We start from the raw sequence: 55871 nt of genomic DNA on the forward strand, positions 1-55871 counted from the left end.
ACCATGGGCAGCCGCCCGCGCGCCTCAAAAAGGTCCTCTTCGGAGAGCCAGCCGGGATTCGGGTCAGGGGTGCGCAGGTTCATGGTTAAGTTCTACCGCATGGGGTGGCGCAGCGAGATCCATACCGACTCCGGCGCATGTGCCGCGGCTCCGGCATCGGGGCTGGCCACGTGCACGGTGCTGCCAAACGCCTCCTCGGTGACGGTGGGACTGAATCCGGCGGAAACGAGCCGTTCCCGCAGCGGTTCCAGGCCGCCGTCGTACTCGAAGCCGAAGCCGCCGCGGGGCTGGCCGGACGCCGGACGGGCCAGGAGGACGCCGCCATTCTTGGCTGTGAAGTCGGCGGTTTCGTCGTTGTCCGGAACCGGGCGCGGGCGGGCGCCCATGTGCAGCAGGGTCGCGGCGGCCGTGCCGGGATCGGGCGTGAACCAGACGCCGACGACGGCGAGCGCGGGGTCGGTGCCATCCAGCGGGACGGTGTGGGGTGCTTTTTCTGCCGCGAAACTCAAGCCGTCCGGCGCCGTGACCCGGCACGAGTCGCCGTGCGCCTGTGCGATGTCTGTCCCGGAGGTGTCCGCCTGGGCGGCGAGGTTGGTGCGGCGGGCAAACTCTGCCGGGTCGCCCACCTCCACGGAGAATGCGGTGGTGCCGTCCTCGGCGGACCCGGCCGCGACCTGCTGCAGCACCAGCCTGCCGGAGCCGGCGGTGAAGACCCGGCGGCCGCCGTCGTCCTCTCCGCTGGTCATCCCGAGTGCGGTGAGAAGCCGTTCCCAGCTCCCGGCGCTGGAGGTGAAGTGGATGGGGCGGACACGCAGCATGGGGTACTCCTCGAATCCGGAACAGCGAAGATACCGCCATCATGCCACCTCCCGAAGTCTCCGGCACCGTGCAAAATAGGGCCATGGCCATTGAACTTGAGGAGCTGCTGGTGGCAGACGCCGCTGCGTGGCGGGCCTGGCTGGAAACAAATCACCGGGACAGTCCGGGCGTGTGGCTGGTTCTCCATAAGAAGGGCGGGAACGTCACCCGGCTGGATTACGATGCGGCGCTGGACGAGGCGCTGTGCTTTGGATGGATTGACGGCCAGGTCAGGAAGCGCGACGCCGGGAGCTACCTCCAGCGGATGACGCGCCGCGCCCCCAAGAGCCCGTGGTCAGCCAGGAACGTGGGGCGCGCGGGACGGCTCGAAGCCGCCGGCCGGATGGACGACGCGGGCCGCGCCGCCGTCGAAAGTGCGCAGGCTGACGGGCGGTGGGAGGCGGCGTATGCCGGGCAGGCGACGGCGGTAGTCCCGGACGATCTCGCCGCAGCGATCGCCGCCGTTCCGGAAGCGCAGGCGATGTTCGATGTCCTGACGTCGGTGAATCGGTTCGCGCTGATCTACCGGACGGACTCGGTGAAGCAGGCGGCAACGCGGGAACGCAAGATTGCCGCTCTTGTAGAGATGCTGGCGCGCGGGGAGACGCCGTACCCGCAGAAGAGGAAGCCCGTCTGAGTGCCCGGTCCTGCGAACACGGCGCCCGGCCCGGTCAGGGCGCGGGGGCTGCATCCCGTCGGTCTGCGATGGCCGCGGCCGCCTCCAGCGTCATCCACGCCTGCAGCTGGGTTGAAAGTTCGACGGCGGGGCCTGGCGGATATGTTTCGCTCGCCGGCCGCTCGGCGTGCAGGGAGAAGATCGAAGCATTGCGGCCTGCGGGTGACAGGCCCGCCGACTCCTCCGCGGCCAGCGGGCGCCGGCCCGCCCAAAAAGCCTCGGCGGTGTCCAGCACCAGGCGGGCGGCCGTCTCCCGCGCGGCCTCGGGCAGTCTCGGGTCTGTGGCGGCGAGGGCGAGGTAGCGGCAGAGGATCCCGGTGAACAGGCCGCCGTCGCCGTTTCCATCGCAGCGCAACACCTTGTGATTTTCGGGGGATGCCGGTGCTGCGCCGGTGTCCACGGTCAGGTGCCGGTCAACTGCGGCCACGACGTCAGCCACCCGCGCCAGGTTGGCTTCACCGCCAAGCTCCAGGAGCGCGCCCAGCACCGGCCCCTGGTTGTACGTGTACACCGTGCGTTCCAGGACCACTTCGCCGCGGGAGTTGAGCCGGGCGCCGTCGAGGTACAGGCCGCGTTCGGCGTCGAAGAGCGTCGCATCCAGCCAGTCCAGCAATGACTGGGCCTTCGTCTGCTGGCCTGTCCGGGCATAAAAGAGGGCAATGGGCGCGGTGGCGGGCGTGTTCTTGAAGTCCCGGGCCTTGCTCCAGAAGACGCCGCCACCCAAGTCCGAGGTGGCTGCGGAATCGAACTGCAGGGCCAGCGACTCCCGCACCGCTGCATTGCGCCGCCGTCCCGGCCTGCGGGTTTCTTCGGCGAGCCGGTCCAGCCGGTCCGTTGCGAGGGCCAGCCAGGCCATGTCGTCGTAGTAGTTGTTGACGAAGGTGAAGGCGTTGCGCAGCCGGATCCCTGTCACCAGCCGCGAGGCCAGCCGCCCGGCGCTGGGCCGGCGCGGACCGTTGAACCGGGCGGCAGGCGTGGCGCCGGCGCCGAGTTCCCGCCGGCCCGTATCCACCAGGCAGTCGACGTAATGCGCCTGCCACCAGTAGTGCCACGGCTGGAAGAGGGCCCGGATTGCGTTCCCCTGGATGAGCCTCGCGCGCCAGTCCGCGAACCTCCCGGAGCCCGAGCGCCCGGAAGGGGAACTCCCAGACCAGGAGACGGCGCCCAGGTGTGTACCCGGAAGAAGCAGCAGCCTCCTGCCGAACAGTGCGGTGACGGAGCGGGCGGCGTGGTTGGCGCGGTCATGCCACTGCGGGCGGGCTGCATCCGTAGGCGTCATGCGTTCCACCCTAGCCATGGCCGGCAGCGGGCCCAAAGGGTGCGCCCCGGACACATTTCAGTTAACATTCACTAACTAACATTCCTGTCCGTGCGGCGGCCGGGGTACGCATCAAGGAGGATGTATGGACGTTGCAGGCAGCGTTGCGCTGATTACCGGAGGCGCCTCGGGGCTGGGTGCCGCCACGGCCCGGAGGATGTTCGACGACGGTGCCTCCGTGGTGCTCGTGGACCTCCCGTCGTCGGACGGGGAGGCTTTTGCCGCGGAACTGAACGCTGCCGGAGACGGCCGTACCGCCGTGTTCACTCCCGCGGACGTGACGAACGAGGCGGAGGTGCGGGCCGCCGTCGACACCGCGATGGGCCTCGGCCCGCTGCGCGTGGTGGTGAACTGCGCCGGCATCGCCACACCGGGGAAGGTGCTGGGGCGCGACGGCGTGCTGCCGCTGGAGGCCTTCAGCCGCGTGGTCCAGGTGAACCTGATCGGGACGTTCAACGTCCTCCGGCTCGCCGCGGCCGCGATGGTCACCACCGAACCGGTTGCCACTGAACTCGGCGGTCCGGAGCGCGGCGTCATCGTCAACACCGCCTCGGTGGCAGCCTTTGACGGGCAGATCGGGCAGCCCGCCTACGCTGCGTCCAAGGGTGCCGTGGCCGCGATGACACTGCCTGTCGCCCGCGAACTGGCGCGCTCGCTGGTCCGTGTGGTCACCATCGCGCCGGGGATCTTCGAGACGCCCATGATGGCCGGACTGCCGCAGGAGGCCCAGGATTCGCTGGGCGCGCAGGTGCCGCACCCGTCGCGGCTGGGCAAGCCCGCGGAGTACGCCAACCTGGTGGCGCACATCGTGGACAACGCCATGCTCAACGGCGAAACCATCCGCCTCGACGGCGCCATCCGGATGGGTCCCAAGTGAGTCCCGCGGCCACGGCGGTCCTGCCGGAAGCGGACTTCTTCGCCTACGAGTCCCTGCTCAGTCAGGGCGAACGGGACAAGCTCGCCGAGCTGCGCGCCTTCCTCGCAGCGGAGATCGCGCCGTACGCGGGGGACTGGTGGAACAAGGCGGAGTTCCCGGCGCACATCCTGCCCAAGCTCGCCGCGCTGGAGCTGAGCACGCCGGCGCAGCGCGGGTACAGCCACCTGTTCGCCGGGCTGGTCATCGCCGAAATGACCCGCGTGGACACCTCGATCGCCACGTTTTTCATGGTCCACCACGACCTCTTCGTCGAGTCCCTGTACGCCTTCGGTACCCAGGACCAGCGTGCGCGGCTCCTCGATGACGCGGCCAGTCTGCGCATCACTGGCGCCTTCGCGCTGACCGAACCGGACCACGGATCCGACGTCGCCGGGGGGATGGAGACCCGCGCGCGCCGCATTTCCTCCGCCACGGGAATGGCCGACGACGGCGGCGACACCTGGGTGCTCAACGGCGCCAAACGCTGGATCGGCAACGGGACGTTCTGCGACTACATGCTGGTGTGGGCGAAGGATGACGCGGACGGTGCAGTCCGCGGATTCATCGTGGACGCCACCCTGCCGGGTGTCACCCGCAGCCGGATCGAGAACAAGATCGCACTGCGGACGGTGCAGAACGCGGACATCGTGTTCACCGACGTCAGGGTGGCGGAAGCGGACCGGTTCGCGGCCATCAACAGCTTCGAGGACACCAACGAGCTGCTGCGTGGCTCCCGGATCATGGTCGCCTGGCAGGCGGTGGGGCAGCAGCTCGCTGCCTTCGACGTGGCCCGGCAGTACGCGGTGGAGCGGCAGCAGTTCGGCCGCCCGCTGGCCCGGTTCCAGCTGGTCCAGCAGCAGCTGGTGACCATGCTGGGCAACGCCGTGGCCAGCATGGGCATGATGGCGGGCCTGGCGCGGCTCCAGGAGGAGGGCGCCGCCGACATGGCGCAGGTTGCCCTGGCCAAGTCCTTCATCAGCGCCCGCATGCGGGAAACCGTGGCGCTGGGCAGGTCCCTGCTGGGCGGCAACGGGATCGTCACGGACTACCGGATGGCCAAGATCTTTGCCGACGCCGAGGCCATCTATACCTACGAGGGCTCGTACGAGATCAACAGCCTGATCGTGGGACGGTCGGTCACGGGAATGTCGGCGATCGTCTAGAAGGCCAGGGCAAGGGGCGGGGTGCCGGGAGAAGGGGCGGCCCGCGGAAGGGCGGCCTCAGTCCTCCGGGAACGGCCGCTTCTCGCCGGCTTCCACGCGGGCGTCCAGGCTATTGTTCCGCACCGGCATGGGGCACGTGCCATACGGGGTGAACGCGCTGGGGTAGTTGATGGCCCGGTTGAAGTCCAGGACCACGCTGGATGTCCCGTCCGGATTGGGCCGGGGCCGCGGCATGGAGAGCTTCCGCCAGTCGTCCGTGGTGTCGCCGTTGGTCTCGTCGTGGAACGTCACGGTGAGGGCGCCCAGCTTTTCCTCCTCCGCCTGCAGCCGGACTTCATGGCTGCTCCCGGGCAGCCGGAACACCACCTCGCCCACGCTCCGGTGCACGCCGTCAACCAGCGGGTTGGCCGTGCTGATGGGCACGTCCACCGGTTCGGTGTAGGGCTCGAAGCGGCCCGTAACCTCCCAGGCGGGGTCATAAGGGAAGGTGGGCACGCCGTCGAACCCGGTCAGCACCGGCGAGCCGGCATCCCTGGTGCGGAGGGCGTACCGGCCGGCGCGCATGGCCAGTTCCACCACCACCTGGTCCCCGTCCGGCCCGCCGAACTGGACCCACATCAGCGATTCCTCGTCGGCGAGGGCAGCCGTGACGGTTCCGTCCACCGGTGCCCCTGTCTCCACCAGCGAAAGCCCGTCGGCCGGCACAGCGGTGAGCGCCGCCGTCGTACCGTCCGTGGACCAAAGCCCGGGGACGCCCTCGACGGCGGCCGGAGACTCCCCCAGCCACGCGAACGAGGTGAGGGTGAGCCAGCCGTGGCGGGCTGCGAGGGCGTTGTTGCGGTTGGCGCGGAAACGCTGCCAGCGCTCGAGCTTGGCGTCCGGGGCTGTAGTCATGGTTCCTCCCGGGCAGTGCGAGCGGGCGCCGGTCCTACAGCGGCGGCAACCACCGCAGCCGCGGCTGAGCGGGCGGCGTCTGCCGCGGCGGGGTCTGCATCAAGGGCGCCGCTGGCGAGGCCGCCGTCGAGCAGCAGGGAAATGCTGCGGGCCAGCCGGGCTGGATCGTCTGCTCCAGCCTGGGCCGCGAGGGTCTCAAGCCAGTCGAGAACCTGCTGCTTGTGGGCTACGGTTCGCTGGTGCACCCTGGTCTCGGCGGCCGACTCGGCAGCTGCGTTGATAAAGGCGCAGCCGCGGTACCCGTCCCGGCGGCAGGCTGCGCCGAGGGCGTCAAACAGGCCCACCAGCTGGTCCGCGGGGTCGGGTCCGGCAGCTTCCGCGGCGGCTTTCAGCTGCCCGGTCCAGACGGTGTCGACCTTGTCCAGGTAGGCGATGATCAGGTCATCCTTGGCCGGGAAATATTTGTAGAACGTGGCTTTGGCCACGCCGGATTCGGCGATGATGGTGTCGATTCCGGCAGCCCGAAGTCCTTGGGCGTAAAAGAGTCGGAAGGCGGTGTCGAGGATTCTTTCCCTTGCATGCCCCGCGGGTGTCCTCGCGGCCGGAATCGGCGTCATGACTCCATCGTACACAGACCGGTCTGTCTATTCAGGGCGATTCCTTGCAGTAGACAAGTCTGTCTGATACCGTCGCGTCCAGCAGGTAGACAGGTCTGTCTGCCGGAAGTGTCTAGGTGAAACAAGGGAGCGGGATATGAAGATTGCGGTTTTTGGGACCGGAATGGTGGGAACGGCCATTGCCGGAGCCCTCGCGGCCAACGGCCACGACGTCACGGTGGGAACCCGGGACCCGGAGGCCACACTGGCCCGGGCCGAAGCGTGGCCCATGGGCGGCACGCCCTTTGCGGAGTGGCACGCCGAACATCAGGAAATCAGGGTGGCCACCTTCGCCGAAGCGGCGGAAGGTGGCGACGTCATCGTGAACGCGACCAACGGAAGCGGCTCCCTGGCCGCCCTGAAGGCAGCGGGAGCGCAAAACCTGGCTGGCCGGATCATCGTTGACATAGCCAACCCGCTCGACTTCTCGGAGGGTTTCCCGCCGTCCCTGAACCCGGTCAACACGGACAGCCTGGGCGAGCAGCTCCAGCGCGCATTCCCTGACGCGCGTGTCGTCAAAACACTCAACACCATGAACGCCGCCATCATGGTGGCCCCTGGAAGTGTTGCCGGAGGTGACCACTCCGTGTTCCTCTCGGGCAATGACCGGGATGCCAAGGACGTGGTGCGCGGCCTCCTCGGCGAGTTCGGCCACCGGGACATCATCGACCTGGGCGACATCACAACTGCCCGCGGCACTGAAATGGTGCTCCCCCTGTGGCTGCGGCTCTGGGGTGCGCTGGGCAACGCAGACTTCAATTTCAAGGTGGCGCGCACGGCCGGGTAGGCGGCGTCCATGGGCGTACGTTACCCACCGGATGACATTATCTGAGATGGATTCCCACCCGGCCGCGACCTCCGGGTAGCATCGTTAGCTAGTAACGCGGCTCACAGTATCCAGCGCAGTGTACGAGCCAAGTCCGAACCCTCGAAAGATTAGTTTCCATGGCTCACACTGCAATGAATTCCGAATCCGACCTCGCATCCGAACTCCGGGCCGACGTCCGCCGGGTTTCCACGCTGCTCGGCGAATCCCTGGTCCGCCAGCACGGCCCTGAGCTTCTGGACCTCGTGGAGCAGGTGCGTCTCCTCACCAAGGAGTCCAAGGAAGCGGCGCGCGGGGGTGCGGACGCCACGGGCCCGTGGAGCGCGCACGACGTCGTGGCCCAGGTGCGCGAACTGCTCGGCTCGCTGCCCATCGAGCAGGCGACCGACCTGGTGCGCGCCTTCGCGTTCTACTTCCACCTCGCCAACGCTGCCGAGCAGGTCCACCGGGTGCGCGGGCTGCGCACACGCGCCGAAAAGGACGGCTGGCTGGCCAAGGCCGTGGCGGACATCGCCGACAAGGCAGGCGCCGGAGTATTGCAGGAAGTGGTTGACGGGCTGGACGTCCGCCCCATCTTCACCGCCCACCCTACCGAGGCATCCCGCCGTTCGGTGCTCGACAAGATCCGCAAGCTTTCGGACGTGCTGGCCCGGCCCACCGTCGAAGGAACCACGGCCCGCCGCCGACAGGACCGCCAGCTGGCCGAGATTATCGACCAAATGTGGCAGACGGACGAGCTCCGCCAAGTCCGGCCCACGCCGGTGGACGAGGCCCGCAACGCCATCTACTACCTGGGCGGCATCCTCACCGACACCATGCCGGAGATGCTGACGGACTTCTCCGAGCTCCTGGGCGAGCACGGCGTCAGCCTGCCCTCCCACGAGGCGCCCATCCGGTTCGGCTCCTGGATCGGCGGGGACCGTGACGGCAACCCCAACGTCACGGCGGCCGTCACGCGGGAAATCCTGCAGATCCAGAACCAGAACGCTGTGCGCATCAGCATTGGAATGATCGATGAGCTGATTTCCATTCTGTCCAACTCCACAGCCCTGGCCGGTGCGGACCAGCAGCTGCTGGACTCGATCGCAGCGGACCTGGAGAAGCTGCCCGGCCTGGACAAGCGTGTGCTGGAACTCAACGCGCAGGAGCCCTACCGCCTCAAGCTGACCTGCATCAAGGCGAAGCTGATCAACACCGGCAAGCGCGTCTCCGCAGACTCCAACCACCAGCACGGCCGCGATTACAGCGGAACCGATGAACTCCTGGCGGATCTTGACCTGCTGGAACTGTCCCTTCGGAACCACTCGGCCACGCTCGCCGCGGACGGTGCGCTGGCCCGTGCCCGCCGCGCCATCACCTCCTTCGGCCTGCACCTTGCCACCCTGGACATCCGCGAGCATGCGGACCACCACCACGACGCCGTGGGACAGCTGATGGACCGCCTCGGCGGCCCCGGCCTGCGCTACGCCGAGCTGAGCCGGGAGGAACGGTTCGAGGTGCTCGGCTCCGAGCTCGCTTCCCGCCGTCCGCTCTCCGGCCACCCAATCAAGCTCGAGGGCGCCGCTGACGGCACGTACGACGTTTTCCGTGAGATCCGCCGCGCCCTGCGCGCCTATGGACCCGACGTCATCGAGACCTACATCATTTCCATGACCCGGGGCGCGGACGATGTCCTCGCCGCGGCCGTCCTGGCCCGCGAGGCAGGCCTGGTCAACCTGTTCGGCGAGAAGCCGTACGCCAAGATCGGCTTTGCGCCGCTGCTGGAAACCGTTGAGGAACTGCGCGCTTCCGCTGAAATCATCGACCGGCTGCTCTCCGACCCGTCCTACCGTGACCTGGTCAGGCTGCGTGGGGACATCCAGGAAATCATGCTTGGCTACTCGGACTCCAACAAGGAATCCGGCGTGATGACCAGCCAGTGGGAGATCCACAAGACCCAGCGCAAGCTCCGTGACGTGGCCGCCAAGCACGGCGTGCGCGTGCGCCTCTTCCACGGCCGCGGCGGCTCCGTGGGCCGTGGCGGCGGGCCCACCTACGACGCCATCATGGCCCAGCCCAACGGCGTCCTGGAAGGTGAGATCAAGTTCACCGAGCAGGGCGAGGTCATCTCGGACAAGTACTCCCTCCCGGAGCTGGCCCGCGAAAACCTGGAGCTTTCCCTGGCCGCGGTCCTGCAGGGTTCCGCCCTGCACCGGGACCCGCGCACGTCCGAGGACCAGCGCGAACGGTATGGGCACGTCATGGAGGTCATCTCCGATGCCGCCTTCGACCGCTACCGCCAGCTGATCGACCACCCCGACCTGCCGGCGTACTTCCTGGCGTCCACACCTGTGGAGCAGCTCGGTTCTTTGAACATCGGCTCCCGGCCGTCCAAACGCCCCGACTCCGGCGCCGGCCTGGGCGGGCTGCGGGCCATCCCGTGGGTGTTCGGCTGGACCCAGTCCCGGCAGATCGTGCCCGGCTGGTTTGGAGTGGGCTCCGGCCTCAAGGCAGCCCGCGAAGCTGGAAACTCAGCCCAGCTTGCCGAGATGATGGAGAAGTGGCACTTCTTCAGGTCCGTCCTGTCCAACGTGGAGATGACCCTGGCCAAGACGGATATGGACATCGCCGGATACTACGTGGCCACTCTGGTCCCGGAGGAGCTCCACCACCTTTTCAACACCATCCGCGAGGAGTACGAGCTCACGGTCAGTGAAATCCAGCAGCTCACCGGCGAGAACCTGCTCCTGGACGCACAGCCCACGCTCAAGCGCTCCCTCGAGATCCGTGACCAGTACCTGGACCCCATCAGCTACCTGCAGGTGGAACTGCTGCGCCGCGTCCGGGCCAAGGACGCCGAAGCCGCGGGAACCATCGGCGCCGGCGAAATCGATGAGCGCCTGCAGCGGGCCATGCTGATCACCGTGAACGGTGTGGCAGCCGGCCTGCGCAACACCGGATAACCCCCGGGTTATACCGACGCTCTCTCACTTAAAGTCGGGTTTTTCAGGATCCTCTCTCACCCCTGCCGTGTTATCGCCCGGCTGGTGAGAGAGGATTCCGAGATCTTACGCAGCAAGTGAGAGAGCGCGTGGTCTCGGCCCACGCTAAGCTCCAGGGCCGCTCGTCCCGCTAAGGGCAGGTGACATTCCAGTTGAACGTCGCCAGGACGCCGTCCGGATTACCTTGCCAGAGGTAGGCGTGGAGATCGTAATGGACAGGCATTCCGGGCTCGTGCCCCGGCATGGGGCCATCGAATGCCTTCCCAAACATGGTGGGCCGGTCGTCGTCCGTTGCCAGGGACTGGTCCGCGTCTACCTTGAACCACTCTGCGGCTACCAGCTGGAGTCCACCTGCTCCGTCAGACGCATATGTGAAGGCATCCGGAACCAGCGGATCCATGTGCCCAAACTGGCTGAAGTTTACGTAGTGGTAGCCCATGCCTGGAACACAGTCACCTACGGGTACGTATCCAGCAGCAATGGCTGCGTCGACGTCGTGATACTGGGCCGTAGCCTGGCGTACCTGTGCAAGGTCCCTCTGACCTGCTGCTGACGCGCCGCTGATAGTCAGCATTGACACAAGCAGCCCTGCAGAGATTGCAGCCAGCAAGCGAAATGGGGTCCGTCTCATGATCGTTCTTCTTTCTTGATGCCGATAAAAACGATGAGACCGCCGCCAAATTCTAGTCCTGGCCGGTGCGAATATCTACCCTTCTTCCTCTATCGCTTTTGGTCCCCAAACGGCGGGCGGAATGGGGACCAAAAGTGATAGAGCGGCGGAGAGGCCGTATCACTCAACGGAAGGCAGGGATCCCTGTCAGATGCTGGCCGAGCACGAGGGTGTGCACTTCGTCAGTGCCCTCGTAAGTGCGCACGGACTCAAGGTTGTTGGCGTGCCGCAGCGGCGAGTACTCCAACGTGATGCCGTTACCGCCGAGCATGGTGCGGGCTTCCCGGCAGACCTCGATGGCAATGCGGCAGTTATTGAGTTTGCCTGCTGAAATCATATGGTTCTCCAAGCGTCCTGCGTCCTTGAGCCGTCCTATGCGCAGCGCCAGCAACTGGCCTTTTTGGATCTCCAGTGCCATGTTGACGAGCTTTTCCTGGGAGAGTTGGTACGCCGCAAGCGGTTTGTCGAACTGGATCCGTTTCTGGGAGTACGCCAGGGCCGTATCGAAACTGTCCCGGGCCGCGCCCAGGGCTCCCCAGATGATGCCATAGCGGGCTTCATTCAGGCATGAGAACGGTCCCCGTAGGCCGGGGTTGTGTGGAAGGATAGCGTCGGCCGGCAGGTGGACGTCCCGCAAAGTGATCTCGCATTGGATGGAAGCCCGCATCGAAAGCTTTGCCTCGATAGGGGTCGCTTTGAAGCCGGGGGTTCCTGTGGGTACCAGGAAGCCCCGGACCTGCTCGCGTCCGGCGTCATCGGTGGCTTTCGCCCAGATGACGGCGACGTGGGCGATGGAGGCCAGCCCGATCCATCGCTTGACGCCATTGAGTATCCACTCGCCGTCTTTAAGTACCGCCGTAGTCGTCATCGTGGACGGGTCCGAGCCCGCCGTGGGTTCGGTCAGCCCGAAGCAGCCGATAATTTCACCGGCTGCCATGCCGGGCAGCCAACGCTGTTTCTGTTCCTCTGAACCGTGCTTGGAGATGGCAGACATTGCGAGGGAACCCTGAACGGAAACGAATGTCCGCAGCCCCGAATCCCCGGCTTCCAGTTCCTGCATGGCGATTCCATACTGCACTGCGGTCTTGCCGGCACAGCCATAACCCTCCAGATGCATGCCCAGGAGGCCCAGTGCCGCCATTTCGGGAACGATCTCCTGTGGGAAGACAGCATCGTTGTACCAGGTGGCGATATTTGGCCGGATCCGTCGGTCTACGAACTCGCGGACAGCACCGCGGGTTTCCAGTTCTTCAGGGCTGAAATCGGCCTCAACGTTCAGCAGGTCTGTTGTCGCGATGGTCAGTGTGGTGTTCACAAGCGGTTCTCCTCTGATTTGGCGGCATGGGAACGTGCCTCCCCCTAGCGTCCACGAATCAGGCGCTCCGCAATACCCCCTCCGTGGCTATTGATGATTTGGTATCAATTACGCGGTAATTAGGTATTTGAAATCTACTAATTTCCGTGGAAATGTGACTTGGGATACAAACCCAGTCCGACAAAGGAGTCCACATGCTGCCAGCGTTCCCCCCCGGCTCCGCTGCGGCACGGGAAGCACTCGTCCGATGCGAACTCTCGGGGCGGGTTGCCTTGATTACCCTCAATGACCCGGCACGACGCAACGTCCTCGGGACGCACCTTAGGGATGAGCTCCGCGATGTTCTGGCAGAAGCAGGAGCCGACTCCAGAGTGGGTGCGATCGTACTTGCCGGGGAGGGGACCTGTTTCAGCGCGGGCGGCGATCTCGCTTCAATGCCGCCGCAAAGCAGGAACGCCGCTGCGGAGCGGATGGCCGGCGTCGCTGAACTGATGAGGGTGATCGTCCAGCTCGATAAGCCAGTCGTCGCCGCTGTTGGTGGCCCTGCTGCCGGAGTGGCCATAGGGGTCGTCTGTGCGTGCGACGTTGTTCTTGCCAGCGAAAACGCCCGTTTCCTGTTTCCGTTTACAAGGCTTGGCCTGCTGCCGGACGGAGGACTTGTCCATCTGCTCGCACAGCGGGTGGGTATGGCGCGCGCCCGGCGGCTATTGCTTGAGGCGGCCGCGATCGGCAGCAGCGATGCACTGGAGTTCGGACTCGTCGACGACGTGGTGACTGACCGTGATGTGGTCACGTCAGCAATAACGCGGGCCGGCGCACTCGCAGCCCGGGCGCCTCTGGCTGTAGCAGCACTCAAGGAGGGGTTCCGCAGCGCAAGCGGTGAGCTTGAAGACGCCCTCTCGTTGGAGCGGAGCCGGCAGCCGCTGCTGTTCGACACCGCTGACTTCCTGGAGGGCAGGAAGGCATTCTACGAGAAGCGCGAACCGCGGTTCTCCGGCCGCTGACGGCGGCCACTCCACCTAATCGAAAGGGCGCCATGAAAAAGGTGCACAGTATGATTCTCGCGCTCGCGGTGATTCCGGCCATGACGCTGACGGGCTGCACTGGCGCAGCTCCCGGCCCGTCGTCCGGGCCGAATGGTCTGCCGAAGCAGCTGGTTTGGTCCACATACAACGTTGGGACCGGAACCTATAACGACCTGGCCGCCATTGCCAACACCCTCACCGGCGAGGAAAGCGTTCAGGTGAGGCTGATGACAGCCGATACCGGCATTGGGCGGCTGGCTCCTCTTGTGAACGGAACGGTCGATTATGCCCGTACCGGTGATGAATATTACTACGCCTTCGAAGGGAGCTTTGAGTACGCCAGCCCCGAATGGGGACCACAGGACCTCCGCATGGTGTGGGCACCGCTGGGCAATTACGGGCTGTTGGTGCGCGAGGACAGCGGCATTGATTCCTATGAGGATCTAAAGGGCAAGCGTTTCCCGAAACTGACCGCAAACACTTCCATAAACAACAAGATGGAAGGTTTCCTCAACTACGGAGGCCTCACCTGGAAGGACGTGCAACAGGTTCCCATCTCCTATGGGGAGCAGATTGCTGGTCTCGAAGCGGGCAAGATTGATGCCCTTTATCAGAACGTCGTGGGGTCCAACATCGAGGAGTTGTCCAGTAAGACCGACGTCAAATGGTTGAGTTTCGATGATCCGGACCCAGCCCGCTATGAATCGTGGAAGGAACTTGCCCCCATGGTCCGTGTGGCCGAAGTCACGGACGGGGCCGGGATGGAGCAGGGTGAAGGCGCCAATGTCCTGGAGTACACGATCCCGCTCACCACTCTCGGCTCACGCGATGCTGACGAGGTCTACCGACTGGTCAAGGCCATGGTGGAGCACTTCGAAGATTACAACGGGACGACCCCCGACGCGACAAGGTTCAGCTTCGAGAAAGTCCTGAAGGAGCCGCTGGTGGTCCCGTTCCATGAAGGCACAGTGCGGTACTTCAAGGAGCGGGGCGCATGGAACGAGCAACTCGAGCGAAAGAACAACGAGCTCATCGAGCGCGGCGAAAAAATGCGCGAGGCGTGGCCGGAGATTGCCGAATCCTCGTCGAAGCGGGATCTTGCCGAGAACTGGAAAAACTGGAAGAAGACCGAACTGGACGGCGAGTCTGCCACCGAGACCAACAAGGGGACCACCAATGGGAACTGAAGCCCGGATCACGCCGTTCTGGCGGGGTGCCGTCGTTGCGCTGACGGTGCTGGGGGTGCTGCTCGCCATGAACCAGGTGTTCTTCTGGAACATGTTCGGGCTGTCACTGCTGTCGAACTCCTACCTCTATCTGGTGATGGCATGCTTCCTGCCGGTGGTCTTCATCGTCAATCCTGTTCGCAAGGCTCCGCTGGCCGAGAAAATCGAAGCCACCCACAGCGATGACGGTGATACCGCATCCGGGCACCGCGGGGCAGCGGTGCGGTGGTATGACATCGCGCTGATGTTCGTATCGGCCACGGTGTGCCTGTACTTCGCCTTCAACGGTGCAGAAATAAAGAATTTCGGCTGGGAATACATGGCCCCGGCGCCCGCCACCGTTGCAGCATTCGCCCTGTGGGCGGTCGTGCTTGAGGTGCTGCGTCGCACGGGCGGGCTCGTGGTGACGCTGATAGCGCTCGTCTTCTCCGTCTATCCGTTGTTCGCCGAATACCTGCCCATCGGTGTGCTGCAGGGGGTAACCTACGATTTGCCGACCTTGGCGCAGGTGCATGCGATGGGCGCGGAGAGCATCCTGGGCCTGCCCATCCAGACCGCCGCGACAATCCTGGTGGGTTTTCTGATCTTCGGGGTGGCCCTGCAGCACACCGGCGGTGCGGATTTCTTCCATAACCTCGCCATGTCGGTTTTCGGCCGGTACCGGGGCGGTGCGGCTAAGGTGGCAGTCGCCAGCAGTGCCGCGATGGGCATGATGAGCGGCAGCGCCGTCTCCAATGTGCTGACCACGGGTCCCATGACCATTCCCGCAATGAAGCGGTCAGGATTCAGCGCCACCTACGCCGGCGGAATCGAAGCCACCGCCTCCTCCGGCGGTTCCATCACCCCGCCCATCATGGGCACTGCGGCATTCCTGATGGTGTCCTTCGTGGGCGTGCCCTACACCGAAATCCTGGTCGCCGCGATCATCCCGGCTGTCCTGTACTTCCTGGGGATCTTCCTCCAGGTTGATGGATATGCGGCCCGCAAGGGTCTCCGGGGCGTGCCGGTCGCCCAGTTGCCCCGCGCCACGGCTGCCCTCGTCGCTGGCTGGCCCAGCGTTGTGGCCCTGGTGCTGCTGACCAGCCTGCTGTTTGTCATGAACTCTGAAACCCAGGTGCCCTACTACGTGATCGCTTTCCTCCTGGCCGTAGCAGTGGTCAGCCGCAAGCAACGGTTCGGGCTGAGTGAGTTCACGGACTTCCTGGTCGACTCCGGCAAGACCCTCAGCAACATCATCGGCATCATCGCCGGCGTGGGGCTGATCGTAGGGGGACTGACGGCGACTGGCGTCAGCCTGTCCCTTGCGCGGGAACTGGTTGCCCTGGTCGGCGACAACGTGGTCCTGATCCTGATCGCCGGGGCGCTTACCTGCTTCATCCTGGGCATGGGTATGACGATCTCGGCGGCCTACGTCTTCCTGGCCATCGTCATGGTCCCGGCAGTCGTGGATATGGGAGTCAACCCGCTCGCAGCGCATCTCTTTGTGATCTATTGGGCATCCGTTTCCTATATCACCCCGCCCGTGGGCCTGGCGGCTTTCGCGGCCGCCGGACTGGCCAAGGCGCCGGCGATGGCGACGAGTTTCGCGGCGATGCGGCTGGGCGCGGTGAAATACATCGTCCCGTTCGGCTTTGCGCTCAACCCGGCGCTCGTCGCCCAAGACGAACCCGGGAAGATCATCTTCGCCTTTGTGCTGAGCATCGTTGGGGTTTACGCCCTGGCCTCGGCCATTGAGGGATGGGTGGTTGGTTTTGACCGGCCGATGCGCGTTTTGTTCCGGATTACCGCGGGGGCCGGCGGCTTCCTCCTGTTCCTGCCCACGACTTTGTCCGTGGTGGCGGGGCTGCTGCTGGTGGCCGGGAGCGTTGGCCTCACCTTCCTCAGCAAGCCCGGCATCCCAGCACCGGAAACGCAGGCAGCCGACTCCGCTGAAGGCCCCGCGACGGACAGCACACAAAGCGTCAGCGCAGTCCACTGACAGCAAACCCGGAAAAAGGAGATTGATTCCCGTGACACATGCAACAGCGAGCGCGACGCTCGTCGCGACCGAGGTCATCGGCCGGATGGCGGTACTGACCATAGACCGTCCCGAGGTGCGTAACGCGCTGAACCGCCAGGTGCTCAGCGAGATCGAGGCTGCCCTCGAAGAATTTGAAGGGCGCGAGGACATCGGCGTGGTGGTCTTCACCGGTGCAGGCGAGAAATCGTTCATCGCAGGCGCAGACATTTCCCAGTTGGCCGGCTACACGCTCCAGGACGGTCTGCAGGCGCGAATGCAGCGGCTCTATGACCGTGTGCAGGATTACGGGAAGCCCACGATTGCCGCCGTCAACGGCTACGCACTGGGCGGCGGAAACGAACTTGCGATGTCCTGCGACATCCGCATCGCATCAGTCAATGCCCGCTTCGGGCTCCCGGAGACCAATCTGGGGATCCTTCCGGGAGCAGGCGGCACCCAGCGGCTGTCCAGGCTCGTAGGTGTTGGCCGGGCCCAGGAAATGATCCTCACAGGGCGGATCATCGACGCCGATGAGGCTCTTCGTATTGGTCTCGTCACGAACGTTGTCCCCGCAGAAGACCTGATGGACACCGTGGCCGTCACCGCGGACAGCATCCTCGCCAAGGGGCCGCTGGCCGTACGGCTGGCCAGGCTCGTAGTGCGCAACGGCATCGAGACTGATCAGCGAACCGGTCTCCTGCTTGAACGGCTGGCGCAGTCCTTGCTCTACGCCTCCGACGAGAAGGCCGAGGGGGCAGCTGCATTCCTTGAAAAACGCCCCGCACGGTTCGGTAAATCGATGACCGGCACTGAAACGGAACGGAAGGAACACGTATGAGCAGGCACGACACCGTTGATTCGATCCAGCATGTGCTGGTGGTGGGGTCGGGCGCCATGGGCACCCAGATCAGCGCCCTCTTTGCCCTCGGCGGCTATGACGTCACCATCAGTGACCTGGATATGAACGCGCTCGGCCGTTCCCGGGATGAGGTGCGCCGGCGGCTGGGGCGTATGGCGGAGAAAGGCAGCCGGAGCCGCAAGGAGATAGACGACGCGCTGGCACGGATGGCGTACACGACCGACTCCATGGAAGCAGCGCGGACCGCGGACTTTGTTCTGGAAGCCGCAGTCGAACGGCTGGACATCAAACGGCAGCTTTTCGCGGACCTGGACAAAGCGGCCCCGGAGCATGCCATCCTGGCCACGAACTCCTCCACGATCCCCTCATCCCTGTTGATTGACGCCACCGGCAGGCCGGACCGGGTGTGCAACATGCACTTTTTCAATCCTGCCCTCGTCATGCAGTGCGTTGAGGTCGTACGGAATCCATTGACGTCGGACAAGACCGTCGAAGCCACGGCCGAATTGGCCCGCAGGATCGGCAAGCAGCCCGTCAGGCTCAACAAAGAAGTCCCCGGATTTGTCGCCAACCGGCTCCTCGGAGCGCTGCGGGACGAGGCACTTCGCCTCGAGGAATCGGGCGTGGCCAGCTTCGGGGACATCGACGTCGCCGCGAGAACCGCTCTGGGCCACCCCATGGGGCCGTTCGAACTGATGGACCTGGTGGGAATCGATGTCAGCTACCTGATCCGGCTTGCAGAACATGAGCAGACGGGGGACCCAAAGGACCTGCCCCACCCATCAATCGAGAAGCTCTATGCCCAAGGCCGCTACGGGCGCAAGACCGGGCACGGCTGGTACGAGTATGCCGGCTGAAAGCGGCTGCCCGCGCCCGTTTTGGACTACGAGAGGAAAAAAGATGAGCCAGTCCCTGGCCGCAGAGGAACTGCGGAATATTTTCGGCCGATCCGGGACGGGCCCGCTGGCAGGGATAGTGGTGGCGGACCTGACCCGGGTGCTCGCGGGCCCCTACTGCACCATGCTGCTGGCCGACATGGGGGCGACTGTCATTAAGGTGGAGAGCTCCGCCGGCGACGACGCCCGTGCGTGGACCCCGCCGCACCGGGACGGGGAGAGCACGTTCTTCCTCTCGGTAAACCGGAACAAGCACTCTATTTCGCTGGATTTCACCGACCCCGAACAACTTGAGCTTGTCAGGCAGATCATCGCCCGTGCGGACATCCTGGTGGAAAACTTCAAGCCGGGCGGGCTCACGAGATACGGCCTTGATTACGAAAGTGTCAGTGCATGGAGGCCGGACCTGGTTTACGCCTCGATCACCGGTTTCGGTACGGCGGGTGGGGCGGAGTTGCCGGGCTACGATCTTCTGGCCCAGGCGCTGTCCGGCATGATGAGCCTCACCGGCAGCCAGCATGGCGGGCCGTACAGGGCGGGTGTGGCGCTGTTCGACGTCATCACGGGACTCCATGCAGCCGTGGGTGTCCTTGGCGCATTCCACGAGCAGCAGGAATCCGGGACGGGGCAGCACGTTGAACTGAACCTCTTGTCCTCGGCCCTGTCAGGACTGGTCAACCAGTCAGCAGCGTATGTGACAGGAGGTACCGTCCCCACCCGGATGGGCAACGAGCATCCCAGTCTCTACCCGTACGAACCGTTCCCGGCCCGGGACAAGGAGATCGTCATCGCCGTCGGCAACAACGGACAGTTCGGACGCCTGTGCGTATGCCTGGGTGTCCCGGAGCTCGCCCGGGACGAGCGCTTCAGCACGCCGGCGGCACGCAACGAACACCGGGCGGCGCTGCGCGGGCTCATGATCGAACGGCTGGCAACCGAGGATGCCGGGGTCTGGTTCGAGCGACTGAAGGCAGTGCAGGTGCCATGCGCGCCGATCCTGACGGTCGAGGAAGGAGTTGAGCTGGCCCAGAGCCTCGGGCTGGAGCCCGTGGCGATGGCCGGCAAGGGGGACCGCAGCATTCCTACGGTCCGCCACCCCGTGTCCTTCAGCCGGACCCCCGTCGACTACAGCCAGGCTCCACCCCTGCTTGACGGTGACAGGGACAAGATCCTGCTCTGGCTGGACGGCGCACGGCAGGCGGTCCGAAAAGCCTCATGAGCCTCGTGTTTACCGCGCCGCTGGCCGTCCGCTGGTCAGACATGGACATCAACCGCCACGTCAATAATGCGCGCATTGTCACCCTGCTCGAAGAGGCGCGGCTCGCAGCGATCGCACACTGGCTCGGTGAAACCGGCATTCCCGACCCAACGAACCCGCGGGTTGTCGCCTCCCTGAGCCTCGACTATCTACGGCCGATCGACCATGGACCGGAACTGACGGCCAAGGTGTGGGTTGCCGGTGTGGGTCGTACCTCTTACACCGTGGCCTACACGCTGCACCAGCATGGGAATGTAGCGGCCAGGGCCCGGACAGTGCTTGTCCAGATGGATCCGGCTACGGGACGCCCTGCACCGCTTCCAGCAACCGTGCGAGATTCTTTGAACGAGGTGCAGGTTCCCCAGCCGTGCACCGCAGACGAACGTGCATGAACACCACCGAGCAGGGCAGGACCGGCAACGGAGGCCGCAGGATCGCCTACTTTGCCCTGCTCGGCACCACCGCGCTGGGCACCCTGTCAGCGAACGTCATCAATGCACCGTTATACGTCATTCAGACCGATCTCGGGATGACCAGGCAGCAGGCGGTCCTGGCCGTCAGTGCCTTCACGATGGCGATGGCAATGTTCGTGCCACTTGCCGGGTGGGTCGGCGATCGGGTGGGAACAAAGACCTTGCTGGTCTGGGCCCTCAGTGTCCTTGTCCTTGCCGGGGCCGCGGCCTCGCAGGCTTCAGGGACCGAGGCCCTGGTCGCTGCCCGGGCCGTGCAGGGTGCGGCATGCAGCGCCATCCCGCCGTGCGTGCAGGCCGCCTTGATGAATCATTGGCCGGAGCGGACGGCGCAGGCCATGGGGGCCTGGGCTTCCGCGATCGGCCTTGGCCAGGCGGTCGGGCCGCTTTTCGGCGGTCTCGTCACCGAAGCCCTCGGCTGGCGGAACGTGTTCCTCAGCCACGGATTGCTGGTCCTGGTCATGATCCTTCTGCTCATTGCCTCCATGCCGGCCAGCGGCCCTCAACGGCCTCCAATGCACAGGTTCGCGATGTTCTGGCTCGTCGTGGGGGCCGGGTCCACGGCTGCGGGCACCGTACTGATAGGCCAGGCCACGTCCTGGTGGTGGATATTGTGCTCCCTGGGCAGCGCGGTCTTCAGCTTGTGGCTGTTCGGGCGGCTTTCCGTCCGGCGGGCCCGCTTCGCAGCCGAACACGCTGGCGCTCCGGGCCCCTTGCTGGATCCCAGTCTCCTGCGCGACCGCGGATATTTGCGGGCGGCCGCCGGGGCCGGACTGGCGATGGGATCGATGGCGGTTTTCATTGTGGCCGTACCGCTGTTCCTGGCGAGGGACTTGGACATGGGTCCTGCAGGCATCGGAGCCATTGTCTTCACGATGGCGCTCTCCATGATCGTGGCCGGCCCCCTCGCCGCCAGGCTTGGCCGCCGCCGCGGCGTGAATGTGCAACTTCGGCGCGGCATCCTGATCCTCATGGCATCCGGGCCGGTCGTGGCGCTGGCGGTTTGCTGTTCCCGGTTCGGCATGGTCCCGTGGGCGGTCCTGTCCATGGTGGTGGCCGGACTCGTGCTCGCGGGCACAGGCATAGCCTTTACCCAAAGCGCGGCAGCAACCGACATCGTCCTATCCGCCGCAGGAAGGTCCGGGACCGCAGTAGGCATCCACAACATGATCCGTTTCCTCGCGATGGGGGCCGGATACGCCGTCGTGGCCCTTGCCTACGCCGCTGACGCGACCCTCCTCCTTTTCCCCTTTGTCTCCCTGATGGGAGTCGCCATGCTTTACGCATTCGGGGACGCCCGCGGCCTGACACGCCGCACCGCCGGTGTTCCCCGGCCCATCCGGGTAATCCCCGAACCCGCCAACGAAAGGACCAAAAATGACCATTGAAACTGCAGCCCAACGGGCAACACCCGTAGCCACCGGGACCAGCACCGACGCTGACTATTTCCGCCTGGACGAGGACCTCAGCCCAGAGGAGATCGCCGTCCGGAACAAGGTGCGCAGTTTTGCCCAGGAACGCGTGTTGCCTGTGATCAATGAATACTGGGAGCGTGCCGAGTTCCCGTGGGAACTGGTGCCCGCCCTGGCAGAGTTAAACGTCGCCGGCACCACAATCCAGGGCCATGGATGCCCGGGCATGAGCCGGAAGGCGGCCGGCATGGTTGCCCGTGAAATCGCCCGGGCCGACGGCAGCATCAACACGTTCTTCGGCGTCCACTCCAACCTCTGCATGGGCGCGATCAACATGCTCGGCAGCGAAGAGCAGAAGGCCCGCTGGCTACCGGGCATGGCCCGGCTGGAAAAGACCGGCGCCTTCGCACTGACTGAGCCGGAGCATGGTTCCGATTCTGTCGCCCTGGAGACCAGTGCCCGCCTCGAAGGCTCCTCATGGGTGCTCAACGGACATAAGAGATGGATCGGAAACGGCCACGCGGCCGACGCCGTGGTTGTCTTCGCCCGGAATGTTACGGACGGGCAGGTTAACGCCTTCGTCGTTGAGAAGGAGGACGACGGCGCATACCCCGCCGGCTACCGGCCGGAAGTCATCAGGGGCAAAGTGGGAAAGCGCGCCATCAACCAGGCCGACATCCTGATCACGGACCTCCGCGTCCCGGCCGCGAACCGCCTCACAGGCTGCAACTCCTTCAAGGACGTCTCCCGAGTCCTTCAGGCCACCCGGGGCGGAGCTTCCTGGGAAGCCGTGGGACACGCCATGGCGGCCTTCGAAATCGCCGCCGACTACGCGTCGAAGCGTATGCAGTTTGGCAAGGCGATCGGCGGCTACCAGCTGGTCCAGGCGCGGCTGGCGAACATGCTCAGCGAACTCACCGCCATGCAGTTGCTGTGCAACCGGATGGCCGAGCTCGCGGACCGCGGCCAGCTGACCAACGCCCAGGCGTCGATGGTGAAAATGGCGACAGCCCAGAAGGGCAAATGGATCTGCAACGAGGCACGTGACCTGCTGGCCGGGAACGGACTGTTGCTCGAAAACCACGTTGCCCGGCATATGACCGACATGGAAGTGGTGTCCACCTACGAGGGCACCGATTCCATTCAAGCCCTGCTGGTGGGCAGGGACATCACCGGCATTTCTGCCTTCAACTAAACCACCGGCGCTGCACCAGCAGCAGCAACAGGTACGCACTAAGGAACGGACACAAGAATGATGGAAGCCTTTCTCGTCGGAGGGGGACGCACCCCTGTAGGCCGCTATGGCGGCGCCCTGTCGACCATGCGGCCGGATGACCTCGCGGCCCTGGTGGTCGGACACGTGGTGACGGACGCGGGGATCGACCCCCACGACGTCGATGAGGTGATTTTTGGCAACGCCAACGGAGCGGGGGAAGACAACCGGAATGTGGCCCGGATGGCCTGGCTGCTGGCGGGGTTTCCCGACACAGTTCCCGGCATTACGGTCAACCGCTTGTGCGCATCGGGGCTGTCGGCCATCACCATGGCCTCCCACATGGTCAAGGCCGGAGCAGCGGACCTGGTGGTCGCCGGCGGCGTGGAATCGATGTCCCGGGCCCCCTGGGTCATGGAGAAGCCCGCCAAGGCGTACGCGAAGCCCGGAGAAATTTTTGACACGTCCATCGGCTGGCGCTTCACGAACCCCAGATTCCACCACGTCGACAAGTTGACCTTTTCGATGCCCGAAACCGCAGAGGAAGTCGCCACCGTCGACGGCATTTCCCGCGAGGACGCCGATGCGTTCGCCGTGGCGTCCCACGCCAAGGCGGTCGCTGCGATCGGCGCCGGCCGCTTCGCTGCCGAGACCGTTCCGGTAACGGTGACAGGCCGGAAGGGAGCTGAAACCATTGTGGACACCGACGAAGGGCCCCGTCCCGGCACCACCATGGAAGTCCTGGCTGGTTTGCGGCCGGTCGTCCAGCACGGCACCGTCGTCACAGCCGGCAACTCATCTTCCCTCAACGACGGTGCCTCCGCGGTCCTGGTCGCGTCCGAACGGGCTGTCGAGAAGTACGGGCTCCGTGCCCGGGCCCGGATCGTCGACGGTGCCTCCGCCGGTGTGGAGCCGCACCTCATGGGCATCGGCCCCGTGCCGGCAACCCAAAAGGTGCTCGACCGCGCCGGGTGGGGGATCGGTGACCTTGGTGCGGTGGAGCTCAATGAGGCATTTGCCAGCCAGTCCCTGGCCTGCATCCGCCGTCTCCGCCTGGACCCGGAGATTGTGAACAGCGACGGCGGGGCGATCGCCCTTGGACACCCCCTCGGATCATCCGGATCCCGCCTGGTGGTCACCCTGCTCGGCCGGATGGAGCGCGAAGGCGCCGGACGTGGACTGGCCACAATGTGCGTCGGCGTGGGCCAGGGCACGGCCCTGCTGGTGGAGCGGGTCTGATGGCCGGAATCGTGCCCGGTGTCGTAGGCGTGCTGGGAGGAGGCCGCATGGGTGCGGGTATCGCCCATGCCTTCCTGCTTGCCGGGGCAAGGGTGGTTGTAGTGGAGCGGGACTCGAAGTCTGTGCAGGCCGCGAAGGACCGGATTCATCGGGACCTGGCGGCGTCGCTTGAGCGGGGCGCCGCGGGTGGCAGCGTGGACCAATGGACCGGAAGACTTTCCCTCTCAGTCGACTGCGCCGATTTCGCCCGGGCCGGTCTCGTCGTCGAAGCCGTCCCGGAGGTGTGGGACGTGAAGGTCGCCGCCCTGCAGGAGGTGGAACGTCATCTCCAGGCGGGTGGATGGCTGGCAACCAATACTTCTTCCCTGTCAGTGGAGGGGCTCGCCGGGCAACTGCGGAGGCCGGAGCGCTTCTGCGGGCTGCACTTTTTCAACCCCGTCCCGGCCTCCCATCTCGTGGAAGTGGTGCTCGCCCGGAATACAGGTCAGGAGCTCGCAGACCTGGCACCGAGGTGGGTGGGGGAACTGGGCAAAACCCCCGTCGTCGTCAATGACGCCCCAGGTTTCGCTTCCTCCCGCCTGGGTGTGGCTATTGCGCTGGAGGCAATGCGCATGGTGGAGGAGGGTGTAGCCTCCGCAGAAGACATCGATAACGCGATGAAGCTGGGCTACAAGCATCCAGTCGGCCCGCTGGCGTTGTCGGACATGGTGGGCCTTGATGTCCGACTGGGCATCGCGGAGTACCTGGAACGTACTCTCGGCCCGCGGTTCGCACCGCCGCGGCTGATGCGGGATATGGTGGCCCGCGGGGAGCTGGGCCGGAAGTCAGGCAAGGGGTTCTTCACCTACAGTCCGCAGGCGGACGCAGGCTGAGGGGCGCGTGTTCGAGGGTGGCAGGGTCCGGGACCGGGAGAACGCTTTCGGAGATTTCGATGACCGCCTGGACGGCGGGATTGAGGTCCCCCTTCCGCCAGATCAGCCGTACCTCGACTGGACGCTGTTCCTGTTTCAAGGGTCTGTAGACCACGCCGCGGGAGGGGATGTTGTCGCGCACGCTTGAAAGAATCAGCGAAATGCCAACCCCGGCGCCCACCAGCACAACCAACGTCCAGGAGTCGGGGGCTACCTGGACGATGCGGGGTACGAATCCGGCGTTCACAGCAAGGGTGTTCAGCCGGTTGGGCAGGGTGGCGCCTGCTCCGCCGGGCAGGACGATCCATGCTTCATCGGCGAGGTCTTCGGCGGAAACCGCGTCATTCGCCGCAAGGGAGTGATTTTCCGGCAGTGCGATCAGCAGCTCTTCCACGGCGGTGAGCCGGGAGCTGATACCCGGCGGCAGGAAGTCCCATCGGCCGATGACGAGATCGAGGGAACCGTCCAGGACCTTCTCGAGGCCTACATGCGAGAACTGGGAGCTGTGGAGCTCCAGGGAGATGCCCGGCCGCTTGCGGCGGATCTGGCGGGCGAGTTCTCCCACGGCCTGATTCACGGATGCGCCGGCGAAACCGATACGCGCACGGCCTACCTCGCCTGCCTTGGACTTACGGACTACGTCCTTGATCCGTTCCGCCAGCAGGACGAGTTCACGGGCGGGCTCGATGAGGGCTTCCCCTTGCGGAGTGAGGCTGACGTGGCGCGTGTTGCGTTCGAACAGCGTGCCGTCCAGTTCGGCCTCCAGTTGCCGGATGAGACGGCTGAGGGGCGGCTGGGCCATATGCAGCCGCTTGGCGGCGCGGCCGAAGTGCAGTTCCTCAGCAACGACGAGAAAGGCACGGGCCTGCTGGATTTCCATCCCTCAAGGTTATTGCAGCCAGAGACTTGATGCGCCGTGCATTGGTATCCAAACGGGGAATAGATCAAGGTTCTCCCGGTTCAATCCGGAAGGATGAATGCGGGACCGGATCGTCTAGGGTGGTGGGGTGCCTTCGTTTCAAGCGCGCCTGAAAATCACCGGCCTGCGGCCCGGCAATCCGCCCGAGGCGGTCATGGACGCCGCCGTCGAAGCGCTCGGAACCCGCCATCACGTCGAATCGCACCAGCTCCAAATCGCCGGAGGTGTGCCGCAGCTCAACCTGCGCTTCCTCGTGGAGGCGACCGAATACAGCGGCGAGAACCGCCACGCGGTGGAGTCGGCCGCGATGATGCGTGACGCCGTCGAACGCGTTGCCCTGACCGGAACGCTTACCGTACTTCGCCGCGCCCGCGGCCGCTGGCTGCCCGTGTGAGGTTGAGGTCAGGCGGGCGGTTCGTCCACGGGTGAGCGGTTGCCGCGCCGCCGGGTCGCGATTATTCCGACGGCGGCGCCCACCAGGAGCCCCAACGCCACCCCGATGAGTGAACTCGCCCAGAATGGCAGCCGGGTGGCCGAACCGGTGAAGTAGCCCAAACCCCCCAGCCAGCAGGCCCAGAGGATTGCTCCGAGCCCGGCGCAGAGGCTGAAGCCGCGCACTGACACGCTGGCGATACCGGCCGCCGCGGAGGTGGCCAGCCGGCCGCCCGGGATGAAACGCGCGCCGATGATGGTGCCGTAAGTGGTGGTGCGGCCGGCCTTCGCAATGGCCTCGTGGATGCCGCGGTGGACCCGGCGGCCCCAGCGCCAGCGGTCCAGGCTATGGCTGAGGCGGCGACGGAAGAGCTGGAAAACCACCATGTCGCCGATCCAGGAAGCCACGGCGGCCAGCAGGAGCACAAGGAAGATGTTGGCCCGACCGTCCGCTGAGAGCGCGCCGCCGGTAATGACCACCATCTCGGACGGCACCAGCGGAAAGATTGCATCGCCGAGGACCAAGGGGATGATCCAGAAATAGATCGCCGCGCCCCAGCTGTCTGCGCTGCCGAAGTCCATGGCGCCAAGCTATCAGGCGCGGGCGCGTGCTGCTTCGTTCAATTCCAGCCGGCTGCGGTACTCCACGGGTTTGCCCGAGATCGGGTCCACGAAACGGATGCCGCGGGCCAGGAGCTGGAGCGGTCTGGAGTAGTCGTCCGGGGCTTTGTCCAGGAGTTCCGGGTAGAACGCGTCGTTGACGATGCCCAGTCCCAGTGATGCCATGTGCACCCGCAGCTGGTGGGTCTTTCCGGTGTGCGGCTCCAGCCGGTACCTGCCGAGGCGGACCGCGGGATGCGCTGCGGAACCGGCGGCTGAAACGTCCGCCGGGGTGCCGGCGTCGAACGTTTCGAGCTGTTCGATCCTGGTTTCCGCGTTGGGCTCGCCGTCCACCACCTCGGCCAGGAGGTAGCTGCGGGACTTGGTCATACGGTTACGGACCACAACGGGAAACTCGACGGCGGGGTGCCCCGGCGCGGGCTCGGCGGCGGACACGCACTCGTACTCCTTCTGGACCTGGCGCTTCTCGAAGAGCACCTGGTATTTGCCCCGTGTCTGCGGGTTGGTGGAGAACAGGAGGACGCCGGCGGTCATGCGGTCCAGCCGGTGCATGGGGATCAGATCCGGCAGGTCGAGCTGGTTCCGCAGCCGGACCAGCGCCGATTCCTGGATGTAGGTGCCGCCGGGCGTGGTGGGCAGGAAATGCGGCTTGTCTGCGACCAGGAGGTGCTCGTCCTGGTGCAGTATCTTGATCTCCACCGGTATCCGGGTTTCCGGCGGGAGCGTGCGGTAGTACCAGATAAACGTGTGGTCCTGGAGCCTGGTGGTCCGATCCAGTGGAACGCCGCCTTCACCCACGATTTCGCCGGCGTCGAAACGGTCCTCGATGCCTTGTGGATCGATGTGGCCCCACCGGTGCATCATGTAGTCCATGGCCGTATCCCACGGACCGTCTTCCGGCAGGCGGAGGCGGGTGGCATTGACGCCGTCGCGCACGGGGAGGGGTGACTGCATCACCGGTCCAGTCTACCCGGGGGGGCCCGGGCGCGGATCGGCAGCGTGACGCTGGGACAGATGTGAACGTCCGCACCCCGGGGACTCCGAACAGAAAAAAGTTATTGACAAAAAAAGTTGTCGGTGGGCATTGTTAACCCATGTTGGACATCGCGGTGATCGAGGATCCGGCCGCCGCAGAGGCGTCGCTGGACCCTATTCGGACCAGGATCCTGCGCGAACTGGGGGAGCCGGGCTCGGCCACGCAGCTCGCCGCCAAAACCGGCCTGCCCCGGCAGAAGGTCAACTACCACCTCAAGGCCCTCGAACGGCACGGCCTGGTGGAGCTGGTGGAGGAGCGGCGCAAGGGAAACGTCACGGAGCGGGTGCTGCAGGCGACGGCTGCGTCGTACCTGATCTCGCCCCAGGCGCTGGCCCAGGTGTCGCCGGATCCGCACCGGTTTTCGGACCGTTTCTCCGCTTTCTGGCTGCTGGCGCTCGCCGGCCGGATGGTGCAGGAGACAGGCAAGCTGATCGCTGGCGCGGCTGCGGCAAAGCAGGAGCTGGCGACGTTTGCGATCGACGGCGAAATCACTTTCCGCACCGCCGCCGACCGGGCCGCTTTTGCCGAGGAACTCGGTGTGGCGGTTACGCAACTGGTGGACAAGTACCACAATCACGGCGGCTCGAGCGCATCCAAGGGGCGGCGCCACCGGCTGGTGGTCGCACTGCACCCGGTCCTGAAAGCGACGGGCCCTCAAGGCACCCGACCAGAACCCCAAGGCAACCGCCCACAAGACAGGCAAGGAACAGGACAATGACTGACAACCGCAGCTTCGAAATCGTTCATGACACCGAACTTCCCGCCACGCCGGAACGGGTGTGGGAGGCGGTAACCGGCGGAACCCCGGCCTGGATGTTCCCCACGGACCAGTGGCCGGATGTGAAGACCGTCCAGGAATACCCCACCCACCTGGTCTCGCGGATGGAGGGCCCGGACGGCTGGTTCAACCAGCTGGAGCACGTGCTCGAACCGCTGGAGGACAACCGCGCCCGCCTGCACTACGTCCACAGCGGCGTCTTTGCGGACAATTGGGATGAACAGTACGACGGCGCGTCCCGCCACACCGAGTTCTACCTCCACACGCTGGGGCAGTACCTGGCGCATTTTGATGGCCGTCCCGTGGTGTTCACCGACATCCAGGGACCTGCCGCATCGCAGTCGCCGGAGGGTTTCGAGCGGCTCCGCAGGGCGCTGGGCGTTGAGTCGGCGCGGCAGGGTTCACCGGTGGACGTGGAGCTCGACGGTGTGGGCCGACTTTCGGGTGAAGTGGACTTTTCCAACCAGCACTTTCTGGGCATCCGCACCAAGGATGCGATGTACAGGTTCTTCGGCCGCAATGCCTGGGGCGCTCCGGTGGGCATGACGGTGCATGATTTCAGCGGTTCCGGCGATTCGACCGCGACTGCAAGAGCATGGGGCGGTTTCCTCGGACAGGTCTACGCGTAACCTCTGCCCGGAGGCACGAGAAAGGGGCGGCTGCGGGGCGATTCCGTGGCAAGGTGGTGTGGTGACCCGCAGACTCGTCCAGCTTCTCATCGGCCTTGCCCTGTACGGGGTGTCCCTGGCGATGCTGATCCGCGCCGGGCTCGGCCTGGACCCGTGGGACGTCTTTCATCAGGGCGTGGCCAACCGAACCGTGCTCAGTATCGGCACCGTGGTGATCATCACGAGTTTCGTGGTGCTGCTGCTGTGGATCCCGCTGCGGCAGCGGCCGGGGATCGGTACCCTGTGCAACGCGGTCCTGGTGGGTCTCTTCGCGGACCTGGGCCTGGCGGTGATTCCGGATGTCACGCACGTTGCCGGCCAGTTCGCCATGATGGCCGGCGCCGTCCTGCTCAACGGCGTCGCGTCCGCCTGCTATATCGGCGCCCGCCTGGGCCCCGGACCCCGCGACGGACTCATGACCGGCCTCGCACACCGCACCGGCCGGTCGATTCGGCTCTGCCGGACGCTGATCGAGGTTGCCGTCTTGGCCATCGGATGGCTCCTGGGCGGTTCGGTGGGCGTGGGCACAGTGGTGTACGCGCTCGCCATCGGCCCCCTGGTCCAGTTGCTTCTGCCACGGTTCATGGTGCCGGACACGGCGGCGCCTTCGGCCCGTCCGGCCAGTGCGGAACCTACGACGGCGGCACGCTAGTTCCGCCGGTAGGCCACCAGGTGTGCGGGTCCGGACGGTCAGCCTGGGACGGGCTGGCACCGCGGACAAAAGTAGATGTCGCGTTCCTCGTCTCCGTTGGGTTTCCCCAGCAGCCCGCGGCGGATGGGTGTCCCGCACTTCAGGCAGGCCCGGTGTTCGCGGCCGTATACCCAGTAGCCGGGCCGGCCGGCCATTCGGCCAACAGGCATCCCGCGGGCGTTGAGCACGGTGACGCGCCGGCCCGGCCCAAGATTCACTTCCAGAAGCTGCTTGGCGTCCGTCATGATGGTCCGCAGATCCGCAACGTCGGAGACCGGAACGGCCGGATGAACCCCTGACAGGAAGCACGCCTCGCACCGGTAGATGTTGCCGATGCCGGCCAGGTTCCGCTGGTCGAGCAGCGCTACGCCCACGGGAATGTCCGGGGCAGCGCGGATCCGGCGTTCAGCCTCATCGATATCCCAATTTGGTCCCAGCAGGTCCGGGCCCAGGAATCCGACCACTGCGTCCTCCTGGTCGGTAGCCACCACTTCCAGCAGGCCCAGGGAAAATCCGACGGCGTCCGCAGCCTCCGTCCGCAGCACGCACCGGGCCGTGTGGCCGGGTTTCCGCCACCGGCCGCCCGGCGGATAGACCTGCCAGGTCCCTTCCATCTTCAGGTGGGAGTGGATGGTGAGCCGCTTGCCGTCCGGGCCCGCGACGCGCATGAGCAGGTGCTTCCCGCGGGGCACCACCTCCGCCACGGTCCAGCCGGCCAGGTTCAACGTTGCGAACCGCGGCACCCGGAAGTCCGAGGCCAGGAGCGTCTGCCCGGCCAGGGCTTCGTGCAGCTGCCGGGCCGCACGCCAGACGGAATCGCCCTCAGGCACGGATCCTCAGCCCCTTCGGCGTGGAGTAGGCTCCGGCGGCGGTGAGCGCGGTAGCGACGGGGGTGTCCAGGATCCCGTGGCCGTTGACCTTCTCCATGATCAGCTTGTCCACTGCGCCCCGGGTCACGACTCCGGCAAGAGCCGACGCCGCGGCGGCCAGGACGGCGTCGTCATCGCTGAAGGCCAGGAGGGTCTTGCCGCCGCGTTCCACGTACAGCACCAGGGCACCGTCCACCAGGACCACCAGGGCCCCTGCCTTCCGTCCGGGCCGGTGCCCGCTGCCGGCGTCATCGTGCGACGCAGGCCAGGGAAGCGCGGCGCCGTAAGGGTTGGCGGGGTCCGTTGCGGCCAGCGCCAGCGCAACCGGTTCCGCCTTGGCCAGCTGGGTGTCTTCAGAATAGGAACGCAACCGGTCCACGGTGGCGGGCACGGCGAACTGTGCAGCCCCCAGATGTTCGATGAAGTAGCCGCGGCGGCACCGCCCGGCCTCCTCGAGCCGTGCTAGGACCTTGTACATCAGGCCGAAACCGCCCAGGATTTGCTCTGCCATAACGGAGCCCCGGGTGACCACGCCATAGCGGTCCAGCAGCAGTTCCGCCGTGCCGCGCGCATGGAGCGTGGCGTCCAGTTCCGGCTGCGGCAGCGCTGACCAGCGGCCGGCAGCCATCGGCGGCACGGCGCCCGCGCCGCCCAGCCGGGAGGAGCCCAGCCCTGAAGAACCCGCCCCGGAACCACCGCCCAGCCCCGGGGACCCGAACAGCCCTGAGCCGTGCGAACGGCCCAGCCTGCTGAGCCGCGGCGCCCTGGCCCGCGGCGCACGGGCCACCTGCCGGTGCGCCGTGTGCCCGCCGGCGATCAGTGCCCGGACCGGCGCAAACGTATCGCCGGTGATCCGGCCGGCCCACGCAAGATCCCACAGTGCGGAGACGACTTCCTGGTCGCCCAGCACCGCGTCCATCCCGCCAGCGACGTCGGTCAGCTGGCGGAAAAAGTACCCGCCGCCGTTGCCCCGCAGGTGGTCCAGGATCCGCTGCTGGGTGTCGCCGGGTTCGTACTCGGGTGACGGGTTCAGGGTCAGTTCGGCGGAATCCGCGAGGTGAAGGCTGATCCAGCCGTCGTTCCCGGGCAGCGGGCCGGCGCCCGCCCACAGCACCTCGCCGGCCGCCATGAGCTCATCGAGCATGGCGGGTTGGTAATTGGAGACGCGGCTTGCCAGTACCAGCGGCTCCCATGCGGACGCCGGGATGGGCACGCCGGAGAGCTGGTCGATGGCGGTGACGATCCCGTCCAGCCCCCGCAGCGACGGCTGCCCGCGCCCGCCTCCGGGCGTCCGGACGTGTTGCCAGGCGGGCAGGAACCGGCCGTACGCTGCGGCATCCACCGGCTCCACTTCGGCACGGAGCGCGGCAAGCGAACGACGCCGGAGCTTCCGCAGGACGTCCGCATCGCACCATTCGCTACCGACTGGGTGGGTTATTGGCTGCGGTGCTGCTTCCTGGGGGCCAGCTTCCCGTGATTCAGCGTCAGGGAGTGCGCTTTCGGGCGGCGTGACATGGGGGCGGAACTCGCCCTCCACCACGCGGCCGTCCGCCGCGAGGCGTTTGAGCGCAGTTTCGACGACGGCCACGCCCAGTCCCAGCCGGTCCGCTGCTTCCGTGGCCGTGAAGGGTCCGTGCGTCCGGGCGTAACGGGATACAAGGTCGCCCAGGGGATCGGCCACCGGCTCGATGAACGCCAGCGGAACACCCATGGGCAGCGGCACGCCGATGGCATCCCGCAGCCTGGCGGCATCCTCCACCGCGGCGAACCGCTCCACCCCGCCGATCGTCACCCGGATGGCCCGGTTGGCGCGCTGTAGCGCCACCAGGTGTGCGGTGGCCTCGGCCGCTGAGGCGCTCGGGGCGCTCGGAACGGCAGGTTCAACCGCCGCGCCGTCAGGAGCGGAGTCAACCGCTTCGACCTCGGCGACCTCCGCCACTTCCGGTCCGGCAGGTCCCTGCAGCCGCTCCGCCGTTTCTTCCGGCGTCAGCGGTCCCAGCAGCCGCAGCAGGTCCGCCACCCCTTCCATGCCCCGGGCCCGGCGGTCCGGAACCAGCCGCTGCAGCTCGCGTTCGGTCGCCTCGATGACCTTCTCGTCCAGCAGCTCCCGCAGCTCCACCCGGCCCAGCAGCTCATTAAGCAGCGTCGAGTCCAGGGCCAGGGCGGCGGCACGGCGCTCGGCGAGCGGGGAGTCGCCCTCATAAAGGAACTGCGCCACGTACCCGAACAGCAGGGACTTAGCGAACGGCGATGGCTGCTGCGTGGTGGTCTCCAGGATCCGTAGCTCCCGGCGCTCCACCGACGCCGCGATGTCCTTCAGAGCCGGGAGGTCGTACACGTCCTGCAGGCATTCGCGCACAGTCTCCAGCACGATCGGGAACGTGGGGTATTTACGCGCCACATCCAGCAGCTGCGCGGACCGCTGGCGCTGCTGCCACAGGGGCTGCCGCTTTCCCGGGGTCTGCCGGGGCAGCAGCAGTGCCCGGGCGGCGCATTCGCGGAACCGGGAGGCGAACAGCGCGCTGCCGCCCACCTCCGCCGTGACGATTTGCTCCAGCTCCTCGGGGTCGAACAGGAACAGCTCCGCGCCGGGCGGTTCGTCCTCCATCATGGGAACGCGCAGCACGATACCGTCGTCCGCGGCCATGGCCGAGCCGTCCAGCCCGTACCGCTGGTGCAGCCGCTGCCCCACCGCCAGGGCCCACGGTGCATGAACAGGCATGCCGAACGGGCTGTGCAGGATCACGCGCCAGTCGCCCAGCTCGTCATGGAACCGCTCCACCACCAGCGTGGTGTCGCTGGGCACCACCTCGGTGGCCTGTTTCTGCTCGGTGAGGTACTGAAGAAGGTTGTTCGCGGCGAAGTCGTCCAGCCCGCTGGCCTTGCAGCGTTCGGCGGCCGGGCCGGCGTCGGATGCTGAAAGTTCCCGGACGAACGCGCCCAGGGCACGCCCCAGGTCCACCGGACGGCCCAGCGAATCGCCCTTCCAGAACGGCAGCTTGCCGGGTTGGCCAAAGGCGGGGGAGACCAGGACGCGGTCGTGCGTGATGTCCTCGATCTTCCAACTGGTGGCGCCCAGGGCAAACACATCGCCCACGCGGGATTCGTAGACCATCTCCTCGTCCAGCTCGCCCACGCGCCGCCCGCCCTTGGCCGCGCGCGCGGGCTTACCGTCCTCCGCAGGGGTGCCAGAGCCCTCCACTTCGGTGCCGATGATGTACACCCCAAAGAGGCCGCGGTCCGGGATGGTCCCGCCGGAGGTGACGGCCAGCCGCTGCGCGCCGGGCCGGCCCTCGATGGTGCCTGCGTTGCGGTCCCAGATGATCCTGGGCCGGAGTTCGGCGAATTCGTCGGACGGGTACCGCCCCGCCAGCAGATCCAGCGTGGCCTCGAACGCGGACCGGGGGAGCGAGGCGAACGGGGCCGAGCGGCGCACCGTGCTGAACCATTCCTCCACGTCGATACTGCCCAGCGCGGTGGCAGCCACGGTCTGCTGGGCCAGGATGTCCAGGGGGTTGGCCGGGATGCTGAGCCGCTCGATCTTCCCGTCCAGCATCCGCTCCACGGTGATGGCAGTGTGCACCAGGTCCGCGCGGTGCTTGGGGAACAGCACGCCCTGCGACACTTCGCCCACCTGGTGGCCGGCACGCCCGACCCGCTGCAGTCCGCTGGCCACCGACGGCGGCGATTCCACCTGCACCACCAGGTCCACCGCGCCCATGTCGATGCCCAGCTCCAGGGACGAGGTGGCCACCACGCAACGCAGCCGCCCGGACTTGAGGTCATCCTCGATGAGCGCGCGCTGGTCCTTGGACACCGAACCGTGGTGGGCGCGGGCCAGCACCGGGTCCGCCCCGGCGGAGCTTCCGGCCTGGGCCATCATGTGCGCGGGCGTCGCGGTTGAGGCAGGAACGCCCGACGGCGGCGCCTCCGGCGGCGCGTCCCCCCAGGCCGCGGCCGTCCCCGGCGCAGCTGCATCAGCCCCGAGCGCAGGGGCGTCCCAGCCGCCGCCCGCGGCCACGAGCTGGCGTTCGGCGTAGATCTCGTTCAGCCGCGCGGTGAGCCGTTCGGACAGCCGGCGGGAGTTGGCGAAGACAATGGTGGACTGGTTGGCCAGGACCAGGTCCACGATCTTCTCCTCCACATGCGGCCAGATGGACGCCTGCGGCTGCAGTCCGGAGGCCGGACCGGAATCGAACGCACCCGCCGCGCCCTGCAGGTCCGTCATGTCCTCCACCGGCACGGACACCGTCAGGTCCCAGTTCTTCCGGGCCGGCGGCGCCACGATTTCCACCGGGGCGGACCCGGCCAGGAACTGCGCCACCAGGTCCCGGGGCTCCACGGTGGCCGAGAGTCCGATCCGTTGCGCCGGCTTGGGCAGCAGCGCGTCCAGCCGTTCGAGCGACACGGCAAGGTGCGCGCCGCGCTTGGTGCCGGCCACGGCGTGGACTTCGTCGATGATCACGGTGTCCACTTCGGTGAGGGTGTCCCGTGCCCGCGAGGTGAGCATGAGGAACAGCGACTCGGGCGTGGTGATCAGAATGTCCGGCGGGTTGCTCAACAGCGCCCGCCGGTCCGCCGTCGTGGTGTCCCCGGACCGCACCCCGACGCTGATGAGCGGTGCCGGCAGGTCCAACCGCTTGGCCGTCTGGGTGATGCCGATCAGCGGGGCGCGGAGGTTCCGTTCCACGTCCACGCCCAGGGCCTTCAGCGGGGAGATGTAAAGGACGCGGGTCTTCCGCTTGGGCGCACGGGTGCGTTTGCCTTTCGGCGCTTCCGCCGGGACGGGTGCGGGCGGAGCGGAGCTGATCAGCCGGTCCAGCGCCCACAGGAACGCGGCCAGCGTCTTGCCCGATCCCGTGGGGGCAACCACCAGGGCATGCGAGCCGGAGGAGATGGCGTTCCACGCCCCCGCCTGGGCGGGCGTAGGCTCATGGAACGCGCCCAGGAACCACTCCCTGGTGGGGCGGCTGAACTGACCCATGGGAGCTTCAGCGCCGGGAGCGGGCGGCTGTTCCGGGTTCATGCCTCCATCATGCCCCACCCCGCTGACAGGATCCGTGGGGCCCGCGACGCCGGCGTCCCGTAGCCGCAGCCGTCAACCCTTGTCGGCCCTTGGCAGGTTCCGGGTGGCGGGTCCTTCGAGGAGCGTGCCGTCGCTGCTGAAGCGGGAGCCATGCAGCGGGCAGTCCCAAGTTTTTTCGCTGTCGTTCCAGTGCACGATCCCGCCCAGGTGCGTGCACACGGCGGAGAGCTTGCAGGTGGTCCCGTCAACGGTGGAGACGGCCACGGGACGTCCGGTGCCGCCGTCGACCGTTCCCGTCCCCTCGGCAGGGACAGCCGGTGCTGCCGCTGCGGGCGTATCCTTGCGCAGCTTCCGGCCGGCGACCTTGCCCCAGTCGGTGGCCAGCCGGGCGGCCACGCCCGCGTTCAGGCCCACGGCGGATAGCGCCCCGGACGGCGAGGTGATCCGGTGGTGGATGGTGTCGGCCCAGGGGACCTGGCCGCCCAGGATGTCGGCCGAGATTCCCAGGGCCGCGGCCACGGCGTTGGTCATGCCCCACTTGTTGTAGCCCGTGCCGAAGTACACATGGCCCCGGCCGCGGGGGAGCTTGCCGAAGAAGGGCATGAGGTTGGTGGGCTGGTAGTCCTGCGCCGACCAGGTGTGCGTGGGTACCGCCCCGGGATAGTGCTGGCCGGCCCACGCGAGGAGGCCCTCCAGGTGCGCCTTTTCGGACGGTGTCCGGCCCACCGGATGCCCATGCCCGCCCACCAAAAGGAGGCGCCCGGCGTCGGACTCGTAGTCCCGGAGCGAATGGGTGGGCTGCTCCACGGAGATGTACATCCCGGGAGGCGGCTCCTGGCCCTCGGCCAGCTGCAGTGCAGCGGCGTAGGAGCGGTGCGGTTTCAGCTTGGCGAAGTACAGGCCGCGGTCCAGCACGGGGGTGCCGGTGGCGAGCACCACCTGGTCCGCGGTGACGCTGCCCTTGTCCGTCTCCACCGTGCAGGGCCTGTCGCCCGTGACATCCCGCAGCCGGACGCCCGTGGCGATCGACCCGCCGCGGCTGCGGAGGTCCGACAGTAGCGCATCCAGGACCTCCACGGGGTGGATCTGCGCCTGTGCTGCCAGGCGTGCGGCGCCGTGGACCGGGAAGGGGAGGCCGGCGTCACGCACGTACTCGACGTCCAGGCCTGCGGTGGTTGCTGCGCTGACTTCTTCGCGGAGCTTCTCCGTGGCAGCGGGCGTGGTGGCGTAGGTGTAGGCGTCGCGGCGCTGGAACGGAACGTTCTGCTCCTCCAGGTACCGCAGCAGCCACGCCTGGCCTTCGCGGTTGGCATCCACGTAGGCCTGGACTTGGTGCCGGGGGTACTGCCGCGCCAGCTGCGCCAGGACCGTGCCCTGCAGCAGGGTCACCTTGGCCGTGGTGTTTCCGGTGGTGACCGCGCCGGGATGCCTCGCTTCCACCACCAGCACGTCCTGCCCCGACCGCGCCAGCAGGAGCGCTGCGACCAGGCCGGTGAGGCCGGCTCCGGCCACCACGGTGTGGTAGCGGGACCCCGGCTTGAACGGATCGGAAACGAATCTATCGGGACGGTCCAACCAAAGAGATGTCATGTCAGCTGCCTGTCTCCGTGGTGAAGGCCCTGGCCGGGGCCGGTTTTGTAATGGGTCCGTTATGGATCCATCCTTATCCGCGCGGGACTTACTAAGTATACTTATGGTGTCCGGGTTTAAGTCTATGGCCAGGCCCAGCCCGGCGGGCATCTTGTGTACGTTTCGACAGACACTAGGAGAAGTCATGACCAGCATCAGCCCGGACGGCCGCACCGCAGGCCGGACCACCATCCAAAAAACAGCGCTCGCCGTGGGGGCGGTTTTCCTCCTGGTGGGCGTCCTGGGGTTCATCCCGGGAATTACCACGAACTACAGCGCACTCGGTTTCGCCGGGCACGGCTCTGAAGCCCTGCTGCTGGGCATTTTCCAGGTTTCCGTGCTGCATAACATCGTCCACTTGCTCTTCGGTGCTGCCGGTATAGCCATGGCCCGCACTGCCGCCCAGTCCCGGAACTACCTGGTGGTGGGCGGCGCCATCTACCTGGTCCTGTGGATCTACGGGCTGTTGATCGGGCAGGACACCGCCGCCAACTTTGTCCCCGTCAACACCGCCGACAACTGGCTGCACTTCGTCCTGGGGGTCACCATGGTCGGACTGGGCCTTGCCCTGTCCCGAGGCACGGCCCACACCCGCCGCACCACCACGGCACACTAAGCCACGGCACACTAAGGCAGGCGCAACAGCAAGGGCGGCCCGGCAATTGCCGGGCCGCCCTTGCTGTTGGGGTGTCCCTGTGCGGTAAGCGGGTGGTGCGGGCAAACGCTGGAGCTGCGTGTCAGCTCGGCTGGAATGCCCCTACGCTCAGGAGCGTGATGTCGGCGTTGGTGCAGGCCGTGGTGGGCTTTGCCAGGAACAGGGAAGCCTTGTCCTCCGGCGGGTAGATTCGATAGCCGGCGGCGTCCGCCACCTTGCATTCCATGTAGTTCTTGGCCTGCGTGTAGCGGAGCACCGCGGTGCCGCTCTTGCCCGGGGCCAGGACCACGTCCACGGCGGGCGCGGTGTTGTCCCGGGTGGCAGGCGCGCCGATGGGGGCGCCGGTGGCGTTGGCCACGAGGGACACTCCGGGGTAGCCGCGCAGCAGGCAGGGTTCGCTGCCCTTGTTGGTGAGCATCAGTTTCATGTACACGCTGCCGGCCGCGCCGCCGCCGGTGGCGTCCGTAGCGGCGGAGAGTCCGGCAGCCTTGCACAGGGCAGGCGAACCGGCAGCGGACGACGACGGAGCCGTCGTTGCGTCCGGAGTGGCGCTGCCGCTGGGGCTGGCTGGGTCCGTGGCGGTTGGGGCGGGACTGGCCGAGTCGGTGCCCGGGCTGGTGGTGGGCTGCTGCTGCGGCTGGCTGGGGCCGCACCCGGCCAGCACCAAAGCCGCCGCTGCAGCCGCGGTCGCCATGACTAAACGGGATGAATTTCGCTGAGACCTCATGCCACCACCTTTGCGTCAGCCCTTGCCCGCGTCAACGATGCCGCGTGGCGGAGGCCCATTTGATGGCCGGATCGTGATGAACCGGGCCCGCCCGGACCTCCGCCAGCGGTCAGCAATCCCGGTTACTTATCCGCAGGGCGGTTTCGGGTGCGCAGCAGCGCCGCACCGCCCAGCGCGAGCCCGCCCGCGCCTGCGGCGAGACCCGCCCAGCTGCGCGCGGACGCGCCGCTGTCCGCCGCCGTCGTCCGCTGCTCTTCCGGTGCCGCCCCGTGCCCAACGGAAGAGTCCCCGCCGTGCGCTCCGGAAGACTCTGCAGCCGTCAGCGTGAAGGCCGGCGCCGGAGCGTTGAGCGAGTGGGGATCCTCGCCGTCCCTGGCGATCTGCGCCCAGTCGGTCTGGCCTGTTTCGCAGGTCTGCAGCGTCGGGAAATACAGTGTGGCGCCGGCCTTCTCCGGGAGTTTGACGGACAGCACCAACGCGTCGCGGAGCTCGTGCGGCAGCGGCACCTTGGCCGTGTAGACGATCCGGCTGGTGCGCTGCGTAATGGAGGATCCGTCCGGGAGCCTGCGCGGTTCGGCCAGCTTTTCGGTCACCTTTTCGACGGTCCAGTTGGGGTTGACGGTGGGCTGGGCGTCGTTCAGCTCCTGCGGCAGCGTGATGGCCACCTTGGTGGTGCCGGCTTCCTCGCAGCCGTGCGGGATGCCGAACGTGAGCAGGGCATATTGGCCGGCGTCGGTGGTGTCCGGCGTGACGCCGACGTGCGCCGACGCGCCGCCGGCCATGGACAGGAGGAGTGCCGCGGCGCCTCCCGTGGCAGCGGTGGCGGTGACGAAACGGCGGATTGAAGGGGTGTGCATGGTTGCCTTTCGGGCGCGCGCCATTGCCAGGCGCGCAAGAAAATGGGTGGTCCCGGGCCGGCTGGAGCGGCGCGGGCTAAACGGAAAGCACGGCGGCGGAAGGCGGGCCGCGCCGGCTGTCCTGCCGAAGGTTCCGCCAGGGTCGCAGGGGCGCCGGGGCGGAGGGAGCGGCTCCGGGAGCCATGGGGACAGCGTGTACGACGGCGGCCCGGGGCAGTTCCGTGAGCGGCTTCAGCCAAGCGGCGAGGTGCCAGAGGGCGTTCTCGCCTTGGGCGAGCAGGAGGGCGCAGCCGAAGGTGGCAAGGGCATGGGCCGCCAGCATGAACGGTGCTGCGGCGGGATCGGCCGGGCTCACGTGGGTGGCCACGTGCCCGGCGGCGTGGGCCAGGACCTCGAGCGGAGCTGCATCGTGGGCGTGAGCGCCTGCGATGCGGCCCGCTGCAGGCGACACCGCGGGTGACACCGCGGGCGCGCTGCCGGCCGTGCTGAGGAGCGTCAGCGCTTCGTGGAGTGCCAGCTGCCCGCCGCCCAGGAGGGCCGTGATCGCAGGCAGGCCCAGGCGCAGCCGGGTGGCGGCCGTGCACACCAGGACGGTCAGGGCCAGCAGTGCCAGCACGGTGCCGGGAGCGGGGAGCGACCCGCCGGCCGCCAGGTGCGCCCCGGCTGCGAGCGTGAGTGTGCCGGTGGCCAGTGCCGCGGCGCGGAACGCATGGAAGGGAATCCGCGGCGGCTTGCGCACGGCTGCTCCTTCCACGGGGCGTTTGGGGTCTGCCCTGAATTCTACTGGGGACGGGCAGCGGTTACCGGTGCCCTGCCGGGCAGGCCCGCGGTGAGCTCGGCCAGGACGTCCGCCGCGTTCCGGTGCCGGAGCAGCGGTGCCGCCTGCCCGGCCCACAGGGACATCCGGTCCGTGCTGCCCTGCGCGGCGGCCTCGGCCCGGAACCGTCCGGTGAGCCAGTTCTGCACGGGGAAGGGCGCGATCTGATCTTCCGCGACGCTGCGGGTCACCGTGTTGGGAATGCCGCGCGCCAGGCGTCCGCTCATGGCGCGGGTCAGGACTGTCTGCGCGGCGGCCGGGCTGTGCAGCAGGTCGCGGTAGGCGGGAACGGCGGCTGACTCCGCGGTGGCCAGGAAAGCGGTACCCACCTGCACGCCGTCGGCCCCGAGCGCAAGGGCGGCGGCCACACCCCGGCGGTCCGCGACACCCCCGGCGGCGATCACCGGGATGCGGACGGCGTCCGCCACCTGCGGTACGAGCGCGAACGTGCCCACCAGCGACTCCTCCGCAGGCGCCAGGAACGAGACGCGGTGCCCGCCGGATTCCGCCCCGCTTGCCACCACGGCATCCACGCCGCCGGCCTCCAGCGCTACCGCCTCCGCCACTGTGGTGGCGGTGCCAAGCACCTTGGTGCCCTGCCGGTGTGCGGCCTCCACCACCTCGGGGGAGGGGGCGCCAAAAACAAAGCTGACGACGGCGGGACGGGCTTCCAGCGCGGCTTCCACCTGCCCGGCGTAGTCGGCCATGAAGCGGTCGGGCAGCTGCGGCAGCGGGAGGCCGAGTTCGTCGAAGAAAGGCTTGAGGGCGGTGGCGTAGCGGTCGAAGTCGGCCTGGGGCAGGGATGTGGTTTCGGTGCCGGTTGGTACCCAGAGGTTCAGGGCGAACGGCCGTCCGGTAGCTGCGTGCAGTTCGGCGGCCGTGCGCCGGATGGCCTCCCCGTCGTAGCCGTACAGGCCAAAGGAACCCAGCCCGCCGCCGTCGCTCACGGCAGCGGTCAACCGGACGGAGGAGACGCCGCCGAACGGCCCCAGCACCACCGGAACGTCGATTCCCAGGAGGGCGGCGAGCCGGCTGGGGCGTGCTGCGGGAAGGGGCGCGGCAGTCATTGGGTGCTCCTGTGTCGGGGTCGGCGTTAGACTGCCACGGTAACTGCCAGGCGATCGTGAGGAGAAGTTCATGAACTACACCGGAAGCCAGTCAGAACGGGCCGTGGCCGCAGGGGAGCTGGACCGCAGCCACATCGGCCAGACGGTCAGCTTCCAGGCCAACGAGTTCACCGTTGTCTTTGGCCGGATCGCAGGCATTGCGCGCACCGAAGCCATGGTGTACCTGTCCATGGACGGGGTGGCCGGCGGCACGCACCTGAAGGATGAATACGATCTGCCGGTCGGCCAGGACGTATACCTGCAGGTGGATGTGATTACCAATGCCGAATCAACCATCAAGGACCTGTTCGGCAAGGTCCAGGAAAACCTGCGCGGTGCAACCCACAAGCCCGGGGACCGTCCGGAGGGGTCTCCTTCTTAACATTTCCCTTCGTGGGTGAGGCGCCTCGAGGCCTTGCCATAAGGGGTCCGGAAGTGTGACTGGACAAAAAGGTTGTTGAACAATATCTTGCGCAGATTGTTCAACAACCTGTATCGTCTCTCAAGGACGATCATTGTGACACCAGTCACCCAAAGTAACGGACGGACCCATGGCAGACACCGGCACAAAACTGAACCTGAGCTCCTCAGCCCGGCGGACGGCTCTTCTGGGAGCCATGTTCCTCATGGCCACCAGCGCCATCGGGCCGGGCTTCATCACGCAGACCACTGTCTTCACGGCTCAGATCGGCGCCGCTTTTGCGTTCGCGATCCTGGCCTCGATCCTCATCGACATCGCGGTCCAGATGAACGTCTGGCGCGTCATCGGCGTCACCGGACTCCGGGCACAGGAGCTCGGCAATAAGGTGATTCCCGGCGTCGGCTGGTTCCTGGCCGGCCTGGTGTTCCTGGGCGGCGTGGTCTTCAACATCGGCAACATCGCCGGTACCGGCCTGGGTGCCAACGCCATGCTGGGTGTTGACCCCAAGGTTGGCGGCATTGCCTCCGCTGTGGTGGCCATCCTCATCTTCCTCAGCAAGAAGGCCGGTATGGCACTGGACCGCATCGTGGTGATGCTCGGTGCAGTCATGATTCTGCTGATGATCTACGTAGCCATCGTTGCTGCTCCTCCGGTAGGCGAGGCACTGAAGAACACCTTCCTCCCCGAGACCGTCGACTTCCTGATCATCACCACCCTGGTGGGCGGCACCGTGGGTGGCTATATCACCTACGCGGGCGCGCACCGCATGCTGGACTCCGGCGCAACGGGCATCGAGCACGTCAAGGAAATCACCCGCAGCTCCGTGCTGGGCATCATCGTCACCGGCATCATGCGCGTCCTGCTGTTCCTGGCGATCCTGGGCGTCGTTGCGGGCGGAACGGTTCTCTCCAGCAACAACATGGCGGCTGAAGCCTTCGGCGCGGCCGCCGGCGAAATCGGCATCCGCCTCTTCGGCATCGTCCTCTGGGCCGCAGCCGTCACCTCGGTCATCGGCGCCGCGTTCACGTCGGTCTCCTTCATCACGTCCTCCAGGACCCCGGAGCGCAAACGCAACCTCATCACCGTGGCGTTCATCGCCGGCTGCGCCATCGTCTACATGTTCCTGGGCCAGGCCCCGCAGCAGCTGCTGATCTTCGCCGGTGCGTTCAACGGACTGATCCTGCCGGTCGGGTTCGGTGTCCTCCTCTGGGTGGCCTGGCGCCGCCGCGACCTGATGCACGGCTACGCCTACCCGAAGTGGCTGCTCATCGTCGGCGTCGTTACCTGGCTGCTGACCCTGTTCCTGGGCTGGAACTCCGTGATGGGCCTCGCGAAGCTGTGGGCATGACGCACCGCGCAACAGCACAGCCCGCCGCGGCGCGCGAAGCGTTCCGCGGCGGACTGGTTGAGCCCACCGCAGGCTGGTCCCGGGGGTTTGCACAGGCGAACGTCCTGTCATTGCCGCGGGAGAATGCTTTCGATTTCCTGCTGTTCGCCCAGCGGAACCCCAAGCCCTGCCCCATCCTGGGCGTACTCGAGCCCGGGCAGGCTACCGGGCCGCTGCTGGCCGGAGGGGACATCCGCACGGACGTGCCCAAGTACACGGTGTACCGGGACGGCGAGAAGGTGGACGAGCCCACGGACATCCGGGACTACTGGCGCGATGACCTGGTCACTTTCCTGATTGGCTGCTCTTTCACCTTTGAGGCCGCCCTGCAGGACGGCGGGATCTCCATCGCCCACATCGACCAAGGCGTCAACGTCCCCATGTACCGCACCAACCGGGAATGCGCTCCCGCCGGCTCAATGTCCGGGCCCATGGTGGTCTCAATGCGGCCGATTCCCGCCGCCCAGGTGGCGGACGCAGTCCGGATCACCTCCCGGTATCCGGCCGTCCACGGCGCGCCGGTGCACGTGGGGAATCCGGAAGAGCTGGGTATCAGTGACCTGTCCCGCCCCGACTTTGGCGACGCCGTTCAGGTTCCCGCCGGACATATCCCCGTGTTCTGGGCGTGCGGTGTGACGCCCCAGGCCGCTGTCATGCAGTCGCGGCCGCCGCTGGCCATCGGTCACGCCCCGGGGCACATGCTCATCACGGACGCCCGGGACAGCGAGTACCTCATCCCCTGAGGGCGCGTGGACCGGCGTCCGTGCTGCATAATCGGGGCTGTGACTATCGCTTCCCTGATTGCCTTCGCGGGGCTGTGCCTCGTTCTGTCCCTGACGCCGGGTCCGGACACGTTCCTGGTGCTCCGCATCGCGTTGAACCGGCCCAGTGCGGGCGTGGCGGCGGCGGCGGGTTCCGCGGGCGCCGCCATAGTGTGGGCCGCCCTGGTGGGAGTGGGCTTGGCCGCGCTGCTGGAACAGTCCGCGGAACTCTTCCGCTGGCTCAAGATCGCGGGCGGGCTCTACCTCCTGTACCTCGGGATTTCCTCGTTCATGAGGTCCCGCCGGGCCGCCAAGAGCGGACTGGCCAGCGGGGGCGGGGACACCCCGCTTCCCTACAGCAGGCTGTCAGCGCTCGGCGCAGGCGCACTGTCTACGCTGCTGAACCCCAAGGTGGGCCTGTTCTACCTCGCCGTGGTGCCGCAATTCATCCCGCACGGCGGTGACACGATGGGCACGTCCCTGGTCCTCGGCGTCGTCGTGGCGCTGATTGCCTTCGCCTACCTGTCGGTGGTCGCCGTGGTGGCGTTCAAGGCGATGCGCTGGCTGAAGCGGCCCAAGGTCAACACTGTCATCGAGCGCACGAGCAGCGGAATCATCGCCGCGCTGGGCCTTGGCGTGGTGGCTTCAGGCGCGACCAGTTAATCTGTACCCCTGCGATCCTCTCTCATGTGCGAGAGGGTTTGGGATTTTCGTGCGTCAGGTGAGAGAGGGTTGGAGGTGCCCCAGCAGCTCGGCCTCGGCTGCGTCCAGGTACTCACGGAGCTCCTGCGCTGCCTTCTCGTTCTCGCCCGCCCGCAGTCTCTTGACCAGCTGGACGTTGCGGTCCACGTAATGGCTGTGGAAGTCCGGGGCGGAGGACATGGCATAGAAGACCAGGCGCATCTCGGCCAGCACCCGGTCCATCAGGGTCTGTAGCGTGTGGCTTCCGGTCAGCCCCACAACTTCCCGGTGGAAAGCCTGGTTGGCATCGGCCATATCCGTCACGGACCCCGCGTCGCGTGCGGCCTGCGCGCGCTGCACCACGGCCTCCATGGCGTCCAGAGTTTCCGGGGACGGCGAACTCCACAGCACCGCCGCAGGCTCGATCGCGCGGCGGACGCGGTAGATTTCGCGGACTTCCTCTATCCCGGGGGAGGAGACGAAGACGCCGCGGTTGGGGATGCGGCGCACGATCGACTCGCCGGCCAGCGTGGTGAAGGCCTGCCGGAGGGTGTTCCGGGACACGCCCAGGGCGGTGGAGAGCGCCTGTTCGGAGAGCTTGGACCCCGGTGTCAGTTCACCGGCCGCAATCCGGTTACGCAGCACGGATGCAACCCACGCCGTAGTGTGCGCGTGCTCGGCCATGCCGTCCAATTTGGCACCGTCCAACACTGTATCCATAGCCTTTCCCCCAACTTCCCCGGACCCTAAATCTTAACCGACCGTCCCCAGCACTTCGCCGCGCGCCACGGCAGCGCCGGGCTCCTGCGGTCCGCGGCTGAACGTGCCCGCCTCGCCGGCGGACACCACGGTTTCCATCTTCATCGCCTCGAGCACCGCAACCGGCTGCCCGGCGCCTACCTCGGCGCCGTCGTCGGCCAGCCACTTCACCAGGTTGCCGCCCATCGGAGCGGTCACCGCGCCGTCAGCAGCAGCCGTCCCCGTAACGGCGGAGTGCTCGACGGCGGCGCCCCCGCCGTGCATGAGAGCGTTGAAGACTTTCGCGGGGAGACCCAGCTGCACGGCCTTTCCGTCCAGCTCCACCGTGAGTGTCTCGCGCTTGGCCAGGGGGCCTTCCACGCCGCTTTCGAGGGCGGCGGCCAGGCGGGTGGCAAAGGCCGACTCGATCCACGTGGTGTACACGCCCAGCCGGCCCGCGGCGGTGAAATCGCCGTCCCGGACCACGGCGCGGTGAAACGGGACCACCGTGGGGACGCCTTCGATGCGGAGCTCGTCCAGTGCTGCCCGTGCCCGGCGCAGGGCCTGGGCGCGGTCCGCGCCGTGGACGATCAGCTTGGCCATCAGGGAGTCGTACTCGGACGGGATCACGGAGCCGGATCGGACGCCCGAATCAACGCGGATGCCGGCGCCGGTGGGGGCTTCGAACACGTCCACCGGGCCGGGGGAGGGCAGGAAGCCGCGACCGGCGTCCTCGGCGTTGAGGCGGAACTCGAAGGCGTGGCCCACGGGCGCCGGATCCTCCGTGACGGACACCGGCAAGCCGGCCGCGATGCGGAACTGTTCGCGGACCAGGTCGATCCCGGAGGTTTCCTCCGTGACCGGGTGCTCCACCTGCAGCCGGGTGTTGACCTCAAGGAACGAGATCACGCCGTCCGGCGCCACCAGGTACTCCACAGTCCCGGCGCCGGTGTAGCCGGCTTCCCGGCAGATGTCCCGGGCGGACTCGTGGATGCGGCTGCGCTGCTCGTCCGTCAGGAATGGTGCGGGTGCCTCTTCAACCAGCTTCTGGTTGCGGCGCTGCAGCGAGCAGTCACGCGTGCCCACCACCACCACGTTGCCGTGCGTATCAGCCAGCACCTGGGCCTCGACGTGCCGGGGCTTGTCCAGGAACCGCTCCACGAAGCACTCGCCGCGGCCGAACGCCACGGTGGCCTCACGGACGGCCGAATCGAACGCGTCCTCGATGTCCTCGAGCCGGTAGGCGATCTTCAAGCCACGGCCGCCGCCGCCGAACGCCGCCTTGATGGCCACCGGCACGCCGAACTCCTCGGCGAACGCGCGCACCTCGGAGGCATCCGCCACAGGGCCGTCGGAGCCGGGGACCAGCGGCGCGCCGGCGCGGACCGCGATTTCGCGGGCCGTGACCTTGTTGCCCAGGCTTCGGATGGCTTCCGGCGACGGGCCCACCCAGGTCAGTCCGGCGTCGAGCACTGCCTGCGCAAAGTCCGCGTTCTCCGAGAGGAAACCGTAGCCGGGGTGGACGGCGTCGGCGCCGGCGCGGGCGGCGACGGCCAGCAGCTTTTCGATGTTCAGGTACGTGTCGGAGCTGGCCGAGCCGTCCAGCGCGTAGGCCTCGTCGCTGAGGCGCACGTGCAGCGCGTCGGCGTCGGGGTCCGAGTAGACAGCCACGGAAGCCAGCTCTGCGTCGGCGCAGGCGCGGGCGATCCGGACAGCAATTTCACCGCGGTTGGCGATCAGCACTTTTTTCATGGGGGCTTCTTTCACAGGCTCGGAGCGGAGGTCAGGGGCTGCAGCGTTTCGGGGTCGACGGCAACAAACCGGAGCGGAGTGCCGGGCGGAAGCTGCGCCGCTGCGGGCAGGTCCTCCGGAATGACGGCACCGATCACCGGGTAGCCGCCGGTCACCGGATGGTCGGCAAGGAACAGGACGGGAAGGCCCGACGGCGGCACCTGCAGTGAGCCGGCCACCACGCCTTCGCTGGGCAGTTCCTCGGTCCGGGACCGTTCCAGCGCGGCCCCCGTTCCGGTGGTGCCGAGGCGGACGCCGATCCGGTTGGACTCCGGGGTCACGGACCAGGTCTGGGCGGTGAGGGCTTCGCGTGATTCCGGGGTGAACCAGTCGTCGCGGGGGCCGGTGGTGATCCGCAGGACCACGGGCTGGTCGGTGCCCGCGGCGAGGTCGGCTGGAAGCGTGGACGGCTCGGGGTCGCCCACGATCCGGCCGCGGTCCACCTCTCCCACAGGGAGCACGGTTCCATCGGCCAGGGGCTCCGGGCCGATGCCGGACATGAGGTCCGTGGACCGGCTGCCCAGGGCTGCGGGGACGTTGATCCCGCCGCGGACTGCCAGGTAGGTGCGCAGACCGGCGGTAGGCCGGTCCAGGCGCAGGAACTCGCCGTCGTGCAGGGCGAACGGTGCGTACATCGGGACGGGGCGGGTGCCGTGCTTGCCCTCGATCTCCGCCGGGGCCGGTGCGCCGCTCAGGGCTGCAGTCAGCTCGCCGCGCGCCCTGACGGTAAGCCCGCCGAAGACGTTTTCAATCACCGCGTCGCCGGGCGGGTTCCCGGCCAGTCGGTTGGCCTGCCGGGCGCTGGCGGTGTCTGCGGCGCCGGCGGCGGAGACGCCCAGGTCGCGGTAGCCGGCCCTGCCCAAGTCCTGGATGAGGGACTGGGGGCCGGGAATGACCACTTCGAGGGCCGGGCCGGCGTGCTCTTCCGGCTCATCCGGGGACTGCACGTCTTTGGCCGGTTCGGCGAGTTCCACGAGTTCGCGGACGGCCACGTACTGGACGGTCCGGCCAGGCCGGACCAGCGCAGGCTGGTCACGGTCCAGGTCCCACATCCGGGCGGCGGTGCGGCCGATCAGCTGCCAGCCGCCGGGGGAGCTGCGCGGGTAGACCGCGGAGAAGTTTCCGGCCAGGGCCACGGACCCTGCAGGCACGGACGTGCGCGGGCTGCTGCGGCGCGGGACGTTCAGGGAATCGTTCTCGCCCACCAGGTAGGCGAAGCCCGGGGCGAAGCCGCCAAACGCGGCGGTCCACAGCTGACCGGTGTGGGCTGCCACCACGCCGTCAGCGCCCAGGCCGGTGATGCGGCCCACCTCGGCGAGGTCCTCGCCGTCGTACACCACCTCGATCCGCACCGGATCGGCTGAGGAGGCCCCACCGGTGGAGGGGGTGCTGTCCAAAAGCGCGACGGCGGCGCGTGCCGCCTGCGCGTTGGCGCGGGAATCGAACACGGCCAGGACGGTCCGCGCGGCTGCGAGGACGTCCACCTGGCCGGCGGGCGGGTGTTCCAGCAGCTGCGCATGGAGGGCCAGCACGTGTTCCAGGGAGTCGAGCTCGATGAGCAGTGCGCGGGGTCCGGCCCAGCGGATGTCCGGGGAACTCACACGAAGCTCCGGATGGTGACACCGGCGGCCTCGAGTTCGCGCCGGACGGCGGCGGACATGGAGACCGCGCCGGCGGTGTCGCCGTGCAGGCAAATGCTTTCGGCGGAGGTGCGGATCACGGAGCCATCGCTGGCCACGATGGTGCCCTCCGTGGCCAGGCGGACCATGTTGGCGGCAACAGCGTCTTCGTCGTGGAGGACGGCGCCCGGTTCCCTGCGGGACACCAGGGTGCCGTCAGGGTTGTAGGCGCGGTCCGCGAAGGCCTCCGCCACGCCGCGCAGCCCGGCTGCCTCCGCGGTGGTGAGGGCGACGGAGCCCGGGAGGAGCAGGAGGGGCAGGTCCCCGCCGAAGGCCTTGACGGCGTCGACCACGGCCCGGGCGTGCACCTGGTGGGTGACGATGGCGTTGTAGAGCGCGCCGTGGGGCTTGACGTAGCGGATTTGTCCGCCGGCTGCCCGGGCCAGGGCGTCCAGGGCACCGAGCTGGTAGAGGACGTCGTCGGCGAGTTCGGTGGCGGAGCAGTCCAGGAAGCGGCGGCCGAAACCGGCCAGGTCCCGGTAGCCCACGTGGGCTCCGATGGTGATGCCTGCCGCTACGGCGTCGCGGCAGGTCTGGGCGATGGTGGAGGGATCCCCGGCGTGGAAGCCGCAGGCCACGTTGGCGCTCGAGACCGAACGGAACATGGCGGCGTCGTCGCCCATCGTCCAGTTGCCGAACGATTCCCCGACGTCGCTGTTGAGGTCAATGAAGGCCATGGTGATTCCCGTCTCCTTTTAAGTGGTCTCCCTAGGATGCACGAGAATCTCAGATTGTTCAACAATTTCTCCTGGCACCTCCCATCCCCACCCCTCCGCAAGATGGCACTTCGCAGCAGTGTTTATCCCCAATCCTGCTGTTAAATGCCATCTCGCGGGGCGCCAGGCGTTGCCGGTGAAGGGCCGCTCTGCCATTCTGTGGGTACGGGGAGAGTCCGGTATCCAGCGACAGGACAGGACCATGCCTCTTTATCTCTCAAAGTTCAGCTACACACCGGAGACGTGATCGCGGCTCATCGACCACCCGGAGGACAGACGGAAGGCAGCGCAGGCCTATATCGAGTCGGTAGGCGGGAAGCTCCACGGATTCTGGTACGGCTTTGGCGCCCATGACGGCTACAACCTGTGGGAGGCGCCCGACAACGTCTCCATGGCCGCCGTCGCTCTGGCGATCAGCGGGGGAGGTGCCTTAAGCTCTTTCGACACCACCGTGCTGCTGACCGTCGAGGAGACGATGGAGGCGCTTCGGATGGCCGGCGGCATCAAATACCGGCCGCCGGGTTCGGCGTAAGGGTGGATGGACTGCACCCGGTCCGGGACTAAAAGACGGACCAGCCTGTCTGTTCGCAGAGGTCGGCCAGGGCTGCCGTGCCCGCCAGCGAATTGCCCTTGGCATCGAGGCGGGGGCTCCAGACGCAAATGGTGCAGACGCCGGGTACCACCACCAGGATCCCGCCGCCCACGCCGCTCTTGCCTGGCAGGCCCACGCGGTAGGCAAATTCACCGGCGGCGTCGTACATTCCACACGTCAGCATGATGGAGCCGATCCTCTTGGCCTGGCTGCGGGACAATACCGCCCCTCGGCTGCCCTGGCCGTCCCGGGCCAGGAACAAGGCGGCCCTGGCAAGGTCGGAGCAGGTCATCATGATGGAGCACTGGCGTACGTAGTTTTCCACTACGGATTCGGCCGGCGCGGCGAGGTTGCCGAAGTCCTTGAGGAAATGGGCCAGGGCGAGGTTGCGGCTGCTGCGGGCGAGCTCACCCGCGGCAGCCGCCTCGTCGATGTACGGTGTTCCGCTTCCGCTCCCGGGCTCTGCAGCTCCCGCCTGTTCCGTGAGGAACCGCAGGACCTGCGCTGCGGCATCAGACGTTACCTGCATCAGGTGGTCAGTCACGACCAGAGCGCCCGCATTGATAAACGGGTTCCGGGGAATGCCCAGTTCCGCCTCCAGTTGCACCAGCGAGTTGAAGGACGTGCCGGACGGTTCTCGAAGGACCCGCTGCCACAGCGCCTCCGGGTTGCCGCCCTGGAGGGCCAAAGCCAAGGTGAAAACCTTGGAGATGCTTTGGATGGAGAAGGCCACGCCGGCGTCCCCGGAGCTGAACACATCGCCGGAAGTGGTGGCCACGGCGATTCCGAACCTGTCGTAGGGGATGGTGGACAGGAAGGGGATGTTCGCGGGGGTGTGGCCGCCTTCCTGGCGCGGCCTGTGCGTGCGGACGATGTCATCGAGCAAGGGGCCAAGGGGCGGGGCGTCGAGTGTGGTGGTCATGGGTTGCCTTCGTTCTTAGGGTGCTTTGCGGCCCATTCCTCCAAATGGAGCAGGGTAACCAGGGCGTCACGCGGGTTGCCGAAGTCCAGTCCGGTGGAACGGGCGGCCTTGCTGACGCGGTAGTACACGGTGTTTTTATGGAGGGCCAGCCGGCGTGCAGCTTCTGCCACGTCCAGGCACGCATCAAAGTAGGACTGCAAAGTCACTGCCAGTTCACGGTCGGTGGCCAGCAGCGCCGCAAGCTTGCGGTGGCGGAAAGGCGAGGACCTGAAGTTTGCCGCCGCCTCGCGGAAAAGGACTTCTCCTTCGAACCCGTCCAGCGTGGCCACCCTGGTGTGCTCGGCGGGCCCCGCGCAGGCCAGCAGGGCTTCGGCGGTCGACGTGACCGAGTGGAGGGCGGTCAGTTCGGAGACCAAGGGACTGATCGCGGCAAAGGGGTGAATGCCCAGGTGACGTCCCGCGTCCCTGATGATGGCTTCGGCCAGCGCGCGCAGCCCAGCCTCCGCGCCGGCGGTTTGCAGGCCCGGGACGATCACGGCTGTCCCGCCCTTGTACTGCCCGACGACGGCGGAGGCCTTGTACGCGGCGGCGTGGATGGATGCGAGGTTGGCAAGTTCGCCGTGCTTGAGCGCTGCGTCGTCGGCCTGCGATTCAGGTCCAGGCAGGCCGAGCAGGAGGAGGGCAGCGGGTCGGTCCGCCGGAATCTTTTCGCTGCGGGCGCTCGCAGCGGCCTCGGCCGGACCCGAGAGCAGCCGTGCGATGCGGTCCTCCTGCATATGCACCGACTGCTGGTTGCGGTAACGGATCAGCTCGGCGGAGGCCCTGGCGGCGGCGCCGCTGAGCACGTACCCGATATCCGGTCCGAACCCTTCGCCGGTTTCCTGCAGCCAGATGTAGCCCATGATGCGTTCACCCGCGAACAGTGCCACGGCCATACGTTCGCGGAGCCCGTCCTGTGGCCGTGCCGGAACCCGAACCGGCCCCCGGGCACGGTGAAGTTCCCGGTAGGCGCCGAGGTCCTTGAGCAGCAGTTCGTACTTGCGCGGACCCCGCCGGGCCAGGATGGAGGCTTTGCGGAGCTCGTCGATGTCGTTCGTGACGGTGGAATAGGCCAGGACTTTGTTGGCGGCGTCCTCGATGACCACGTGGCTGGAGGTGAGCCGGGCGGTAGTCTGCGCAATGGCGAACAGGTCCTCCTCAAGGAGGGTCAGGACTTCGCTCTGGTAGGTGCGGGGCTGGATCCTGTCCTTGGCGATCGACAGCAGCCGGTCCCAGTCCGCGCCGGGATCCACCAGGAGCAGACCGGTCCCGGCAGCCCGAAGCAGTTCCTCGGCATCCACGAAATCCTCGCGGGCTCCCTTGATCGCCACTACGGGCGGCGGATTATCCAAGAGCCGGCGCAGGGCGGGCAGGGCTGCGCGGCCGCGTACTCCGATGAGCAGGACGAAGGCCGAGTCCGCATCCGTGGGCCCGTCGTCGGAGTCAAGTATCAGGAACCGGTCGATAGCCGACTCCGGCAGTGTCGGCCGCAGGGTCAGGCTGGCGAAACCCACCGGGAGGTCCGACAGGATATCGTCCACGGTCAGCGCGCCCATGAGCTCCCTTTAGCGTCGATCAGCCGGACGCCTCTGTCCGGTCACCATATGGTATCGAGCTCACAGGGCCTTAAACATGGAATCCGGCCCAATCGGATCGGCCGTTCTTTGGCTGGCGTTCCGAAGGGCCGGGGATTCCATGTGGTTGCCTCACATCGAAGGCGCAATTGGTGGCATCCAAAGACTGGGGACATCCCATGTCCTGTACGCTAGCGAAAGGGCGTTCACCGCCGAACGCGGTTACGAGGAGATGATGTGGCAACAGCGCCGGCAGCGGTTTCGCCCGCCAGGTTTAGTGCACAAGTCCGGTCGCAGGCGCTCCAGACGCGGATCATGAACCTCATCCTGGAACGCGGCCTGGACGTCGGTGATGCTCTCCCCACGGAGAGTGAACTTTCCTCCGAGCTGGGCGTGGGCCGCAACACCGTCCGCGAGTCCCTGAAAGTCCTCCAGGCGCTCGGTGTGATTGAGATCCGCCACGGATTCGGCATGTTCGTCGCCCCCAACAACTTCAACGCCCTCGTCTCCGGCCTGACGTTCCGCGGCCGACTCTCCCTGCGCCACAAGGGCGAGGAAGCCATGGAACTCATCGACGTCCGGCAGGCCCTCGAATCGGGCCTCATCGGTTTGGCGATCGACCTCCTCACCGAAGAACACCTGTCGGACCTAAAGGAGACCATGGAGGCAATGCAGGCGGCCGCCACGCAGGGCGGGCTCCTGGCCGAGCACGACGCCGAATTCCACCGCCGCCTCTACGCTCCCCTTAACAACGAGGTGCTGATCAACCTTCTGGACGTCTTTTGGAAGGTTTACCGCCAGATCGACGAGGCACTGGGCTCCGGCCCCGTGAACCTCGAGGAACAGGTGCAGACCCACCGGGACATCTACGAGGCGGTGTCCAACCGGGACAAGGAGCTCGCCTCAGAACGGCTGCAGCGCCACTTCGCCGGCATCCGCAGCAAACTCAAGGATGCTGCGGCACACTGATGGGGCTGTCTTAGCCGTGGAGCTTTCGGTAGGCCGCAGCCGCTGCGGGATGGAAAGGAAGCCCGGCTGTATTAATCAGGGTTTCCCTGCTGAGGAATTGGACGCCTTGGCTGGAGCCGGGAATGAGTTCCTGAGCATGGTTGACCAGCAGAGGAGAACGCTCACGGGTCGCGTACGACGCCAAATAGATCATTTTCGGGGTTAGTTGAAGAATTCGGCTCTGATCTTTTCAACTATGGAGTAACTGAAAAGATCGATGATGTCATATGGCTGAAGCGCCACAGCAGTCATCTGGCGGTAGCTTCGATCCCTGCACCGTGACGTTCCTAAGAATGCAGAAAACCCCCGGTTTCCCGGGGGTTTTCTTTGGCGGTGACGGTGGGATTTGAACCCACGTTGGCTTTTACACCAAACAACATTTCGAGTGTTGCACCTTCGGCCGCTCGGACACGTCACCAACCTGAATAGGGTACCGGAGCAGGGCGCTCATCCCCAAAACGAAGCCTGTTGAAGCGGCCCTATGAGATCAGCACTCATGCCGTCGAACTCCCGGAATAAATTGTCAGACCCTCGTTGGATGATGTGGGTATGGGTTTTGGTGGGGGTATCAGGGCGGCGGTGGAGGCTGTTGGGGGCTCCGCCGCGCGCCTGGATGCGCTGGCCCGGCAGGCCGCCGAACACGCGGAACCCGGTCCCGCTGGCCCTGATGACGCGGCTCCTTCTACCGGCGAAGCGAATACTGCCGGTGGGGTGCGGGATTGGTGGGCTGATCCGATGCGGGTTGAGGCCGACGCGCTCCTGGAGGTGATGGCCGAGGCGGCGCGGCTTGAGGCGAAGGCGGTGGCGTTGAAGGCCCGTGCTGCTGCCCGGTTCGCGGAGCTCGAAACGGCTCTCGCCCCGCCGGCGGTGAAGGCTGCCGGGATGCTCGAGGTGTCCATCCGGGCCGAGATCGGGTGTCTGCTGCGGATCAGTGACGGCGCCGCGGCCCTGTTTCTGGCCCAGGCCCGGGCGCTGTGCACGGATCTCCCGTTGGCGTTGGGTGCGCTGCAGGCGGGGGCGATCTCCTGGCGCCACGCGGTCATCGCGTGCGATGAAACCACCGGCCTCACCCCGGCCGGGACCACAGCCCTCGAAACCCACTTCCTCACCCCACAACCGTCGCTTCCCGACGAGGCCGCTGGCCCCGCTGAGGCCGCCGACGCCGATGATTCTGCTGATCCTGCCGGCCTTGATGTTGGTCATGGTGGGGTGTGGGGGTGTGTTGCGGGGGATTTGACGCCGGGGAGGTTCCGGTCCCGGGTGCGGGCCTGGCGTGAGCGCCATCATCCGGAGACGCTGGAGCAGCGGCATGTGAAGGGTGTCGCGGACCGCCGGGTCGAGTGTTCGCCGGACCGGGACGGGATGTCCTGGTTCAGCGCCTACCTGCCCGCGCACCAGGCCGAAGCGATCTGGAACCGGACCACCGCGATCGCCCGCGCCCTCCAAGGCCCCACCGAATCCCGGACCCTCACCCAGCTCCGCGCCGACATCTTCGCCACCGCCCTCCTCACCAACACCACCGAGGTCAAAACGGGGGCCGCCGCCTCAGCCAGGGGCCATGACGCCAAGACCGAGAATGATGCCGATGCCCGTGGTGCCGCTGGTACCGGTGCTGACCTAGCCGGGCCGGCCGGTGAGGGGTTGGCTGATGGCGGTGCGTTGGCGCGGGTGCCGGTGCCGCGGGCGCAGGTCCTGGTGACCGTGCCGGTGTTCGCGCTGCTCGGGCTCACGGACGAACCGGCAGAGCTGGACGGGTACGGGCCCGTCCCCGCCTCCATCGCACGCCAGATCCTGGCGGACGGTGCGGACTCGTTCTACCGGGTCCTCGTTGACCCCCGCGACGGGGCGCCGTTGGAGATCGGCCGCAGCAGCTACCGCATCCCGCAGGCCATTCGGAACTGGCTCCGGCTCCGCGACACCAAGTGCCCGTTCCCGGGCTGCACCAACCAC

General features: G+C 67.0%; 51 protein-coding genes, 1 tRNA gene and 1 pseudogene (2 of these 53 cut by a window edge). 28 read left to right on the forward strand and 25 right to left on the reverse strand.

All coding sequences use genetic code 11. From position 1 onward, the window contains the following. Together ACIQC0_RS05220 and ACIQC0_RS05225 are read right to left on the reverse strand one after the other, a co-directional pair. Positions 1 to 83, reverse strand: the beginning of a protein-coding gene (locus ACIQC0_RS05220) for an NUDIX hydrolase family protein (protein ID WP_400533105.1). 457 nt of this gene lie to the left of the window's left edge; 83 of the gene's 540 nt are visible here — the first part of the coding sequence; it begins with the start codon at positions 81 to 83; the stop codon falls past the left edge of the window. Between the two features lie 9 nt (positions 84 to 92). After that, positions 93 to 818 carry a VOC family protein gene (locus tag ACIQC0_RS05225; protein WP_400533107.1) on the reverse strand — a complete coding sequence of 242 codons (726 nt, stop codon included), beginning with the start codon at positions 816 to 818 and terminating at the stop codon, positions 93 to 95. A gap of 83 nt (positions 819 to 901) precedes the next feature. Between ACIQC0_RS05225 and ACIQC0_RS05230 the strand changes: the two genes are divergently transcribed. Continuing rightward, positions 902 to 1495, forward strand: coding sequence for a YdeI family protein (locus ACIQC0_RS05230; RefSeq protein ID WP_400533109.1), 594 nt, complete (start codon positions 902 to 904; stop codon positions 1493 to 1495). A gap of 34 nt (positions 1496 to 1529) precedes the next feature. Here the strand turns inward: ACIQC0_RS05230 and ACIQC0_RS05235 are convergent, their stop codons facing one another. Beyond that, positions 1530 to 2813: a glycoside hydrolase family 76 protein gene (locus tag ACIQC0_RS05235; protein WP_400533111.1), complete on the reverse strand. Its 1284-nt coding sequence runs from the start codon at positions 2811 to 2813 to the stop codon at positions 1530 to 1532. Between the two features lie 124 nt (positions 2814 to 2937). Between ACIQC0_RS05235 and ACIQC0_RS05240 the strand changes: the two genes are divergently transcribed. Next, positions 2938 to 3729 carry an SDR family NAD(P)-dependent oxidoreductase gene (locus tag ACIQC0_RS05240; protein ID WP_377216647.1) on the forward strand — a complete coding sequence of 264 codons (792 nt, stop codon included), beginning with the start codon at positions 2938 to 2940 and terminating at the stop codon, positions 3727 to 3729. After that, positions 3726 to 4931: an acyl-CoA dehydrogenase family protein gene (locus ACIQC0_RS05245; RefSeq protein WP_377216648.1), complete on the forward strand. Its 1206-nt coding sequence runs from the start codon at positions 3726 to 3728 to the stop codon at positions 4929 to 4931. The genes ACIQC0_RS05240 and ACIQC0_RS05245 overlap by 4 nt, the downstream gene beginning before the upstream one ends. A 57-nt stretch (positions 4932 to 4988) precedes the next feature. Here ACIQC0_RS05245 and ACIQC0_RS05250 read toward each other — a convergent pair whose 3' ends face one another. Both ACIQC0_RS05250 and ACIQC0_RS05255 read right to left on the reverse strand, forming a co-directional pair. Then, positions 4989 to 5825 (reverse strand): DUF1684 domain-containing protein, encoded by an 837-nt coding sequence (locus ACIQC0_RS05250; protein WP_400533114.1) that lies wholly within the window; start codon positions 5823 to 5825, stop codon positions 4989 to 4991. Then, positions 5822 to 6442: a TetR/AcrR family transcriptional regulator gene (locus ACIQC0_RS05255; RefSeq protein WP_377216650.1), complete on the reverse strand. Its 621-nt coding sequence runs from the start codon at positions 6440 to 6442 to the stop codon at positions 5822 to 5824. The genes ACIQC0_RS05250 and ACIQC0_RS05255 overlap by 4 nt, the downstream gene beginning before the upstream one ends. A 136-nt stretch (positions 6443 to 6578) precedes the next feature. On the opposite strand from ACIQC0_RS05255, the gene ACIQC0_RS05260 reads away from it, so the two are divergent. Then, entirely contained in the window at positions 6579 to 7268 is a 690-nt protein-coding gene (locus ACIQC0_RS05260; protein WP_400533116.1) for an NADPH-dependent F420 reductase, read from the forward strand. Between the two features lie 158 nt (positions 7269 to 7426). Next, positions 7427 to 10249: a phosphoenolpyruvate carboxylase gene (gene ppc / locus ACIQC0_RS05265; RefSeq protein ID WP_400533118.1), complete on the forward strand. Its 2823-nt coding sequence runs from the start codon at positions 7427 to 7429 to the stop codon at positions 10247 to 10249. Positions 10250 to 10418: 169 nt separating this feature from the next. Here ppc and ACIQC0_RS05270 read toward each other — a convergent pair whose 3' ends face one another. Then, entirely contained in the window at positions 10419 to 10862 is a 444-nt protein-coding gene (locus tag ACIQC0_RS05270; protein ID WP_400533120.1) for a hypothetical protein, read from the reverse strand. A 220-nt stretch (positions 10863 to 11082) separates the two neighbouring features. Beyond that, on the reverse strand, positions 11083 to 12240 hold the full coding sequence (locus tag ACIQC0_RS05275) for an acyl-CoA dehydrogenase family protein (protein WP_400533287.1): 1158 nt from the start codon (positions 12238 to 12240) through the stop codon (positions 11083 to 11085). Positions 12241 to 12467: 227 nt separating this feature from the next. Between ACIQC0_RS05275 and ACIQC0_RS05280 the strand changes: the two genes are divergently transcribed. From ACIQC0_RS05280 to ACIQC0_RS05330, 11 genes are read left to right on the forward strand one after another with little or no spacing between them, the layout of a single operon-like run. Further along, entirely contained in the window at positions 12468 to 13277 is an 810-nt protein-coding gene (locus tag ACIQC0_RS05280) for an enoyl-CoA hydratase/isomerase family protein (protein ID WP_377216654.1), read from the forward strand. Between the two features lie 32 nt (positions 13278 to 13309). After that, on the forward strand, positions 13310 to 14485 hold the full coding sequence (locus tag ACIQC0_RS05285; RefSeq protein WP_400533122.1) for a TAXI family TRAP transporter solute-binding subunit: 1176 nt from the start codon (positions 13310 to 13312) through the stop codon (positions 14483 to 14485). Next, positions 14475 to 16502 (forward strand): TRAP transporter permease, encoded by a 2028-nt coding sequence (locus ACIQC0_RS05290; RefSeq protein WP_400533124.1) that lies wholly within the window; start codon positions 14475 to 14477, stop codon positions 16500 to 16502. Before ACIQC0_RS05285 ends, ACIQC0_RS05290 begins: the two co-directional genes overlap by 11 nt. 31 nt (positions 16503 to 16533) lie before the next feature. Further along, complete coding sequence (locus tag ACIQC0_RS05295; protein ID WP_400533126.1) at positions 16534 to 17361, forward strand: enoyl-CoA hydratase/isomerase family protein; 828 nt, start codon at positions 16534 to 16536, stop codon at positions 17359 to 17361. Beyond that, the gene (locus ACIQC0_RS05300; protein ID WP_377216658.1) at positions 17358 to 18239 is read left to right on the forward strand and encodes a 3-hydroxyacyl-CoA dehydrogenase family protein; all 882 of its coding nucleotides are present in this window, start codon (positions 17358 to 17360) and stop codon (positions 18237 to 18239) included. Before ACIQC0_RS05295 ends, ACIQC0_RS05300 begins: the two co-directional genes overlap by 4 nt. A 43-nt stretch (positions 18240 to 18282) precedes the next feature. Further along, entirely contained in the window at positions 18283 to 19497 is a 1215-nt protein-coding gene (locus ACIQC0_RS05305) for a CaiB/BaiF CoA transferase family protein (protein WP_377216659.1), read from the forward strand. Beyond that, positions 19494 to 19928: an acyl-CoA thioesterase gene (locus ACIQC0_RS05310; RefSeq protein WP_377216660.1), complete on the forward strand. Its 435-nt coding sequence runs from the start codon at positions 19494 to 19496 to the stop codon at positions 19926 to 19928. The genes ACIQC0_RS05305 and ACIQC0_RS05310 overlap by 4 nt, the downstream gene beginning before the upstream one ends. Continuing rightward, positions 19925 to 21394: an MFS transporter gene (locus ACIQC0_RS05315; protein WP_400533129.1), complete on the forward strand. Its 1470-nt coding sequence runs from the start codon at positions 19925 to 19927 to the stop codon at positions 21392 to 21394. Before ACIQC0_RS05310 ends, ACIQC0_RS05315 begins: the two co-directional genes overlap by 4 nt. Further along, positions 21384 to 22613: an acyl-CoA dehydrogenase family protein gene (locus ACIQC0_RS05320; protein WP_400533131.1), complete on the forward strand. Its 1230-nt coding sequence runs from the start codon at positions 21384 to 21386 to the stop codon at positions 22611 to 22613. Before ACIQC0_RS05315 ends, ACIQC0_RS05320 begins: the two co-directional genes overlap by 11 nt. 57 nt (positions 22614 to 22670) lie before the next feature. After that, positions 22671 to 23870: a thiolase family protein gene (locus ACIQC0_RS05325; protein ID WP_377216663.1), complete on the forward strand. Its 1200-nt coding sequence runs from the start codon at positions 22671 to 22673 to the stop codon at positions 23868 to 23870. Further along, positions 23870 to 24742 (forward strand): 3-hydroxyacyl-CoA dehydrogenase family protein, encoded by an 873-nt coding sequence (locus ACIQC0_RS05330; RefSeq protein WP_400533133.1) that lies wholly within the window; start codon positions 23870 to 23872, stop codon positions 24740 to 24742. The genes ACIQC0_RS05325 and ACIQC0_RS05330 overlap by 1 nt, the downstream gene beginning before the upstream one ends. On the opposite strand, the gene ACIQC0_RS05335 is transcribed toward ACIQC0_RS05330, so the two are convergent. Continuing rightward, the gene (locus tag ACIQC0_RS05335) at positions 24711 to 25661 is read right to left on the reverse strand and encodes a LysR family transcriptional regulator (protein ID WP_400533135.1); all 951 of its coding nucleotides are present in this window, start codon (positions 25659 to 25661) and stop codon (positions 24711 to 24713) included. The two genes, ACIQC0_RS05330 and ACIQC0_RS05335, sit on opposite strands and share 32 nt — an antisense overlap. A 127-nt stretch (positions 25662 to 25788) precedes the next feature. Here ACIQC0_RS05335 and ACIQC0_RS05340 point away from each other — a divergent pair, with 127 nt between their 5' ends. After that, positions 25789 to 26094, forward strand: a complete 306-nt coding sequence (locus ACIQC0_RS05340) for a hypothetical protein (RefSeq protein ID WP_400533137.1) — start codon at positions 25789 to 25791, stop codon at positions 26092 to 26094. An 8-nt stretch (positions 26095 to 26102) separates the two neighbouring features. Here the strand turns inward: ACIQC0_RS05340 and ACIQC0_RS05345 are convergent, their stop codons facing one another. Together ACIQC0_RS05345 and ACIQC0_RS05350 are read right to left on the reverse strand one after the other, a co-directional pair. Continuing rightward, entirely contained in the window at positions 26103 to 26714 is a 612-nt protein-coding gene (locus ACIQC0_RS05345; protein WP_400533139.1) for a DedA family protein, read from the reverse strand. A gap of 12 nt (positions 26715 to 26726) precedes the next feature. Continuing rightward, on the reverse strand, positions 26727 to 27707 hold the full coding sequence (locus tag ACIQC0_RS05350) for an RluA family pseudouridine synthase (RefSeq protein ID WP_400533289.1): 981 nt from the start codon (positions 27705 to 27707) through the stop codon (positions 26727 to 26729). A 140-nt stretch (positions 27708 to 27847) separates the two neighbouring features. On the opposite strand from ACIQC0_RS05350, the gene ACIQC0_RS05355 reads away from it, so the two are divergent. Genes ACIQC0_RS05355 through ACIQC0_RS05365 form a run of 3 tightly spaced genes read left to right on the forward strand, consistent with a single transcriptional unit; the run spans position 27848 to position 29887 of the window. Then, the gene (locus ACIQC0_RS05355; RefSeq protein WP_400533141.1) at positions 27848 to 28507 is read left to right on the forward strand and encodes a helix-turn-helix domain-containing protein; all 660 of its coding nucleotides are present in this window, start codon (positions 27848 to 27850) and stop codon (positions 28505 to 28507) included. After that, positions 28504 to 29196 carry an SRPBCC domain-containing protein gene (locus ACIQC0_RS05360; protein ID WP_400533143.1) on the forward strand — a complete coding sequence of 231 codons (693 nt, stop codon included), beginning with the start codon at positions 28504 to 28506 and terminating at the stop codon, positions 29194 to 29196. Before ACIQC0_RS05355 ends, ACIQC0_RS05360 begins: the two co-directional genes overlap by 4 nt. 58 nt (positions 29197 to 29254) lie before the next feature. After that, positions 29255 to 29887, forward strand: a complete 633-nt coding sequence (locus ACIQC0_RS05365; protein WP_400533145.1) for a YitT family protein — start codon at positions 29255 to 29257, stop codon at positions 29885 to 29887. A 38-nt stretch (positions 29888 to 29925) separates the two neighbouring features. On the opposite strand, the gene ACIQC0_RS05370 is transcribed toward ACIQC0_RS05365, so the two are convergent. From ACIQC0_RS05370 to ACIQC0_RS05380, 3 genes are all read right to left on the reverse strand, one after another. Beyond that, complete coding sequence (locus ACIQC0_RS05370; protein ID WP_400533147.1) at positions 29926 to 30756, reverse strand: Fpg/Nei family DNA glycosylase; 831 nt, start codon at positions 30754 to 30756, stop codon at positions 29926 to 29928. Further along, positions 30749 to 35821: a DNA glycosylase AlkZ-like family protein gene (locus ACIQC0_RS05375; RefSeq protein ID WP_400533149.1), complete on the reverse strand. Its 5073-nt coding sequence runs from the start codon at positions 35819 to 35821 to the stop codon at positions 30749 to 30751. Before ACIQC0_RS05375 ends, ACIQC0_RS05370 begins: the two co-directional genes overlap by 8 nt. A gap of 72 nt (positions 35822 to 35893) precedes the next feature. Then, the gene (locus ACIQC0_RS05380) at positions 35894 to 37411 is read right to left on the reverse strand and encodes an FAD-dependent oxidoreductase (RefSeq protein ID WP_400533151.1); all 1518 of its coding nucleotides are present in this window, start codon (positions 37409 to 37411) and stop codon (positions 35894 to 35896) included. Between the two features lie 184 nt (positions 37412 to 37595). Here ACIQC0_RS05380 and ACIQC0_RS05385 point away from each other — a divergent pair, with 184 nt between their 5' ends. Then, on the forward strand, positions 37596 to 38066 hold the full coding sequence (locus ACIQC0_RS05385) for a DUF4383 domain-containing protein (protein WP_400533153.1): 471 nt from the start codon (positions 37596 to 37598) through the stop codon (positions 38064 to 38066). Between the two features lie 121 nt (positions 38067 to 38187). Here ACIQC0_RS05385 and ACIQC0_RS05390 read toward each other — a convergent pair whose 3' ends face one another. The 4 genes from ACIQC0_RS05390 to ACIQC0_RS05405 all read right to left on the reverse strand — a co-directional run bounded on the left by ACIQC0_RS05390 (position 38188) and on the right by ACIQC0_RS05405 (position 41573). Beyond that, positions 38188 to 38799, reverse strand: a complete 612-nt coding sequence (locus ACIQC0_RS05390) for a DUF4232 domain-containing protein (RefSeq protein ID WP_400533155.1) — start codon at positions 38797 to 38799, stop codon at positions 38188 to 38190. 155 nt (positions 38800 to 38954) lie between these two features. Further along, a complete protein-coding gene (locus ACIQC0_RS05395) occupies positions 38955 to 39689 on the reverse strand; it encodes a YcnI family protein (RefSeq protein WP_400533157.1) in 735 nt (244 codons plus the stop codon). Between the two features lie 76 nt (positions 39690 to 39765). Next, a complete protein-coding gene (locus ACIQC0_RS05400; protein ID WP_400533159.1) occupies positions 39766 to 40428 on the reverse strand; it encodes a hypothetical protein in 663 nt (220 codons plus the stop codon). Between the two features lie 41 nt (positions 40429 to 40469). Further along, positions 40470 to 41573: an NAD(P)H-dependent flavin oxidoreductase gene (locus ACIQC0_RS05405; RefSeq protein ID WP_400533161.1), complete on the reverse strand. Its 1104-nt coding sequence runs from the start codon at positions 41571 to 41573 to the stop codon at positions 40470 to 40472. Between the two features lie 70 nt (positions 41574 to 41643). Between ACIQC0_RS05405 and ACIQC0_RS05410 the strand changes: the two genes are divergently transcribed. The 4 genes from ACIQC0_RS05410 to ACIQC0_RS05425 all read left to right on the forward strand — a co-directional run bounded on the left by ACIQC0_RS05410 (position 41644) and on the right by ACIQC0_RS05425 (position 44844). Continuing rightward, complete coding sequence (locus tag ACIQC0_RS05410) at positions 41644 to 41994, forward strand: hypothetical protein (RefSeq protein WP_400533163.1); 351 nt, start codon at positions 41644 to 41646, stop codon at positions 41992 to 41994. Positions 41995 to 42163: 169 nt separating this feature from the next. Continuing rightward, positions 42164 to 43381: an NRAMP family divalent metal transporter gene (locus ACIQC0_RS05415; protein WP_377216680.1), complete on the forward strand. Its 1218-nt coding sequence runs from the start codon at positions 42164 to 42166 to the stop codon at positions 43379 to 43381. Beyond that, positions 43378 to 44163 (forward strand): putative hydro-lyase, encoded by a 786-nt coding sequence (locus ACIQC0_RS05420; RefSeq protein ID WP_400533165.1) that lies wholly within the window; start codon positions 43378 to 43380, stop codon positions 44161 to 44163. Before ACIQC0_RS05415 ends, ACIQC0_RS05420 begins: the two co-directional genes overlap by 4 nt. Before the next feature lie 39 nt (positions 44164 to 44202). Beyond that, positions 44203 to 44844 (forward strand): LysE family translocator, encoded by a 642-nt coding sequence (locus tag ACIQC0_RS05425; RefSeq protein ID WP_400533167.1) that lies wholly within the window; start codon positions 44203 to 44205, stop codon positions 44842 to 44844. A 54-nt stretch (positions 44845 to 44898) separates the two neighbouring features. On the opposite strand, the gene ACIQC0_RS05430 is transcribed toward ACIQC0_RS05425, so the two are convergent. Genes ACIQC0_RS05430 through ACIQC0_RS05445 form a run of 4 tightly spaced genes read right to left on the reverse strand, consistent with a single transcriptional unit; the run spans position 44899 to position 49747 of the window. Then, positions 44899 to 45582 (reverse strand): GntR family transcriptional regulator, encoded by a 684-nt coding sequence (locus ACIQC0_RS05430; RefSeq protein WP_400533169.1) that lies wholly within the window; start codon positions 45580 to 45582, stop codon positions 44899 to 44901. A gap of 33 nt (positions 45583 to 45615) precedes the next feature. Then, a complete protein-coding gene (locus ACIQC0_RS05435) occupies positions 45616 to 47352 on the reverse strand; it encodes an acetyl/propionyl/methylcrotonyl-CoA carboxylase subunit alpha (protein WP_400533171.1) in 1737 nt (578 codons plus the stop codon). An 11-nt stretch (positions 47353 to 47363) separates the two neighbouring features. Beyond that, positions 47364 to 48992 (reverse strand): 5-oxoprolinase/urea amidolyase family protein, encoded by a 1629-nt coding sequence (locus ACIQC0_RS05440; RefSeq protein ID WP_400533173.1) that lies wholly within the window; start codon positions 48990 to 48992, stop codon positions 47364 to 47366. After that, a complete protein-coding gene (locus tag ACIQC0_RS05445) occupies positions 48989 to 49747 on the reverse strand; it encodes a LamB/YcsF family protein (RefSeq protein ID WP_400533175.1) in 759 nt (252 codons plus the stop codon). Before ACIQC0_RS05445 ends, ACIQC0_RS05440 begins: the two co-directional genes overlap by 4 nt. A gap of 295 nt (positions 49748 to 50042) precedes the next feature. Between ACIQC0_RS05445 and ACIQC0_RS05450 the strand changes: the two genes are divergently transcribed. Then, positions 50043 to 50318, forward strand: a complete 276-nt coding sequence (locus ACIQC0_RS05450) for a GYD domain-containing protein (protein ID WP_400533291.1) — start codon at positions 50043 to 50045, stop codon at positions 50316 to 50318. 28 nt (positions 50319 to 50346) lie between these two features. Here the strand turns inward: ACIQC0_RS05450 and ACIQC0_RS05455 are convergent, their stop codons facing one another. Both ACIQC0_RS05455 and ACIQC0_RS05460 read right to left on the reverse strand, forming a co-directional pair. Beyond that, a complete protein-coding gene (locus ACIQC0_RS05455; protein ID WP_400533177.1) occupies positions 50347 to 51300 on the reverse strand; it encodes a glutaminase in 954 nt (317 codons plus the stop codon). Next, on the reverse strand, positions 51297 to 52895 hold the full coding sequence (locus tag ACIQC0_RS05460) for a PucR family transcriptional regulator (protein ID WP_400533179.1): 1599 nt from the start codon (positions 52893 to 52895) through the stop codon (positions 51297 to 51299). Before ACIQC0_RS05460 ends, ACIQC0_RS05455 begins: the two co-directional genes overlap by 4 nt. A 255-nt stretch (positions 52896 to 53150) precedes the next feature. Between ACIQC0_RS05460 and ACIQC0_RS05465 the strand changes: the two genes are divergently transcribed. Then, complete coding sequence (locus ACIQC0_RS05465; RefSeq protein ID WP_400533181.1) at positions 53151 to 53882, forward strand: FadR/GntR family transcriptional regulator; 732 nt, start codon at positions 53151 to 53153, stop codon at positions 53880 to 53882. A 10-nt stretch (positions 53883 to 53892) separates the two neighbouring features. Here ACIQC0_RS05465 and ACIQC0_RS05470 read toward each other — a convergent pair. Together ACIQC0_RS05470 and ACIQC0_RS05475 are read right to left on the reverse strand one after the other, a co-directional pair. Then, positions 53893 to 54039 (reverse strand): annotated as a pseudogene (locus tag ACIQC0_RS05470) (C4-dicarboxylate ABC transporter substrate-binding protein); the annotation flags it as partial. A 210-nt stretch (positions 54040 to 54249) separates the two neighbouring features. Beyond that, positions 54250 to 54339, reverse strand: a tRNA-Ser gene (locus tag ACIQC0_RS05475). 131 nt (positions 54340 to 54470) lie between these two features. On the opposite strand from ACIQC0_RS05475, the gene ACIQC0_RS05480 reads away from it, so the two are divergent. Further along, positions 54471 to 55871 carry the 5' portion of a DUF222 domain-containing protein gene (locus tag ACIQC0_RS05480; RefSeq protein WP_400533183.1) on the forward strand. It continues 507 nt past the right edge of the window, so the window shows 1401 of its 1908 coding nt (coding positions 1-1401); it begins with the start codon at positions 54471 to 54473; its stop codon lies off the right edge, out of view.

Origin of the sequence: Pseudarthrobacter sp. NPDC092419, assembly GCF_044755045.1 — a bacterium.
Classification (GTDB): domain Bacteria; phylum Actinomycetota; class Actinomycetes; order Actinomycetales; family Micrococcaceae; genus Arthrobacter.

What these genes read in the sequence shown, in the direction of transcription:
- ACIQC0_RS05280 (WP_377216654.1), top strand. Translation starts at nt 12,468, where the DNA reads ATGCTGCCAGCGTTCCCCCCCGGCTCCGCTGCGGCACGGGAAGCACTC.
- ACIQC0_RS05410 (WP_400533163.1), top strand. Translation starts at nt 41,644, where the DNA reads ATGAACTACACCGGAAGCCAGTCAGAACGGGCCGTGGCCGCAGGGGAG.
- ACIQC0_RS05395 (WP_400533157.1), bottom strand. Translation starts at nt 39,689, where the DNA reads ATGCACACCCCTTCAATCCGCCGTTTCGTCACCGCCACCGCTGCCACG.
- ACIQC0_RS05270 (WP_400533120.1), bottom strand. Translation starts at nt 10,862, where the DNA reads ATGCTGACTATCAGCGGCGCGTCAGCAGCAGGTCAGAGGGACCTTGCA.
- ACIQC0_RS05455 (WP_400533177.1), bottom strand. Translation starts at nt 51,300, where the DNA reads ATGACCACCACACTCGACGCCCCGCCCCTTGGCCCCTTGCTCGATGAC.
- ACIQC0_RS05430 (WP_400533169.1), bottom strand. Translation starts at nt 45,582, where the DNA reads ATGGATACAGTGTTGGACGGTGCCAAATTGGACGGCATGGCCGAGCAC.
- ACIQC0_RS05250 (WP_400533114.1), bottom strand. Translation starts at nt 5,825, where the DNA reads ATGACTACAGCCCCGGACGCCAAGCTCGAGCGCTGGCAGCGTTTCCGC.
- ACIQC0_RS05235 (WP_400533111.1), bottom strand. Translation starts at nt 2,813, where the DNA reads ATGACGCCTACGGATGCAGCCCGCCCGCAGTGGCATGACCGCGCCAAC.
- ACIQC0_RS05335 (WP_400533135.1), bottom strand. Translation starts at nt 25,661, where the DNA reads ATGGAAATCCAGCAGGCCCGTGCCTTTCTCGTCGTTGCTGAGGAACTG.
- ACIQC0_RS05360 (WP_400533143.1), top strand. Translation starts at nt 28,504, where the DNA reads ATGACTGACAACCGCAGCTTCGAAATCGTTCATGACACCGAACTTCCC.
- ACIQC0_RS05320 (WP_400533131.1), top strand. Translation starts at nt 21,384, where the DNA reads ATGACCATTGAAACTGCAGCCCAACGGGCAACACCCGTAGCCACCGGG.
- ppc (WP_400533118.1), top strand. Translation starts at nt 7,427, where the DNA reads ATGGCTCACACTGCAATGAATTCCGAATCCGACCTCGCATCCGAACTC.
- ACIQC0_RS05435 (WP_400533171.1), bottom strand. Translation starts at nt 47,352, where the DNA reads ATGAAAAAAGTGCTGATCGCCAACCGCGGTGAAATTGCTGTCCGGATC.
- ACIQC0_RS05415 (WP_377216680.1), top strand. Translation starts at nt 42,164, where the DNA reads ATGGCAGACACCGGCACAAAACTGAACCTGAGCTCCTCAGCCCGGCGG.
- ACIQC0_RS05240 (WP_377216647.1), top strand. Translation starts at nt 2,938, where the DNA reads ATGGACGTTGCAGGCAGCGTTGCGCTGATTACCGGAGGCGCCTCGGGG.
- ACIQC0_RS05355 (WP_400533141.1), top strand. Translation starts at nt 27,848, where the DNA reads ATGTTGGACATCGCGGTGATCGAGGATCCGGCCGCCGCAGAGGCGTCG.
- ACIQC0_RS05375 (WP_400533149.1), bottom strand. Translation starts at nt 35,821, where the DNA reads ATGAACCCGGAACAGCCGCCCGCTCCCGGCGCTGAAGCTCCCATGGGT.
- ACIQC0_RS05390 (WP_400533155.1), bottom strand. Translation starts at nt 38,799, where the DNA reads ATGGCGACCGCGGCTGCAGCGGCGGCTTTGGTGCTGGCCGGGTGCGGC.
- ACIQC0_RS05305 (WP_377216659.1), top strand. Translation starts at nt 18,283, where the DNA reads ATGAGCCAGTCCCTGGCCGCAGAGGAACTGCGGAATATTTTCGGCCGA.
- ACIQC0_RS05350 (WP_400533289.1), bottom strand. Translation starts at nt 27,707, where the DNA reads ATGCAGTCACCCCTCCCCGTGCGCGACGGCGTCAATGCCACCCGCCTC.
- ACIQC0_RS05290 (WP_400533124.1), top strand. Translation starts at nt 14,475, where the DNA reads ATGGGAACTGAAGCCCGGATCACGCCGTTCTGGCGGGGTGCCGTCGTT.
- ACIQC0_RS05260 (WP_400533116.1), top strand. Translation starts at nt 6,579, where the DNA reads ATGAAGATTGCGGTTTTTGGGACCGGAATGGTGGGAACGGCCATTGCC.
- ACIQC0_RS05225 (WP_400533107.1), bottom strand. Translation starts at nt 818, where the DNA reads ATGCTGCGTGTCCGCCCCATCCACTTCACCTCCAGCGCCGGGAGCTGG.
- ACIQC0_RS05230 (WP_400533109.1), top strand. Translation starts at nt 902, where the DNA reads ATGGCCATTGAACTTGAGGAGCTGCTGGTGGCAGACGCCGCTGCGTGG.
- ACIQC0_RS05315 (WP_400533129.1), top strand. Translation starts at nt 19,925, where the DNA reads ATGAACACCACCGAGCAGGGCAGGACCGGCAACGGAGGCCGCAGGATC.
- ACIQC0_RS05405 (WP_400533161.1), bottom strand. Translation starts at nt 41,573, where the DNA reads ATGACTGCCGCGCCCCTTCCCGCAGCACGCCCCAGCCGGCTCGCCGCC.
- ACIQC0_RS05460 (WP_400533179.1), bottom strand. Translation starts at nt 52,895, where the DNA reads ATGGGCGCGCTGACCGTGGACGATATCCTGTCGGACCTCCCGGTGGGT.
- ACIQC0_RS05310 (WP_377216660.1), top strand. Translation starts at nt 19,494, where the DNA reads ATGAGCCTCGTGTTTACCGCGCCGCTGGCCGTCCGCTGGTCAGACATG.
- ACIQC0_RS05445 (WP_400533175.1), bottom strand. Translation starts at nt 49,747, where the DNA reads ATGGCCTTCATTGACCTCAACAGCGACGTCGGGGAATCGTTCGGCAAC.
- ACIQC0_RS05300 (WP_377216658.1), top strand. Translation starts at nt 17,358, where the DNA reads ATGAGCAGGCACGACACCGTTGATTCGATCCAGCATGTGCTGGTGGTG.
- ACIQC0_RS05420 (WP_400533165.1), top strand. Translation starts at nt 43,378, where the DNA reads ATGACGCACCGCGCAACAGCACAGCCCGCCGCGGCGCGCGAAGCGTTC.
- ACIQC0_RS05345 (WP_400533139.1), bottom strand. Translation starts at nt 26,714, where the DNA reads ATGGACTTCGGCAGCGCAGACAGCTGGGGCGCGGCGATCTATTTCTGG.
- ACIQC0_RS05255 (WP_377216650.1), bottom strand. Translation starts at nt 6,442, where the DNA reads ATGACGCCGATTCCGGCCGCGAGGACACCCGCGGGGCATGCAAGGGAA.
- ACIQC0_RS05285 (WP_400533122.1), top strand. Translation starts at nt 13,310, where the DNA reads ATGAAAAAGGTGCACAGTATGATTCTCGCGCTCGCGGTGATTCCGGCC.
- ACIQC0_RS05330 (WP_400533133.1), top strand. Translation starts at nt 23,870, where the DNA reads ATGGCCGGAATCGTGCCCGGTGTCGTAGGCGTGCTGGGAGGAGGCCGC.
- ACIQC0_RS05385 (WP_400533153.1), top strand. Translation starts at nt 37,596, where the DNA reads ATGACCAGCATCAGCCCGGACGGCCGCACCGCAGGCCGGACCACCATC.
- ACIQC0_RS05380 (WP_400533151.1), bottom strand. Translation starts at nt 37,411, where the DNA reads ATGACATCTCTTTGGTTGGACCGTCCCGATAGATTCGTTTCCGATCCG.
- ACIQC0_RS05325 (WP_377216663.1), top strand. Translation starts at nt 22,671, where the DNA reads ATGATGGAAGCCTTTCTCGTCGGAGGGGGACGCACCCCTGTAGGCCGC.